The organism is Parasphingopyxis sp. (assembly GCF_052168275.1).
Classification (GTDB): Bacteria; Pseudomonadota; Alphaproteobacteria; order Sphingomonadales; family Sphingomonadaceae; genus Parasphingopyxis.
This window is the reverse complement of record NZ_JBQLZM010000135.1, coordinates 1-54,899: the sequence shown is the minus strand read 5'-3', so window position 1 is coordinate 54,899 and position 54,899 is coordinate 1. Positions and strand designations below refer to the sequence as shown.

Below are 54,899 nucleotides of genomic sequence, written 5' to 3'. Positions count from 1 at the left end.
GCGCTTCAATCGCTGGAAGAATTGGGGATCGACGAAACGCGCCGCGCCGAAACGCTGGAGGTCGCCGATTATGTCGCGCTGGCCCGCGCGATCGACGCGGTCAGGGGGTAATGACCTCTTCGGCTTCCGGCACCGGTGTCGCTGCCTGTTGCGCGGCCATCCGGGCCGGCGGACCATTTTCGATCGCGGCGGCCAGCGCCGTCGCTTCGGCGCATTCGGTCTCGCACAGCGCCTCGATGCGCACCAGGTTGCGCCGCGCCCGTTCGACCGCCCCGCGCCGCACCAGCACCCGGCCCTGGCCTTCCAGCGCCGCAAGATCGTTGGGATCGATGGTCAGCGCTTCGCGATAGAAGCGGATTGCCTTGCCGGGCAGGCCGTTGGCTTCGGAGATTTCGGCCAGCGCGACGAATCCGTCGCGGTTGCGCGGATCGACCGCGAGCGCGCTTTCGACCAGATCGGCGGCCCGTTGCGCGTCGCCTTCCGCCAGCGCCGCGCGGCCGGCTTCGACCAGCGCCACCGAGCGCGGATCGATATCGTCGTCGCCCCGTTGGCCGTGCACGCCGCTCGAAACGGTGGCGAGCGTCAGGGAGATGGCGATGGCGAGCGGCGAAAAGCGCATGATGAGCTCCGTTACAGTTTCCGTGCGGTCTTCTAGCATGACCGTTGCAGCCTTGCGAAGAAAAACCCGTCCGTTCCGTGGCGCGCCGGGGTCAGGATGAAACCGTCGCCCGCCGCCACGGCCTGTTCGTTAGCAGGGTTCACCTTGCTGAAATCCGAACGGGTTTTCAGGAAATGTGCGATCTGCCCTTCCCCTTCTCGCGCCAGAAGCGAACAGACGATGTAAACCAGAAAACCGCCGGGCTTTACAAGGGGCACCGCGGTGTCGAGCAGATGCGCCTGGAGCGCCGCGTAACGGTCGATCGCCTGCGGATCGAGCCGCCAGCGCGCCTCGGGATTGCGCCGCCAGGTGCCGGTGCCGCTGCACGGCGCGTCGACCAGCACGATATCGACGGCATCCGCCAGATCGGCCAGCGCCGCGCTTTCCTGGCCCGGATCGAGCAGCCGCGTCTCGATTCCCGTCATCCCGGCCCGTTCGGCGCGCGGCGCAAGCCGGGAGAGGCGCTTGCGGTCGACATCGCAGGCGATCAGCCGTCCCTCTCCGTGCATCCGGTCATGCAGCGCGAGCGTCTTGCCGCCTGCGCCGGCGCACAGATCGACCACCGTCATCCCCGGTTCGGCGCCGCATCGGTCGACGATATACTGGCTGCCCTCGTCCTGGATTTCGACCAGGCCGTCGCGCCAGAGCGCGTGCTGCTCGATCGGAAATCCCTGCGGCAAGCGCACCGCCGAGGGGCTCAGCCTGCCGGGCTCCGCGCCGTCGAGCGGGTCGAGCACGGTCTCCCGCGACGTCCGCGCGAGATTGACCCGGATATCGAGCGGCGCGCGGCCGGTCAGGCTCTCGATATCGGTGTCGTCGACGGCATCGGCAAAGCGGGCGCGCAGCCAGTGCGGCATGGCGCTCGGCAGCGCGCCGACCTCGTTGCCGGCGAGCGGCGCCGGCCCATGCTCCGATCCGTCGAACAGGTCGCGCAGCGCGGGTTCGTCCTGCGCCAGCCCGACGATCGCCGCCCGGCCGCTGACGGGCGCCTCGCCATGGCGCCGGATCGCGCGATAGACGAGATCGCGGACCGCGCGCCGGTCCTTCGACCCGGCATAGCGGCGCCCCCCGAAATAGCGCTTGATCAGCGTATCGGCGGCCGCGCCATTGCCGTGCGCCGCGGCGATGATTTCGTCGAGCAGCTCGATCGCCGCCTGCAGGCGCGCCGCCGGTTTCATTCCGGGCGACCGGCGCCGGCGCGCTTCACCGCGCTAGCGCGTCGGATAGTTGGGCGCTTCACGCGTGATCGCCACGTCGTGAACATGGCTTTCGCGCAGGCCGGCATTGGTGATCCGCAAGAAAGAGGCGCGTTTCTGCAGCGCTTCGATGGTCGCCGAACCCGTATAGCCCATGGCCGCCTTCACCCCGCCGATCAGCTGATGGATGACGTCCTTGGCCGGGCCCTTGAACGGCACCTGTCCCTCGATGCCCTCGGGCACGAGCTTGAGCTGCTCGGTCACGTCCTGCTGGAAATAGCGGTCGGCCGAACCGCGCGCCATCGCGCCGACCGATCCCATGCCGCGATAGCTTTTGTACGACCGGCCCTGATAGAGGAAGGTTTCGCCCGGCGCCTCGGTCGTGCCCGCGAGCAGCGAGCCGATCATCACCGCTGACGCGCCCGCGGCCAGCGCCTTGGCGACGTCGCCCGACGTCCGCAAGCCGCCGTCCGCGATCACCGGGACGTCGGACTTGGCCGCCTCTTCGGACGATTCCATGACCGCGGTCAGCTGCGGCACGCCGACCCCGGCGACCACGCGCGTCGTGCAGATCGAACCCGGGCCGATGCCGATCTTGATCCCGTCCGCGCCGGATCCGATCAGCGCGCGCGCGCCTTCCGCGGTCGCGACGTTGCCGGCGACCACCTGGACCGAATTGGAGAGCTTCTTCACCCGTTCGACGGCCTCGCCGACCGACCGGTTATGGCCGTGCGCCGTGTCGATCACGATCAGGTCGCACTCGGCGTCGATCAGCGCTTCGGTGCGCTCGAACCCCTTGTCGCCGACGGTCGTCGCCCCGGCGACGCGCAATCGGGCGGAATCGTCCTTCGTCGCGTGCGGATAGGTGACGGCCTTCTCGATATCCTTGACCGTGATCAGCCCGACACAGCGATAGTCGTCGTCGACGACGATCAGCTTCTCGATCCGCCGCTGGTGCAGCAGCCGGCGGGCTTCCTCCTGCGAGACCCCCTGCCCCACCGTCGCGAGATTGTCCCGGGTCATCAGCTCCGAGACGGGCTGGCCTGGATTTTCGGCGAAGCGCACGTCCCGGTGGGTCAGAATGCCGACCAGCTTGCCGGTCTTTTCCGTGATCGGAATGCCCGAAATCCGGTTGCGCTCCATCAGCTCGAGCGCATCGGCCAGCGTCTGGTTCGGGGCCATGGTGATCGGATTGACGACCATGCCGGATTCGAAGCGCTTGACCGCGCGGACGGCGCCGGCCTGCTCCTCGATCGAAAGATTGCGGTGGAGCACGCCGATCCCGCCGAGCTGGGCCATGACGATCGCCATGTCGGCTTCGGTCACGGTGTCCATGGCGGCGGAGAGAATCGGGATGTTGAGGCCGATTTCGCGGGTCACCCGCGTCGTGGTGTCGGCTGCGCTGGGCAGGATTTCGGATTCCGCCGGGCGTAAAAGGACGTCGTCAAATGTGAGTCCTTCGCTGATTTCCATGACCGCGTTCACCTTGCTCCAGAATCGCTGTCGCGCGTCTATAGGAGGGAAGCGCGCCGGTTGCTAGCGCCGAGGGGACGGATATCGGGCCGGATCGGCAAAAGCGCGGCCGAGCGCGATATGCAGCCAGGTGTCCTCCAGCGCGCCGCCGAGTTCGATATCGGCGATCTCGTCGTCCGGCCCGTGATACGGTCCGCGCAGGAACGCGTTGAGCAGCTCGGGATCGGTGAACGAGCCGCCCGCCATTACCGCCGGCACGCCCTGCTCCAGAAATGCCCAGCCGTCGTTGCGCTGGACGAAGCCGTTGATGTCGGTGCTGGTGTCGATCGTGCGGCCGTTTTCCGCCGCGACCGCGTCGATCAGCGTATCGAGCGGCGTCATGCCGCGCCCGATGATGCCGACCGCCGCGCCGGCAGTCGCGATCGCGATCGTGTCGAGGTTGAAGACCGCGACGATCGCGTCGAGCGACACCGGCGGCTCGGCGACAAAGGCCCGCGCGCCGAGCAGTCCGTCCTCCTCGGCGGTCGTGGTCAGGAACAGGATATCGCGCATCGGCCTTTCGCCCTGCGCCAGCGCGCGCGCCGTCTCGATCAGCGCAGCCGTGCCGCTCGCATTGTCCACCGCGCCGTTGCAGATCCGGTCCTCGTCGCTGTCCGGCCGGCAGATGCCGAAATGATCGTGATGGGCCGAGAACAGCACGGTTTCGCCCGTTTCGCCGGTGCCCGGCAATCGCGCGACCACATTGATTCCGTCATAGCGGTCGATGACCGTCTCGACCTCGAGGCCGATCGCCATATCCAGCGCGACCGGCCTGAATCCGGGGGCGGCCGCCATTGCGCCAAGCGTTTCCCGCGACTGTCCGATGCCGCTCAATATCGCATCGGCGGTCGGCGCCGACAGGATCGCCTCGACCGGCGCGCGGCGGTCGGACGCCAGATAGGTCTGGCGGAACCGCATGCCGGCCGCCGCGGCTTCCCAGGGGATGTCGGGCTCGACGATGCCGATGATCGCCGCGGCGCCGCGCTCCCGGAAAAAGGCGAGGCGCGTGCGGTAGGACGGCACCGCCTCCGCGCCTTCGGGCGCGCCGCCGAGCAGCAGGACGGCTTGGCCGTCGAACCGCGCCGCGCCCATCGCACCGCCATCCTCGTCGCCGATATCGACCGCATAGCCGACAAAAGTCAGCGGCAGATCCTCGAGCGTCACGCGCTCGCTGTTGCCCATCGCGAGTATCTCGCCGCCATCCGTCCGTGCGCCGCCGGTCCGCAGCGTCACCGAGCCGTCCGTGCGGCTGACCAGCGCGACGGGCTGGTAATAATTGCCGCGATAGCCGGGCAGCAGGCCCGCATCGGCAAGTTGGGCGGCGATATAGCTGACCGCCAGCGCTTCGCCGGCCGTGCCGGGCTGGCGCCCCTCGAAATCGTCGCTCGCCAGGATTTCGATATGCCGCCGCAAATCCGCTTCCGTCGGAAGGGTTTGCGCGGGTGCGGGCGTGAGGAGGAACAGGGCCGCGCACGCGGCGAGCAGTCTTCGTATCATGGCCCGTCCATGACAGCCGGCCCGGCGTCGGGCAAGTCGCCGGGGCCTGGGGTTCGACGAACCGCTTCCTCCCTCTATCAATGACGGGGCCGACACCCGATTAAGCCTTGGCAGCCCCCGCGATTGCGCCCAATATGCGGCGCAGAGGTCGGATTTTCGGAAGGAGCGGTGTGATGGAAGGTTTTTTCGGAGTGGTGATGTTTCTCGCGCTGCTCGCGATCATTTTCGTGGTCATGGGGATCAAGATCGTCCGCCAGGGCTATAACTACACAATCGAATATTTCGGCCGTTTCACCACCGTCGCCCAGCCCGGCTTCAACTTCTTCATGCCCTTCTTCTATCGGGTCGGCCGCAAGGTGAACATGATGGAGCAGGTGCTCGACATTCCGGGCCAGGAGATCATCACCAAGGACAATGCGATGATCTCGACCGACGGGGTCGTCTTCTTCCAGGTGCTCGACGCCGCCAAGGCCGCCTATGAAGTGTCGGATCTCTACAATGCGATTCTCAATCTCGTGACGACGAACCTCAGGACGGTCATGGGATCGATGGATCTCGACGAAACCCTGTCCAAGCGGGACGAGATCAACGCCCGGCTGCTCGCGGTCGTCGACGACGCGACGACGCCCTGGGGCGTCAAGATCACCCGCGTCGAGGTCAAGGACATCCGCCCGCCGATCGATATCGTCGACGCGATGGCCCGGCAGATGAAGGCCGAGCGCGAGAAGCGCGCCACGATCCTGGAGGCCGAAGGCGCGCGCGCGTCGGAAATCCTGCGGTCCGAGGGCGAAAAACAGGCCAACATCCTCGAGGCCGAGGGCCGGCGCGAAGCCGCGTTCCGCGATGCCGAGGCCCGCGAACGCGAGGCCGAGGCCGAAGCCAAGGCGACCCAGATGGTGTCCGACGCGATCGCCGGCGGCAACGCCCAGGCGATCAACTATTTCATCGCGCAGGATTATGTGAAAACCGTCGAGGCCTTCGCGAAATCGCCCAATGCGAAGACGATCCTGTTCCCGATCGAGGCGACCCAGCTCATCGGCACGCTGGGCGGAATCGGGGAACTTGCCAAGGAAGCCTTTGGCGGCGACGACGGCGGCACCGTCATACCCGGCCGGCCGCCGCGCGCCGGCGGATCGGGATAGGAGGCCGGAACGATGAATATCGGCGGCATCGAGATCAGCGGCGAAATGCTGTGGGTGATCCTGGGGATAATCCTGTTGATATCCGAGATGATCGCGCCCGGCGCGTATCTGATGTTTCTCGGCGGCGCGGCGATCTTCACCGGATTATTGAGCTTTGCCCTGCCGCTGGCGTTTCCGCTGCAATTGCTGATCTTCGCGCTGGCTTCGGTCGCGTCGGTCTATATCGCGAAGCGCTGGTTCGACGTCTATCCGATCCTTTCGAGCGCGCCGCTGCTGAACGCGCGGATCGCCCAGATGATCGGACAGACGGTCGAGGTCGTCGAACCGATCGAGAGCGGCCTCGGCAGGGTCAAGGTCGGCGACAGCGTGTGGTCGGCGTCGGGCCCCGATGCGGGAGTCGGCACGCGGATGCGGATCGTAGGGGCGGAGGGCAACCGGCTCGCCGTCGAGCCGCTCGCCGCGCTGCCCGCCGACGACGGGTCGGAGCCTAGCTCCGGTTGAACAGGCCTCAGGCCGGCGTCGGCGCCGCCTCGCGCACCCCTTGGTCGACATGCTCTTCGAACTGGGCGAAATTGTCGATGAACAGCCCGACCAGCTTGGCGGCCATCTCGTCATAGGCCTCGGGATCGTCCCAGGTACCGCGCGGATCGAGGATCGCGTCGTCGACGCCCGGCACGGACACCGGAACGTCGAAGCCGAAATTGGGATCGACGCGGAATTCGGCGTCGTTGAGGCTGCCGTCGAGCGCGGCATTCAGCAGCGCGCGCGTCGCCTTGATCGGCATCCGGTTGCCGACGCCGTACTTGCCGCCGGTCCAGCCGGTATTGACGAGCCAGCATTTGACGCCGCCCATGGCGATCCGCTCCTTGAGAAGATTGCCGTAGACGCTGGGATGGCGCGGCATGAACGGCGCGCCGAAACAGGTCGAGAAGGTGGCTTCGGGTTCGGTCACGCCGATTTCGGTGCCGGCGACCTTGGCCGTGTAGCCCGAGAGAAAGTGGTACATGGCCTGGTCCGGCGTCAGCCGCGCGATCGGCGGCAGCACGCCGAACGCGTCTGCGGTCAGCATGATCACGTTTTTGGGCACCGGGCCGAGATTTTCCTCCGAACTGTTCGGAATGAAGTCGATCGGATAGGCGCCGCGGCTGTTCTCGGCGAGGCTCGAATCGTCGAAATCCAGCTCCCGCGTCGCCGGATCCATGACGACATTCTCGAGCACCGTGCCGAACCGCCGTGTCGTCGCGTAGATTTCGGGCTCGGCCTCTTCGGACAGCCGGATCATCTTGGCATAGCAGCCGCCTTCGAAATTGAAGACCGCGGTGTCGGACCAGCCATGCTCGTCGTCGCCGATCAGCGTGCGGCCCGCATCGGCCGACAGCGTGGTCTTGCCGGTGCCCGACAGGCCGAAGAAGATCGCGGTATCGCCCTCGGGGCCGATATTCGCCGAACAGTGCATCGGCATGATGCCGTCGGCGGGGAGCTTGTAGTTCAGGATGCCGAACACCGACTTCTTCATCTCGCCGGCATATTTGGTGCCGCCGATCAGGATCAGCTTTTCCGAGAGATTGACCGCGACGACGGTTTCGGACCGCGTGCCGTGGCGTTCGGGATCGGCGCGGAAGCTGGGGAGGTCGATGATCGTATATTCGGGTTCGAAACCCGCCAGCTCGCCCTCTTCCGGCCGGCACAACAGGGTGCGGATGAACAGGTTGTGCCAGGCGAGCTCGTTGATGACCCGGACCCGGACGCGATGGTCGGGCTGCGAGCCGCCGTAAAGATCCTGGACGAACAGCGTGTCCTTCTTCGCGACTTCGGCCAGGAAATCCTCCTTGAGCGCGGCGAAATGCTCGGGCGACATCGGGACGTTGACCTTGCCCCACCAGACCGTGTCCTCGGTCTCGCCGTCGCGCACGATGAACTTGTCCTTGGCCGAGCGGCCGGTGTGCTTGCCGGTTTCGACGACCAGCGGACCATGTTTGGCGAGCCTGCCTTCGCCGCGTTCGACCGACGTCTCGATCAGCGGCGCGGTGGTCAGGTTCCAGCGCAGATCGGCGGTACCGGTATCGATTCCCTGTTTGGCCAAATCGAAAGCGGGGGTACGAGCGGACAATTCAAATCTCCTAAGAAAATCCGGGAAGAACGCGGCTGCCTTGAAAAGCGCCATCGTCACTTGCCTTCAGGCCTAAGCAGTTAGCGGCGGAAAAATCAACGCGCGAGACTCGATTATTCGGTGACAAGCGCCCATTGCCGCGCCGTGCCGAGACCGCTAGTCAGGCGCGGAACTCCTAGGATATGGTAACCGGATGACCGCCACGATCGCGCTTGTCGACGACGACAAGAATATTTTGACCTCGGTTTCGATTGCGCTGCAGTCCGAAGGCTTCGCGACGCGGATCTATTCCGACGGCGAGACGGCGCTCAAGGCGCTGATCGAAAATCCGCCCGACCTGGCCGTGCTCGATATCAAGATGCCGCAGATGGACGGCATGGAACTGCTCCGCCGGTTGCGCGAAAAGAGCGCGATCCCGGTGATCTTCCTGACCTCGAAGGACGACGAGCTGGACGAGGCGCTGGGCCTGGCGATGGGCGCCGACGACTATATCTCCAAACCCTTTTCGCAGCGGCTGCTGATCGCCCGGATCCGCGCGATATTGCGGCGCAGCGAACTCTCGTCGCAAAGCGGCGGGGACGAGAGCGCGACCGAGGAACTGCCCGAGCGGATCGTCCGCGGCCGGCTGGAAATGGATCCCGCCCGTCACCGGGTGACCTGGGCCGGCCAGAATGTGACGCTGACTGTCACCGAATTCATGATCCTCGAATCGCTCGCCCAGCGGCCGGGCATCGTCAAATCGCGCGACCAGCTGATGGACGCCGCCTATACCGACGACGTCTATGTCGACGATCGCACGATCGACAGCCATATCAAGCGGCTCCGCCGCAAGTTCCGGCAGGTCGACGACGAGTTCGACGCGATCGAAACGCTGTACGGAGTCGGCTATCGTTTCGCCGAGGAATAGGTGGGAACCGGCGACGACCTTGACCTGAGATGGTCGGCGCGATGGTCGCTGACGAGCCGCATCCTGGCCGTCAACATCTTCGCGGTCGCGCTCCTCGCGGGCAGCTTCTTCTGGCTCGACAATTACCGCGTCAAGCTGCTCGACGAGCGCACGCGCCAGACCGAGACCCAGGCCGAACTGATCGCCAATGTGATCGATCGCGCCGAGCCCGGCGAGCGGGCCGAGCTGCTGGCGGCGCTCGGGCGGCGGAGCGGCCACCGGATCCGGATCTACAATGCCGACGGCGCGGCGATCCTCGATAGCTGGGAAGTCGCCGAGCCGACCTATGTGAACCGGGATCCGGCGACCGAACCGTGGCGCCGCAGCGTCGCGCGGTGGATGGATCAGGGAATCGAGACCGTGGTCAACGCCGACCCCCTGCCCCGTTTCGAGGAACCCGAGCTAGACCGGCTCTCGGCCTGGGAATTCGCGGCCGACGTGCCCGAAACCGGCGCGGTGACGACGCAGCTCGCGCTGGCGCCGGACCGCACGCCGATGGTGTCGGTGGCGATTCCGCTCTCCCGCGAGCCCGGCCAGATCGCCCTGGTGACCGCCAATGCGCGCGATATCCGCGGCGATGTGCGCAACGAAAGGCTGCGGCTCGGCATCATCATATTCGTCGCCGCCCTCGTTTCGATCCTGCTGTCGCTGTTTCTCGCGCGGACCATCGTCCGGCCGCTGAGGCGGCTGTCGCTGGCCGCGAGGCGGGTGCGCCTGGGGCGCGCGCGCGAGGTCGTCCTGCCGCGCCTGCCGTCGCGGCGCGACGAGATCGGGCTGCTCGCGCGCACGCTGTCCGACATGAGCCAGGCGTTGCGGCAGCGGATCGACGCGACCGAGGCCTTCGCCGCTGATGTCGCGCACGAGCTCAAAAATCCGCTCGCCTCGCTCAGTTCCGCGGTCGACACGCTGCGCAAGGTCGAGGATCCCGAGCTCCAGGCCCGGCTGCTCGACGTCGTGCAGGACGATGTCCGGCGGCTCGACCGCCTGATCACCGAGATATCGACCGCGTCGCGGATCGACGCCGAGCTCTCCCGCGCGAATTTCGAGCGGGTCGATATCGGCGACCTTATCGGCTCGATCGTCCAGTTCCGGGACGAACGCGGGCTCAACGGTCAGGTCCGCATCGCCTTCGGCCGTCCCCGGACCGGGAGCGCGGTCGTGATGGGCGATGCGTCGCAACTGGCCCGGGCACTGGAGAACCTGCTCGACAATGCCGTGTCCTTCTCGCCGGCGAACGGCACGGTCCGGATCGCGGCGACCGGCGACGGCGAGCGCGTCTATATCTCCGTCGAGGACGAGGGGCCGGGCATCCCGGAAGAACAGCGCGAGCAGATATTCCGCCGTTTCCACAGCATGCGGCCGTCCGAAGAGGATTTCGGCACGCATTCGGGCTTGGGCCTCGCCATCGCCAAGGCTATTGTCGACGGGCATGATGGAAGTATCGAGGCTGGAAACCGCGACGATTCGGCAAGCGGCGCGCGTTTCACCGTCACTTTGCCGATGGCCGACGCATGACTGACCCACACCCGTCCAATCGGCGCATATTGCTCGTCACGGGCATGTCCGGCGCCGGCAAGTCCACGGCCTTGCGTACCTTCGAGGACATGGGCTGGGAAACGGTCGACAATCTGCCGTTGAGCCTGTTCGACAAATTGTTCGAGACCGGCGTGCCGCTCGACCCCGCCAAGGCCGAGCGTTCGATCGCGATCGGCATCGACAGCCGGACCCGCGGCTTCAACGCCAATGCCATCGTCCAGCGGATCAAGGCGCTGAACAAATCCCATGCGCTCGAGATCGAGACCGTGTTTCTCGATTGCGGCGGCCGCGAACTCGAGCGGCGCTTTTCCGAAACCCGGCGGCGCCACCCCATGGCGCTCGATCGCCCGGCCGCCCACGGCATCGGCCGCGAACGCGAAATCATGATGCCGCTCCGGCGCTGGGCGGCGCATGTCATCGACACCACCGACAGCGCTGCCAACGATCTCCAGAAGGAGCTGCGCGCCCGCTTCAGCTCGAAAAGCGCGGAGGAACTCGTCGTGACGGTCGCATCGTTCGGTTTCGCCCGCGGCATATTGCGCAACGCGGATCTGGTGTTCGACATGCGGTTCCTGCGCAACCCGCATTGGGACAAGGAGCTGCGGCCGCTGACCGGTCTCGATGCGCCGGTCGGCGCCTATATCGCCGAGGATGTCGCCTATGAGGAAGCCGTGGGCCGGATCGAGGATCTCGCGCTGCTCCTGCTGCCGCGATACCAGGCGGAGGGAAAAGCCTATGTCACCCTCGCCTTCGGCTGCACGGGCGGGCGGCACAGATCGGTACATGTGGCCGAACGGGTCGCCGAACGGTTGCGTAAGGCGGGATTTTCCCCCACGGTCGCGCACCGCGATCTGGCCTTCCCGTCGCTCGATTCCGTCGAGCGGGTGGCCGCGGGCGAAAACGGCAATGCAGGTGAGTGAATGATCGGGCTGGTTCTGGTGACGCATGGCAATCTTGCGTGCGAGTTCGTGGTGGCGATGGAGCATGTCGTGGGCGCGCAGGAGCTGATCGAGGCGATCTGCATCGGTCCCGACGACGACATGGAGGAACGCCGCGCCGAGATCGCCGAAGCGGTGAAGAAGGTCGACAACGGCAAGGGCGTGATCGTGCTGACCGACCTGTTCGGCGGCACCCCCTCCAACCTCTCCATTTCGCTGATGCGACCCGAACAGGTGGAAGTGATCGCCGGCATGAACCTGCCGATGCTGATCCGGCTCGCCAGCGCGCGCCAGTCGATGAGCGTCACCGATGCGGTCGCCGCGGCCCGTGATGCCGGCAAGAAATATATCTCCGTCGCGTCCGAGATATTGGGACAAGCGGCTTGAGCGCGGTCGAGCGCACGGTGACCATTGCCAATCAGCGCGGGCTCCATGCCCGGGCGAGCAGCAAGTTCGTGACCCTGGTCAGCGAACTCGACACCGAGGTCGAGGTGTCGCGGGACGGACAGAGCGTTGCCGGATCCTCGATCCTCGATCTGATGATGCTCGGCGCCGCGAAGGGCGACACGATTACGATCCGCGCCGAAGGCGATGGCGCCGAGGAAGCGGTCGAAAAACTGGCGGCGCTGGTCGAGTCCAAATTCGGGGAGGACTGAGTCCTGCCCCGCGACATTACGGCCTTTTCCAATCCGCTGATCAAGCGCGCCCGCTCGCTGCGCGACAAGAAGAACCGGCGCGCCGAGGGCCTGTTCCTCGCCGAGGGGCTGCGCATCCTGACCGAAGCGGTGGAGAGCGGGCGGCTGCCCGAGCAGATTTTCTTCGCCGGGGAGTCCGCCGATCATCCGCGCGCACAGGCGCTCGTCGCCGCGACCGAGCGGGCCGGCGGCGAGGCGGTCCGGACGACGCGCGCGATCCTCTCCAAGCTGTCGGGCAAGGACAATCCCCAGGCGGTCGTCGGCATCTATCGCGAATGGGATACCGGGCTGGCCGCTATCGACCGTTCGACCTCCGATATCTGGCTGGTCGCGCAGGCGCTGCGCGATCCGGGCAATCTCGGCACGATGCTGCGGACCGGCGACGCGGTCGGCGCGGGCGGGCTGATCCTCGTCGACGATTGCGCCGACCCCTTTTCGGTCGAGGCCGTGCGCGCGTCGATGGGCGCGCTGTTCACCCAGGCGGTCGCGACCGCGCGCTGGGCGGAATTCGTCGCCTGGCTGCGCGACGGGGACGGGATGCTGGTCGGCACCAGCCTCGATGCCGACCTCGACTATCAGGCGCCCGATTACGTGCCGCCGACCTTCATCCTGACCGGCAATGAATCGGCCGGACTGCCGGCCGACTATGCGGCCGCCTGCGACCTGCTCGTCAAAATGCCGATGCGCGGCAAGGCCGACAGCCTGAACGCGGCGGTGGCGACGGCGGTCATGGCCTATGAAGTGCTGAACCAGTTCCGGCGATGAGCACGGTCCGCCGCCGCCTCGTCCTCTATCTGAGCGGGTTCGATCCGCGCGGGGTGCGCTATTATCACCAGCTCTACCGGGCCGAGGCGGCCAAACAGGCGGCGGTATCCGGCTACGACATCGAAGTCGGCAAGCGCGCGCGGATCGCCGACCATCTGGTCCGCTGGGACGTCCGCCATTCGGACGCCGCGGGAACCACCGAAACCGAATATCTCTATTGCGAATGGGACGATATCGTCCGCCAGTTCTGGGTCAAGCAGCCGGCGAGGCTGGCCTGGGTGACGCTGACCGCGAGCTGGCGGGCGCTGCGCTCGGGCGTATTCGCCAGAACCTTCCGGTGGAGCTGGCCCGCCGGCGTCACCGCGACGATGCCCGCCATCGCGATCCTGCTGCTGATCCTCGTCGGCATCGGGCTGAGCGCGGCCGGCTATTTCGCGATCGGCCTGCCCGGCCTGATCGGCGGCCTCGCCGTCGGTTTCGGGCTGCTCTGGCTCGCCTATCGGCTCGAACAGAAGTTCAACCTGACCTGGGTCGGGCGCATCCTGAGCTTTCACGAGCGCGAGGAACAGAGCCGCACCCGCTCGCTCGACCGGCGCCGCGACGATTTCGGCGATCTTCTCCGCGCGCGCCTGAAGGAAGGCGGCGTCGACGAGATCCTCGTTGTCGGCCACAGCTATGGCGCGGCGCTGGCGATCGCCGTCGTCGCGCGCGCGCTCGACGACACGCCCGAAGACGCGCCGGCCCTGTCGCTGCTGACGCTGGGGCAGACCATCATGTGGCTCGCCTGGCTTCCCGACGCGCAGGCGATGCGCGACGAGATCGCGGCGGTCGCCGAAAGCGGTGCCGTCGACTGGCTCGACATTTCCGCGCCGCCCGACGGCGCCTGTTTCGCGCTGGTCGACCCCTATACCGCGATCGGCGATCGCAATGCGGACCGGAAGAATCCCAAGCTGCTCAACGCCAAATTCCACGAGATCATGCCCGAGGCCGAGTTCGACAAGCAATCGCGCAACTGGATGCGGCTCCATTTCCAGTACATCATGGCCGCCGCCCGCCCCGCCGATTACGACTATTTCGCGATCACCGCCGGGCCGCAGACGCTCGCCGGCCGCTTCGCCCATCGCCCCTCGGTGCGGGACTTCACACGGCTGCGGCGCGGGCGCATGAAAGCGGTGCGATGACCGGCCTCGTACCCCCCAAACCCGCCGGCAACCCGAAAAAGCTCGGGCCGCTCGCGCGCTTCGTGAAGAGCTTCCATTCCTCGACCGCGCCGCTCTACGCGAACAGCTATTCGATGAAACTCGGCGAGGTGCGGCTGCCGCGCCGAACCATGTATTTCGTCAACCAGCCCGATCTCGTCCAGCAGATCCTGCTCGGCGACGTCGACCGCTATCCCAAGTCGGACCTGATGGCGACGATGCTCGAACTGCTGCTCGGCGAGAGCATCTTCGTGTCGAACGGCGATCTCTGGAAACAGCAGCGCCGGATGATGGACCCGGCCTTCGAGGCCACGCGGATCAAGGCGATCTTCCCGCTGATGCGCGCGGCTGTCGACGCGATGGCCGAGCGGTTCGCAGCCGGTGCGGCGGGGCCGGATACGCAGATCGATCTCGAGATGACGCATGTGACGGCCGACGTCATCTTCCGCACCATCTATTCCCGGCCCTTCACCCGCGAAGAGGCCGAAACCATCTTCGAGAATTTCGAGCGCTTCCAGCATCTCGCCTGGCAGCACGGCGTATGGACGCTGGCCGGCGTGCCGCAATTGCTGTCGCTCGGCAGGGTGCGGGCCCGGCGTTCGGCGGCGACGATCCGCGAACTGCTCCACCGGCCGGTCCGCGAGCGGCTCGCCGCGATCGCGCAGGGCGCGGAGGTGCCCGACCGCGACATGCTGGCCAGCTTCATCCGCGCCGAGGATCCGGAAACCGGCAAGCGGTTCGACGAGCGCGAACTGGTCGACCAGATCGGCATCATGTTCCTCGCCGGGCACGAAACATCTGCCTCGGCGCTCGCCTGGGCGCTCTACCTGATCGCGCAATGCCCGGATGTGCAGGCGCGGTTGCAGGCGGAGGCCGATGCGGCGTTCGCCGACGGCCCGCTGGAATTCGAGAAGATGCGCCGCCTGCCGTTCACCCGCGACGTGTTCCGCGAGACCTTGCGCCTCTATCCGCCGGTCGCCTTCATCCCGCGCGACGCGACCGAGGAGGAGGAGATGCGCGGCAAGCGCATCGTGCCCGGCGCGATCCTGTTCGTCTCCCCGCTGCTCGAGCACCGGCATACCGAGCATTGGGACGATCCGGACGTCTTCGATCCCGACCGGTTCGGCCGGGCGGAAACCCGGGCGTCCGAGCAGAAGGCCTATCTGCCCTTCTCGAAAGGCCCGCGCGTCTGCCTCGGCGCGGCCTTCGCGCTGCAGGAGGCGGTGATCGTACTGGCGACGATCATGCGCGACTGGACGGTATCGCCGGTCGCGGGCCATGTGCCCAAACCGATTGCGCGGCTGACCTTGCGTTCGGAAAATGGTATCAGGCTCGATCTGGAACGACGGAGAAAGGAAGGCTGATGCGCTTTTTCGGACTGGCGCTGCTGCTGACCCTCGCGGCCTGCGCGACCACCTATGCGGGCGGCGAACCCGTGTACGAAGACACGGTGTATTGATGGCGCGGCGCATCCTGGCCGGGCTGTCCGCCGCCGCCTTGCTGACGCTCGCCGCCTGCGAGGAACAGCCCGACGCCGGCGAATCGCCGGGCGGCGACACGGAAGAGCCCGCCGCCGCGGCCGAACCGGAGCCGATATTCCGCGGCGTCGGCCAGGAACCGGGCTGGTTCCTGCGCATCTATGACGACGTGATCGTCTACGAAGCCGATTATGGCGAACGCCGGGTGACGGCGCGCACGCCCGAGGTCGAGCCGTTCGACGGCGGCCGGCGGTACGAGAATGATTCGATCACCGTCGAGATACTCGACCGGCCCTGCGCGGACGCGATGAGCGGCGCCCCCTACCCCGCTATCGTCACGATCACCGAACGCGGCAGCCCGCCGGTCGAGGGCTGCGGCGGGGACGTTTGAGGGCAGTAAAGACCGGATGTGGCAATTTGCGCCTCCGTCATTGCGAGGAGGCCGGAACCTGTTTCAGGCCGACGCGGCTATCCAGAGCCGCACACGTGCCGCCCGCGGCTCTGGATTGCTTCGCTGCGCTCGCAATGACGGCCCAGTAACCCGCATCATCGTATCCGCTATTCCGCGGCGTCCGGCGTATCCTCGTCATTGTCGGAAGATGGCAGCGCGGCCACATTGGGTTCTCGCGCAATCGCCTCGACCGGCTGCAGTTCGCCAATCTCGTTCTTGCCCGTCTCGATATTGAGTTCGGCGAAACGGCGGCCGGTGGAGAGCACGTTGCGCTCGAAACTGCCGACGAACCTGTTGTAATTGTTGACCGCCGTGGTGAGGCCGCTGCCGACCGTCCGCATATGGCCGGCGGCCACCGCGAGCCGGTCGTACATTTCCTTGCCGAGCTGGCCGATCTGCTTGGCTTCCTGCGCGAGCCCCTCCTGCCGCCAGACCGCCGCGACGGTCCGCGCGATGGCGATCAGGTTGGTCGGCGTGGCGAGCAGCACCTTCTTGTCGAACGCATGGTCCCAGAGCGAGGGCTCGTGCTCGAGCGCCGCGGTCAGGAAATGCTCGCCCGGCACGAACATGATCACATAGTCGGGCGCCTCGTCGAACTGGCTCCAATAGGCCTTGCGCGACAGCCCCTCGATATGGGTCTTCATCGACACGCAATGCCGCGCCAGCGCGATTTCGCGGGCCTCCTCCTCGTCGGCGTTGAACGCGTCCTGATAGTCGTTGAGCGAGACCTTGGCGTCGATCACCAGCGCCCGCCCGCCCGGGACGCGAATGATGGCATCGGGGCGCATCCGCCCGTCGGCGCTGTCGACGCTGACCTCGGTGGAGAAATCCGTATGTTCGGCGAGCCCGGCCGTTTCGAGTACGTTGCGCAGCTGCTGCTCGCCCCAGCGCCCGCGCGCTTTGGGGGCGTTGCGCAGCGAATTGACGAGCTTCTCCGTTTCGCTGCGGACGTTTTCCTGGCCCGCGCGCATCTGGTCCATCAAACCCTTCAGGTCGCCATAGGCTTCGGTCCGTTCCCTCTCGATCTTGCCGACCTGTTCCTCATAGGCTTTCAGCCGCTCGCCGACCGGGCTCAGCAACTGTTTAAGCCGCTCCTCATTCTTTTCGCCGGCCTGGTTGAAGCGCGCATCGGCGCGTTCGAGAAACTGTTTCTGCGCTTCTCCGAGCATCTTTGCGCCGACTTCGCTGAACTGCGCGGTCAGCGCCTCCTTGGCCTCGCGCAGCTCTGTGAGCCTGGTTTCGAACGCGCGGTCGCGTTCCTCGGCCGAGGCCTTGAGTCCCGCCAGTTCGCGCTGCGCGGCGTCGCGCTCGTCCCGCACGCCGTCGAGCGCGGTGCGCAGGTCTTTCGCGACCGCTTCGCCCTCGCCGCGCAGCCGTGCATTTTCCTCGCGCAGCGGCGCCGCCGCGCGGGCGCTCGCCAGCCAGCCCAGCGCCGCTCCGATAACGACCGCGGCCATGACGATCAGCGAGACGATCAACGGATCCATTCAACACTCCGGTGAGAACGAAGGGAGAACCTATGCTGCATCCATCGTCGCGGCAACCGAATAATCCACTGCGGGGAGATGTGCGGCCGATTGCCGGACGGCGTTCGAAAACCGTCAACGGCGAGCGCTTGCAATGTTGGACAATGTCTGGCTGTTTGAACCCTTGATCGCGTCGATGCGATACAGGGTAGAATAGCTGCCCTACTTCGACCGGTCTGTGTGTGAATTATGTAAACTTAGGAAGGAATCGTGGCGCGGCGCGCCCGAAGGCCGACCGCGGGGACGACTACGCCGCTTTGAGTCGCCGCGCTTTTTCAAGCTTTTTCAATACCATCTGGCGCTTCATCCGCGACAGATGGTCGATGAAGACGATGCCTTCGAGATGGTCCATCTCATGCTGCAGGCAGGTCGCAAGCAGGCCCTCAAGCCGTTCCTCGTGCTGCTCGCCATTTTCGTCGAGCCAGCGCACCACGCACCAGTCTGGGCGATCCACATCGGCGAATTGATCGGGAATCGAAAGGCAACCTTCCTCATAGGTCCGCATATCGTCCGAAGTTTCGAGGATTTCGGGATTGATGAAGACGCGCGGGTCGTTGATCACGCCATGGTCGTGATCGCATTCCTCGCCATGCTCGTGATCGTGCGGCGCGGGCTCCTGCAGGTCGATCACGAGGATGCGCTTGGGCACGCCGACCTGGATCGCCGCAAGCCCGATGCCCGGCGCGTCGTACATGGTTTCGAACATGTCCGCGATCAGCTGGCGCGTTTCGTCGGTCACCTCATCGACAGGCGTGGAAACGGTTTTCAGACGCGGGTCCGGAACTTCGACGATCGGTAAAATGGCCATGGGGAGGATTTATGCGGTTGGGCGGATCGTTTCAAGGACACAGGCTTGCGTCATTGCGAGCGAAGCGAAGCAATCCGGAGCCTGGAAACGCTTGCCCAACCGCTCTGGATTGCCGCGTCGCCCCGAAACCAGTTCCGGCCTCCTCGCAATGACGATCAGGCGACCGGCCGCCTGGCCCTCAACGCCTGCGCGAGCGTCCCCTCGTCGAGATAGTCGAGTTCGCCGCCGACGGGCAGGCCATGGGCGAGCTGGGTGATCCGTACCGGATGCTCCTCGAGCCGTTCGGCGAGATAATGCGCCGTGGTCTGGCCCTCGAGAGTCGCATTCATCGCGAGGACGACCTCGTCGATCTCGCCGCCGGAGACGCGGGCGATCAGCGTGTCGATATGCAGGTCCTCGGGCCGCACCCCGTCCAGCGCCGAGAGCCGCCCGCCCAGCACGTGGAACCGCCCCGGAAACAGCCGCGAGCGATCGAGCGCCCAGAGATCGGCGACCTCCTCGACCACGCAGAGCGAGCGCGTGTCGCGCTTCGCATCGGTACAGATGCCGCACGGGTTGATCGTATCGACATTGCCGCAGATATCGCAGGTCGCGAGCTTGTCCGCGACCGTCTCCAGCGCGCGCAGCAGCGGCGTCAACGCCGCCTCGCGCTTCTTGAGCAGGTGCAGCACCGCGCGGCGCGCCGAACGCGGGCCGAGACCCGGCAAGCGGGCGAGCGCATTGGTCAGCTGATCGATCTCCGCGGATGCCATGGGAAGTCGCATAGCGGGAAGGATGCCGAATAGGCCAGCCGAATAATTTCCGCTTGCCCTGAGCCTGTCGAAGGGTTGGACTTTTCCAAATGGCTGGAGAAAGAAGAGCAGCCCTTCGACAGGCTCGGGGCAAACGGTGTAGGGGCCGGACATGCGGATCATTTTCATGGGAACGCCCGATTTCGCGGTGCCGGCGCTGCGCGCGCTGGCCGATGCCGGGCACGATATCGTCGCCGTCTACAGCCAGCCGCCCCGCCCCGCGGGCCGCGGCAAGCAGCCGCGCGCCTCGGCCGTGCAGGCGGCGGCCGAAGAGATGGGGCTGGAGGTCCGCACCCCGGCAAGCCTCAAGTCCGACGCCGAAAAGGCGGCATTTGCCGAGTTGAACGCGGATATCGCCGTCGTGGCCGCCTATGGCCTGATCCTCAACCCCGCGATCCTCGATGCGCCGCGCCATGGCTGCATCAACATCCACGCCTCGCTGCTCCCCCGCTGGCGGGGTGCCGCGCCGATCCAGCGCGCGATCCTCGCCGGGGATGCGGAAACCGGCGTGACGATCATGCAGATGGAGCGCGGTCTCGACACCGGCCCGATGCTCGCCAGGGCGTCGACGCCGACCGGCGGCAAGACGGCGGGAGAGCTGACGGACGAACTGGCCCGGATGGGCGCGGCGCTGGTCTGCGAGGTCCTGGCCGACTGGAGCGCGATCGAAGCGGATGTGCAGGACGATGCGCTCGCCACCTATGCCGACAAGATCGACAAGGCCGAAGCGCGGCTCGATTTCGCGCGGGACGCGGAAACGGTCGAGCGGGCGGTGCGGGCGTTCAACCCGATGCCCGGCGCCTTTTTCGAATTCGACGGCGAGCGCTTCAAGGTCCTCGCCGCCGAGATCGGGGCCGAGTCCGGAGAGCCGGGATCGGTGCTCGACGACGCGCTGACGATCGCCTGCGGTACCGGCGCGATCCGGCCGACGCGCGTCCAGCGCGCGGGCAAGGCGGCGATGGACACCGCCGATCTGCTGCGCGGCTTTCCGGTCCCGGCCGGCGCGGCGCTCGGATGACGCGCTTTCGCCTCACCGTCGAATATGACGGCCGGCCCTATATGGGCTGGCAGCGGCAGCCGCACGGGCCGAGCGTCCAGCAGGCGATCGAGGAAGCCTGCACGGGAATCACCGGCGAAGAGGTGCTCGTCTACGGCGCGGGGCGGACCGATTCGGGCGTCCATGCGATCGCCATGGCGGCGCATGTCGATATCGAAAAGGAGATCGACGCCTTCCGGCTCGGCGAGGGCCTGAACGCGAAACTGCGCGGCGCGCCGATCGCGATCCTCGATTGCGAGCCGGTGGCCGACGACTGGCATGCGCGGTTCGACTGTATCGGCCGCCGCTATCTCTACCGGATCGTCAACCGCCGCGCGCCCCTCGCGCTCGAGCAAGGCCGGGCCTGGCGCATCCCGCAGCCGCTGGACGAGGCGGCGATGCACGAGGCGGCCCAGCTGCTCGTCGGCAAGCATGATTTCACGACCTTCCGCTCGGCGCACTGCCAGTCCGAAAGCCCGGTCAAGACGCTCGGCTCGCTGGCGGTGCAGCGCGAAGGCGACGCCGTGACGGTCCGTGCCGCCGCCCGCTCCTTCCTCCATCACCAGGTCCGCTCGATGGTCGGCTGCCTGGCGCTGGTCGGCATGGGCCGCTGGTCCGCGGACGATCTGCAAGACGCTCTGGAGGCGGCGGACCGCAACCGGCTCGGCCTCAACGCGCCGCCCGACGGCCTCTATTTTCTCGGCGCCGACTATGCGGGCTAGGCGCCCAATCCGAATACCCGCCGCAGCGAGCGGTCGAGCATCATCAGCTGCCAGATCAGCCGGCCATGCTCCTCGCGCCCGCTCTTATGGGCCTCGACGATCCGCTTGACCGCCTGCCGGTCGAACCATTCGGTTTGCGCCAATGCCGTGCTGCCGACGAGCTTGTCCGCCTCCCCTGCCAAAGCGCCGCGGAACCAGGCGCTGATCGGCGTGACGAAGCCCATCTTGCGGCGATAGAGGATGTCCTCGGGTAGGTAGCGCCGCATCGCCTGTTTCATCAGCCATTTGCCGGTGCCGCCCCGCACCCGCTGCCGGAGCGGCAGGGTCGCGGCGAATTCGACGAGCCGGTGGTCGAGCAGCGGTTCGCGCGCTTCCAGGCTCACCGCCATGCTCGTCCGGTCGACCTTGGTCAGGATATCGCCGGGCAGCCAGATCTTGAGGTCCGCATATTGGGCGGCGGCGAGGCCGTCCTCGGCGGGCGCGGTCTCGATGGCGCGCACATAGCGGTCTTCGGCGCGATGGCCGGCCAGCGCCGTCCGCATCCGGTCGCTGTACAGCGCGGCGCGCAGCGCGGGTCCGGTCACGCCGACGGACTCGGCATAGGCTTCGGCGCCCGACTGGCCGAGACCCTGTAGCGTCGATTTCGCGCGCAGGAATTGCGGCGCCCGGTCCAGTTTCGGATAGAGCTTGCCGAGCCCGCCGAACAGCGGCCGGCGGACCGCACCAGGCAGCAGCCTTCGCGCCTTCTCCTCTCCGGCATGGAAGACATGGCGGCGATAGCCGGCGAAAATCTCGTCGGCGCCGTCGCCCGACAGCGATACCGTGACCTTCTCCCGCGCCAGTTCGCAGACGCGATAGGTCGGCACGGCGCTGGCGTCCGCGAACGGCTCGTCGAAGGCGCCGACCAGCGTGTCGATCAGCGCGAAATCGTCGGCCGCGACGATCCGCTTGCGGTGATTGGTCGCGAACCGTTCGGCGATCCGGTCGGCATAGGCGGTTTCGTCGTGATCGGCCTCGTCGAACCCGATCGAACAGGTTTCCACTGCATCCCGGCTCGCTTCGGCCATCAGCGCGACGACCGAAGAGCTGTCGACGCCGCCCGAGAGGAACGCGCCGAGCGGCACGTCCGCGACCATCCGGCTGCGCACGGCCTCGCCCATATGCGCGACCAGCTCCTCCTCCGCAGCGGCAGTCTTGCGCCGTTTCGGCGCGAAGGCGACGTCCCAGCAGCGGCGCGGATCGGCGAGCGGCAGGCCGCGGCGCGTCATCAGGTAATGGCCGGCCGGAAGCTTGTGCACGCCCGCCACGAAACAGGCGTCGTCGGGTACATAGCCGAAGGCCAGATAGTCCTCGACCGCCTGCTCGCTGGGCCGGCGCCGCAACAGCGGATGGGCGAGCAACCCTTTCAGTTCCGATGCGAAGATCAGGCTGCCGTCCGACACTTCGGCATAGAAGAGCGGCTTCACGCCGAGCCGGTCGCGGCCCAGAAACAGCGTCTTCGCGTCGTCGTCGTAGAGCGCGAAGGCGAACATGCCGTGGAAGCGCTCGATGCACAGCGGGCCCCATTGCCGCCATCCGTGCAGGATGACCTCGGTATCGCTGTCGGTGCGGAATTCATGGCCCAGCGCGCGCAGATCGGCGCGGATCTCCCGATAGTTGTAGATTTCGCCGTTGAAGATGGTGACGAGCGTGCCGTCGGGCGTCGCCATCGGTTGGTCGCCGCCCTCGAGATCGATGACCGACAGACGCCGATGGCCGAGACCGACGCCCTGCGCGGTCCACACGCCCGACCCGTCCGGCCCGCGATGGGCCATGGCGTCGGCCATGGCGCGCACCCGGTCCGGATCGACCGGTTTCGCCGTTTCGAGATGGAATATGCCCGCAATCCCGCACATGGCGGTTCAGTCGGCCAAGCCGGTCACGCGGTCAACCAGTTGTTCGACACCGCCGCTATCGGCGATGAAGTCCTCGATCGCGGCCCGCGCCTCGCGGCCTTCGGCGGAGATCACGATCCCGACCGCGCGCCGGTCGCCGCCGAACAGCCGCGCCTGCAACGCCGCCAGCTTGGCGCGGCCGCCGCCGCCGGTCAGCCGGCCGCCCACCACCACATATTGGAATATCTCGCGGGACACCGGACCGGGCCCCATGATGCGGTAGGCGCGGCCCGCGGGCGGCGATGCGCTGTCCTCCGACCAGGACCATTCGGTTTCGGCCGGAAGTCCGCCCTGCCCGAAACCGACGGGCTCGCGCCCTTCGACGGGATTGGCGTAATAGCCGATGGCGAGGTCGACGACCCGGCCCGCGGCATCGCCATAGCGCGCCTCGAGCAGCCGGTCGGCGCCGGCATAAGTCGCCTGCCACGGATAGGCCATCGGCGCGTCGCTGCGTTCCCAGCCCGGGATCGCGGGCGCCGAAAAGGGCGCCGGGAGCGGGTTGCGCGCCGCCGCCGCGTTGGCGGCCATCCACAAGGTCGGCGCGACGGCCAGGCCGACGATGGCGAGCGCGACCGCGTACAGGCGGCTCGCGCCGCCGGTCTCGGGCCTGCGCGGCTGGATGTCGGCGGGATCGAAGGCGGGGTCGTCGATGTCGCGATCGAAGAATTTCCAGCCAAGCGCCAGCACGGCGGCGATGACGAAGGCGAAGAAGAACCAGCCATAGACGACATGGTCGAAGCTTTCGGCGAACTCGACGCCGTTGGCATCCGCGATGTAGATCGTTGCAAAGGCCCGGATGCCGTTGGCGACGATCGGCACGGCGATGCAGAGCGCGATGAACGCGGCGCGGCGCCACCAGCTCCGGAAGCACAGATTGGCGGCGAGCACGCCCAGCGCGATCATCGCGATCAGGAATTTGACGCCCGAACAGGCTTCAGCAACCTCGAAATAGCCCGAGGGCGTGGTGATGAAGACGCCTTCCATATGTGCGGGCAGCCCGAACAGGCCGAGCAGCACCATGCTGAGTTCGGCCGTGATCGACTGGAGAAAGGGTACGAATTCCTCGCCGAACGGGACGAGAAACAGCGCATAGGCGAGCGGGAACAGCAATCCGCGCGCGGCCGCGAGCCCGAGGATCGCGACGACGCTGCCCTGCAGCAGGACGACGACGCCGAGATGCCGGGCCAGCGCGACGCCGGAGGCTTCGCCGAGCATCCAGCAGACGGCGCCGGCCGCGACGATGACGAGACCGTAGGGCGATGCCGAGGGAGTGAGTTCGGCGAGTTCCGCTTTGCGGTTCCAGACCAGCCATCCGATGATCGGGACGATGAGCAGGCAATGATTGAAGGTCGAGCTGTTCCACCAGACCGCAACCATGCCGGCGACGTCGTTGCGGAACAGCAGGAGGATGCCGGCCGCGACGGCGGCGAGCAGAACGAGGCTCGATCGCCAGTCGCCGACCGCGCGGGCCGCCGAACGGTTGCCGAGGACGCCGCTCGCCGTCATCCGGAAGTCTCGACCAGCTTCAGCTTCCGATAGGTCGTCCGTTCGCGGCCGGTCAGCGCCGCGAGCGGCGCCAGAGTCTCGTCCCAGACATAGCGTTTGAGCATGCGCTTGCGCGCCGCCTGGCCCATCACCTCGCCCATCGGGCTGTTGCTCAGCAGCTCGAGGACCAGCTGCGCCTCCTCGCCGGGCGTGTCCGCCACGAGCAGATCGCGGCCGGGCGTGGCGTCGATGCCTTCGAAGGCGGGCCGGGAGGCGATCACGGGCCGGGCCATCGCCATCGCTTCGAGCACCTTGTTCTGGATCCCGCGCGCGATCCGCAGCGGCGCGACAACGACATCGGCGGCCGCCAGCCAGCTGCGGATGTCCGCGACCCCGCCGGTGACGATCACGCCGTCGCGGCTGCCGAGCCGTTCCACCTCGCCGGTCGGGTTGCGCCCGACGATCGCGAATGTGACATGCGGGTTCTGCAGGCGGATGATCGGCAGAGCGTCGTCGGCGAAACTCGCGGCCGCTTCCACATTGGGCCGGTAATCCATTTGTCCTGTGAAGACGACCAGCGGACCGTCCGGCCGTTCGATGGCGGGAATTTCGGCGCCGGGATCGAAAAAGGCGCAATCGATCCCGTTTTCGAGGGCGCGGACCCGCTCGGCGCCGAGACCGGCCTCGCGCCGGAACAGCGCGGCCTCCGCCTCGCTGACGAACAGGCTCGCATCCGCCCGCCTTGCCGTCTCCGTCTCGAACGCGGCGAGCTTGCGCGCTTCCCGGGCATGGACGTAGCGCATCGGCACCTGGCTCGACTGCGCGTAGGAGGCGAATTTCGCCGAATCGACGTCCGCGAAATCCATGACGAAGCGGATGCCCGGCGGGAGATCGGGCACGAATTGCGCCATCTGCCCGGAGAACACGAACACCGTGTCGATCGATTCGGTTGCCAGCGTCCGCGACACGAAATCGCGGATTTCGGAGCTGTCGAACAGCGTCAGCGAAATCGGCTTTCCGGACAGCATCGCCCGGATGCCGCCGACCGCTTTGGACACCGTGCGTTTTTCGACATGCAGCGATCCCAGCATCGGGCGGAGCGCTTCGGCGTGCGCCATATCCGCATCGTCATCCGCGAACGTCGCGAGATGCACGGTGGCGAGGTCGCAGAGCTTTTTCAGGATGTTGAAAGACCGGATCTTGTCCCCGCGGTCGGGTGGATAGGGGATGCGATGGGCGAGAAAGAGGATATCGCCCATCAACCGAGCCCCTTCGCGATCCACGGCCCGACGCGGTTGGCGATCGGCAGGGGCAGCCGCTGCCACAGGGCGACCTGCAGCCGGTATTTCGGGTCGTTCGGATTCATTTCGCGCGGCGTCGCACCGCCCGCGGTCCGGACCGCATAGCGCAGCGGTTCGGGCGTGAAGCCCCAATTTTTCTTGAAGTTGTACGGTCCCGTCCTGATCTTGGAGCGGCCGAAATCGAATCGCGCGCAGCCGCGTTCGCGGGCGTGGTTCATCAGGCTGAAATAGAGCAGCTCGTTCGCCCGCAGGCCGCGCGCGGCGAAGGTGCCGCCGCCCCAGTAGGGCATCGCCGTGCCGTCGAAATAGAAGGTCAGGACCGACGCGACGGGCGTCCCGTCATGGCGAACCGTCGCGATATCGGCCGCGTCGCCGAACCCGTCGAGCATCGCGTCGAACAGCGCGCGCGGAAAGACCGGCGTTCCGAGATTGCGGACGCTCTCGGCATAGACGGCATAATGCGCCGCGCGATCGCGCTCGTCCGTTCCGAATTCGACGGTGAGATCGTTCGTCAGCGCCTTGCGGATTTCGGCCCGCTGCTTGCGGGGTATCGCCTGGAGCTGCGCGTCGTCGCTCCCGGCCAGCGGCCCGACGAACCCGGCATAGACGCCCTCGCGGACAACCCATGCCTTGGGCAGCGCGCCGCCGCGCAGCTCGACCTCGGGGATGCTGAGCCGTTCGGCCAGTTGCCACGCGGCGTCGGCCAGCGCATTCGCGTTGATCGGATTGGCGACGAGCGCCCCGCCCCCGACCGCGAAGCCGCTCGACACGAGCGCTCGGCCGAACAGCGGCGAATGGATTTCGGTGAGCGGCAATATCCCGCGCAACGTGGTGGCGCGTTCGCCGACCAGCATGTGACCCGGCTGGCCGCATCCCCGTTCGACGGCCTTCAGCCATTGCGGCAGATGGAACGGCGTCCCGCCTTCGGTTTCGCGGACGAAAGTCTCGATCCGCGCGCATTCCCCGGGATCGTGCAGATCGGCGGCGCGTATGCGCAGTTTGTGGAGCGACATGGGTGCGTTCACTGGATGCTCGCCTTCTGCATTTCGGCGACATGATCGACACGCCCCCATCGGAAATCGCCGAGCAGCCGCTCGAGCTTGCCCTCCATCGCCGACAGCCGGCTGTAATGCCGGACCTTCGATCGGAGCGGCGCGTTGTCGACGCGCGGCTGGTCGGGATCGATCTCCCAGGGATGGAAATAGAATATCGCCGGCCGGCCGTCCCGGCCGTTCACCTGGCCGATGGCCCAATGGGAAAAGCGATAAGGCAGGAGGCGGAAGAAACCGCCGCCGCCGGCCGCGATCGTGCGGCCGCCAAGGCGCGCGGTCGTCACCGGCAGTTCGATAAGCGCGCTATCGTCGCACGGCGCAAAGGCGAAGCGCGGCGCGTCCGGCCAGCCATAATGGTCGTGGACGACCGGAGCGACGCTCGAGGAATAGGTATAGCCCTCTTCCGCGAGAATCTCATGCGCCCAGGGCGTCCGCACATCGATCGAGAAACTGGGCGCGCGGTAACCGGAGAGCCGTTCACCGGCCGCGTCTTCGAGCGCTGCGCGCGCCTTGCGGATGTCGGCGCGAAATTCGTCGGGCTGCATGGTGAAGACGCGCCGATGGTCCCAGCCATGGCTCGCGACTTCATGTCCAGCTTCCGCGATCCGCCGGATCAGCGCCGGATAGCGCTCGGCGACCCATCCTAGGGTGAAGAAGGTGCCCTTGACGCCCGCGCGGTCGAACAGTTCGAGTACGGCATCGCTGTTGCGCTCGACGCGATGCGCGAGCGCGTCCCACTCGTCACGCGCGATGACGGTTTCGAAGGCGCCGACCTGGAACCAGTCTTCGATATCGACCGAAAGCGCATTGAGCATGGCGCGCCATTTCCTCCTCGCGCTGTGTTAGGCCGCGTCGCCGCGAACGACGCCGAAACTCGGCTGCGTGTCCTCTTCCTCGACCCATTGGACGAGCAAGGTCAAGACGCGGCGCAGCGCGGCTTCCTGTTCGTCGATCCGGGCTTCGAGCGCGGCGATACGCGCGTCGGCATCGTTTCGCTCGTCGGCCATGGCCGCCGCGTCATTGGCGTTTTCCGGAGGCCGGACGGGAGTCTCCAGCCGGACCGTCTCCTTGGACGGCTCGTCCGCGCGATGCTCGGTCGCCGCCAGCGACGCATAGACGTCCTCGTCGGTCGCCGGTTCGAAGACGGGTGCCGGTTCCGGATCGGGATCATGATCGATGCCCTGCCCGTCCGCTTCGTCGTCCCGCGCGTCGGCATGCCGTTGCGGTTGGTCCCCGGCCAGATCCGCGAGAACCGCCTCGACGGCATCGCCATCGATCGTTTCGAGATCCTCGACGGCGCCGAACAGCAGCACGCGCGCCATCAGCGTGTTGAGGCGGCGCGGCACGCCGTCGGTGGCCTTGTAGATAGAGGCATGGGCGCCGGCGGTGAATTGCGGCTTGCCGGTCCATCCGGCGATCGACAGCCGGTGCACGATATAGGGTTCGATCTCGTTCGCCTGCATCGGATCGAGATGATGCGTCGCGATGACGCGCTGGCGCAGCTGTTCGAGATTGGGCGCCGTGCGGACCCGGTCGCGAAACTCGGGCTGGCCGAGCAGGAATATCTGGAGGAGCGCGCGGCCGGCCGACTGGAAATTGGACAGCATGCGCAGCTCTTCGAGCGCGGAAACGGAAAGATTCTGGGCTTCGTCGACGATCAGCAGCGTCCGCTTCCCTTCCCGCGCCTGGCCGTGAAGGAAACGCTCGATGCGATCGAGCAGCGCGGCCTTTTCCAGGCCATGGGCCTCGATGCCGAGCTGCTGCGCGACGAGGCGGAGCATGTCGTCGCCCTCGACCTGGGTGGAAACGATCTGCACGGCGGTCAGCCGCGACGTATCGATCGTCGCCATCAGATGGCCGACCAGCGTCGTCTTGCCCGCGCCGATGTCGCCGGTGATGACGATGAAGCCCTCGCCCTGCGCCAGGCCATAGCCGAGATAGGCCATCGCCTTTCTGTGCGTTTCGCTTTCGAACCAGAAGCGCGGATCGGGCGTGAGCTGGAACGGGTTTCCGGTCAGGCCGTAATGTTCGCTGTACATATGTCTTTCCTTCGAACGCGTTTACGCGCTTTCCCTAAAATCCGTAACGGACGCCGAACAGCAGCGTGGCGAGCCAGTCGGCTTCCTCGCCTTCGACGTCGTTGGCGAACAATCCCGCCGAAGCCTGGGCGCTGAGCCCGCGATAGAGGCCGACGCTGTAGGTCGCCGAGCCGCCGCTGCTGAACACATCGGCTTCGCCCGGAATGCCGCTTTCGAACCAGGTGGCGTAGAGGCTGCCGTCGAGGCTCGAATTGGGCGACAGCTGGCGGCCGAGATTGGCCTGCAGCGAGAAGGCTTCGTCCGTCACGCGGTCGAGCGAGAAATTGGCGCTCGTCGTCGGCGCTAAATAGCGGCGGTTCTGGTAGCCGGCGCCGAGGCCGTAGCTCCACGGGCCGCGTCCGCCCGTCCATACCAGGCTGCCGCCGCGGCTGCGGAAATTGGCCGCGTTGAGCGACTGAAAGCCGGTGTCGAAACAGCCGCCCGCATCGCCGCCCTCACCGAAGGCGCAGCCGTTGAACTGGCTGAATCCGTTGCGGCCGACCGTGAAGCTGGTCGGCAGGCCGGCCAGCGTGTTCGTCGTCCCGCGGCCGAAGCTGCTGATCTCGTTGTAGACCGCCGCCTGGACCGTGCTCGACGTGCTGGCCTGATAGCTCAGATAGCCGTTGTAGATCGTCGTATCGTAGCGATGACCGACCCGCGCGGAGAGTTCGAGACGCGGATTGGGCCGCCACAGGATGCCGGCGTCGTAGATGACTTCGTCGACATTGTAGGCGAGCAGGCGCGGCGAATTGGGATCGGTCTGGAACCGGCCGTTATTGTCGAGCACCGGATTGCCGGCCGCATCGACGACGACGTCGCGCTGGCTGATCTCGATATCCTCGTAACCGACGCCGCCGACGAGCGCGAGCGTTGGCGTCACCGGCACGGTGACGTCGACGCGCCCGTAATAGGCCTCGTAGCGCTGGTCGAGCTGGCTTGCATCCTCGCGTTCGTAACCGCCCGAAACGATCCACCCGAAGGGCAGCATCTCGCCCGGCGACATGCCGACGCTCGCGGTGGCCTGGTGATAGGTCGTGTGGTCGACATAATCGACCGGCGCCTGGGTCGGGTCGGAATTGGCCGCGAGATTGTCTTCGACATGGGTGTAGCCGATCCGGTAACCGGCGCCGATTTCGAGCGGGCCGGCATGGGTCGAAAGCGTCGGCCCGCCATAGACCGAGTAGATCTGCGTGCTGTTGTCATTGTCGCCGGTCAGTGAGCCGAGCCCGTCGCCGCCGATCTCGGCGCGCGCGCGGGCGGCCAGCGCGCCAGCTTCGAAGCTGAGGCCGCGCGTGACATTGGCGCGCGCGCGGACGAGGCCGCTATGGACGTCGTCGTCGGCGATATCGTCGCCCCAGCCGATGCGGCGCTCGTAGCGGTAGCTGGCGCCCACTTCGATGCGCCGGGTCGATACCGAGGCATCCACGCCCGCGGCGACCGACGTGTAGGTGACGACGTCATCGCCGAACGCGTCGTTGTTGCTGAGATCGAAGTCGAGGACCTGCTGGACCTCGATATAGGGCGCGATTTCGGTGCGCGCCTGCGCCTGCACGGACAGGCCGAGCATCGCGATCGCGCCGATCCCGATCGCGCTGTTCCAGAGATGGCGTGCTGAGACGCTGGCCATGATCATTCCCCGTATCCGTAATAGCTGCTGAACCGCTTGCCGTTGGGCGTGAAGGTGACGCCGTTGAGGAGCAGCTGAATGTGATCGCAGCCGTCGAGCAGCCCGAGCGCTTCGCGCAGCTCCGCTTCGCTCGTGGAGTCCGCCTTGACGACGAGAACAGTCTGTCCGGCATGCATGGCGAGCACCGATGCGGGCGAGGCCGAGAGCGCTGGCGGCGAATCGAAAATCGCGATCCGCGTCGGACTTGCGGAGAGAAGCGCGCCGATGACCTCGCTCGTCCGCTGCGACGCCAGCAATTCGGTGGCGTCATCCGTCCGCCGGCCCGCGCGCAGCAGCGAAAGATTGGGAATGTCGGTCCGCACCAGGCAGGATTCGATGGCGATGGCGGGATCCGCCACGGCATCCATCAGGCCCGGCCCGTCCTCGATACCCATCGTGACGGCGATCTCCGGATTGTTGAGATCGCTGTCGACGAGGACGATGTCGAGATCGGTTTCGCGCGCCATGGAAAGGGCGAGATTGATCGAGCAGAAAGTCTTGCCCTCGTCGGGCTGCGCCGAACAGACGAGGATCATCCGGCCATTTTCTATCGGCCGGCCGCCCTCGCCCGCGGCCCGCAGCAGCAGCTGGCGCTTGACGATGCGGAATTCCTCGGCGAGCGGCCCGGGGCGCTGATCGGGCAGCACGAAGCCGGCTTCGGCGAGCGCGACGCGGTCGACCGCGACCGTTTCGCGATCGAAGGCCGGCGGCGGCGCGACCGGGGCCGCGAATGGCGCGGCATCGAGGGCCGGTGCCGTGTTTTCGGCCGGAAATTCGGTCGCCGCGCCGCGCAACGCGGCCGCGAAGTCGAATTTCTCCGACGCGCGCTCGAGCAGCGAGCCGGAAGAGCGGATGGAGCTGTGCTTGTTCATCGTTCCCGTCCCCTCAGGCCGCCAGGCCGCGCTGGATGAATTCGACCGCCATCAGAACGACGAACACGCCGAACAGGGCGGCGGTGCCTGCCGCAAAGCGCCGGAAATTCTGCCGGCGGATCTCGGCATCGACTGGCTTCACGATTTCGCTGATCGCGCCGAGCACCGGCAGGCCGGTGCCGCTGCCGAGCCGCCGGGCGGTCGGATAGGTGGTCTTGAGCTGCCCTTGCGCGAACGCGGCTGCGATACCCAGGGCGATCGCGGCGAACAGGACGAGGATCAGCAGCAGCGGCCGGTTCGGCGCGGCGGGCGCGCTCGGCATGCTGGGCGGATCGACGACGCGGAAGGTGTTGCTGTCAGTTTCGGTGACGACATCGCCGCGCAGACGCACGCGTTCGCGGTCGGCGACGAGCTGGTTGTACTGGGTCTGGAGCGCGAGATAATCGCGATCGAGCTGCTGGAGTTCGGCCATCTGGCCCGGATTGCTCGAGCGCTGGCGCTCGATCTGTTCGATGCCGGCGCGCAGCTGATCGCGCCGTGCCGTCAGGGCGGCGACCTGGGCCTGGCGATCGGCCATTATCGAGCGCAGCGACGTGTAGAGCGGATTCGAGACGCCTCCGACGGTTCGCGACCCGCCTCCACGCTCTCCGCGCGCCTGTGTACGGGCGCGCGCAATCTGAGATTCCAACGCGACAACGTCGGGATGCTGGTCGGTCCAGCCCCGCGACCGCGCATCGGCGAGCTGGGCCTGAAGCGCATTGAGTCGCGCGGTCGCCGGTCCCACTGCCACCGCGCCGCCGTCTGCGGCGCTGGTCGTGGGCGACGTCGCGCCCAGTTGCGCCTGGACCGTGGACAGCGAGCTTTGCGCGGCGGCAAGGTCGCCCTCTATCGTGCGCATTTCGGACCGCGCCTGCTCCATGCGCTGGGTGATCGTCCCGGTGCCGGGCAGCAGGCCGCTATATTCGCTTTCGAAGTTCGCGCGGCGTTCTTCCATCTGCTGGAGTCGCTGTTCGCGCTCGGCAATCTGGCGATCGAGAAATTCGACCGACTGCGTCGCTTCGGCGCGCGTTCCGGCAAGATTCTCCTCGACGAAGACGTCGATGAGCTTCTGGTTGATCTGCTGGGCGAGCCCCGGCCCGTCCCAGCTGGCGCTGATCTCGAACATGTTGCCCGGCTGACCGAAACTGTTGGGATCCTGCTGTGCCGCCACCGTCACGTTCGCACGCAGCTGCGACGCGAGCGACCGCACCTGCGCGTCGGTCGTTGCCTGTTGCGCGAGATCGGTCTGGCGGACGACCTGCTCGAGATTGGCGGTCGACGCCAGCGTCTGGCGGATGCGATCGATATTCGCGCGCTGCTCGCGGCCGGTGACGCCGATCTCGTTGGTCAGCACAGAATCCTGCTGTACGTAGATCCGCGCCTGCGAGGTGTAGCTGTTCGGGATCATCGCGATCACCAGCCAGCCCAGTACGGCGACGCCCCAGGCGACCGCCAGTGCGAGCCAGCGGCGCTGCCAGATCGCGTGCAGTGCGATCCTGATTTCTTCGTAGATGCCGTTCATGTCGTGGTCGTCGCCTTTCGCGAATGGATGGCCGGGGCGCGTTCGATCAGAACATGCTTTCGGGGATGATGATCACGTCGCCGGGCTGGAGATCGACGTTCGCCGTCGTATCGCCGCGCCGCAGCAAGCTCGAAATGCGCAGGTCATATTCGCGCTGCTCGCCGGTCGTCCGGTCGTGCCGGACGAGGCGGGCGCGGTTGCCCGCGGCGAATTCGGACAGGCCGCCGACCGCGATCATCGCGTCGAGCAGCGTCATATTGGCCCGGTACGGGATGGAGGCGGGCTCTTCGGTGGCGCCGATCACCCGGACCCGCTGGGCGTAGGTGCCCGAAAATTCGTTGACGATCACCGACACGCGCGGCTCGGTGATGTACTGGGCGAGCATGACCGAGATATCGTCCGCGAGCATCGCCGGCGTCTTGCCGACGGCGACCATGTCCTGGATCAGCGGCGTCGTGATCCGGCCGTCGGGCCGCACCTGTACCTCGGCGCCAAGCTCCGGATTGCGCCAGACGAAAATGGTCAGCTGGTCGAGCGGGCCGATGACATATTCCTCGCCCGGCCCCTGGTTGGTGCTGACGAAGGAAGCCGGCGGCAGTTCCTGCCCCGAACCGCCGGCGCAACCGGCCAGGGCGAAGGCGGAAACGCCCATGCAAAAGGCAATCTTCGTTGATTTGACGCGCATCATCAGGCCCTTCTTTTTCCGGGCCGATGACGTCATCCTCCGCAAAACGCGCGGGGATTCTGGCCCTTTCTCGGATGCGTCATGCACCGGAAAGGGTTAAATTCATGTTGAGTTATATGGTTATTTTTCCGCCCTTAACCACGATCTCCGCCGCAGTCGGATGGCTCAGGAAGTTTACGGGACTGGCGCTTAAACCATAAGCGCCCGATGCGAACACCGCGACATAGTCGCCGATCTCGGCCCGCGGGACGGCGATATCGGCGGCCAGCCTGTCGAGCGGCGTGCACAGCGGGCCGACGACCGTGGCGTCCTCCACCGCGTCTTCGCCCATATGCGAGGCGATCGCCACCGGATAGTTCCGCTTCATCACCATGCCGAAATTGCCGGATGCGGCGAGATGGTGGTGCATCCCGCCATCGGTCACCAGGAACAGCGCGCCCTTGCTCGCCTTGCGGTCGAGGATGCGCGCGACATAGACGCCCGCCTCGCCGATCAGCCAGCGCCCGAGCTCGATCATGAACCGGGTGTCGGCGAGAACGGGATCGCGACCGCCCAAGGCCCCGGACAGGCGCGCGCCGACGGCCTCGACGTCGAGCGGGGTGTCGTTGGCCGTGTAGGGAATCCCGAATCCGCCGCCCAGATTGACGCTTTTCGGGGCCTCTCCGATCGCTTGCGCAAGCTCGGCCGCGAGCGCGATGCTCGCCTCCTGGCTTTCGGCGATGGCATCCGCATCGAGAGACTGCGATCCGGAATAGATATGAAAACCGCGCCAATCCGCGCCTTTGGAGAGGATGTACCGGACCAGCGCCGGCACCCGCTCCTGATCGATGCCGAACGGCTTGGCGCCGCCGCCCATGCTCATGCCCGATCCCTTGAGCTCGAAATCCGGGTTCACGCGCACCGCGAGCCGCGGCGTGACGCCCAGGCGTTCGCCGATCGCCAGCGCCCGCTCCGCCTCGGTTTCGGATTCCAGGTTGAGCGTCGCGCCGAGCGAAATCGCGAGTTCGAGCTCGGGATCGCGCTTGCCGGGGCCCGCGAAGCTGACATGCGCCATATCGGCGCCACAGTCGCGCACCCGCTCCAGTTCGCCGCCCGATGCCATGTCGAGCCCGTCGGTGATCGCCATTAGATGTTGTATTACAGAAGGATGCGGATTGGCTTTTACGGCGTAATGCAGGTGAATTTCGGGCGGCATCACCGCGCGGAACCGCTCGACCTGCGCCGTCGCCAGATCGAGGTCGTACGCGAAAAACGGCGTCCGGCCGGCCCGTTCGGCTAGTTCCGACAGCGCTATCCCCCCGATCTCGAGTTCGCCCTGCTGGCCGGCAAAGGCCGGCGGTATCGGTCCGATCGGTTTCATGTGCCCCATTTCCGTTCAATTTCAGTGCGATCGAGCTTGCCATTCGGATTGCGTGGCAATTCATCCTGCCAGACGATCTCGCGCGGCTGCATGAAATTGGGCAGTTCGGCCTTGAGAAAGCGCTTCAGGCCGTCTTCGGCGTCGCCGCCCCCGCCCCGCACGACCAGCATGATCGCCTGTCCGAGCCGCTCGTCGGCAACCCCGAAAGCACAGGCTTCTGCGGTAAATCCGCTCTCGATGGCTGCATCTTCGATCTCGCTCGGCGAAATCCGGTTGCCCGCGCTCTTGATCATGGCGTCGTCGCGGCCGACGAACCGCAGAAAGCCATCGTCGGCGCGGACGACGGTGTCCCCCGACCAGACCGCCATGCCGCCATAGTCGGAAAAGTCCGGGGCCGGCCTGAAACGCAGCGCGGTCCGCTCGGGATCCCGCCAATAGCCGAGCGCTACGAGCGGCCCCGCATGGACGAGCTCGCCCGGCTCCCCGGGCGCCGCCTCGCCGCCATCGGGCGCAACCACCATGATCTCGGCGAACGGGATCGCCGTGCCGATGCTTTCCGGCATCCGGTCGATCAGCGCCGGATCGAGCGTCGTCGAGCGGAACGCCTCGGTCAGCCCGTACATCGAATGCAGCGCGGCGTTCGGGAACGTCTCGCGCAGCGCCTGGACCAGCGGCACCGGCATCTTGCCGCCGCTATTCGTCAGAACCCGCAGTTTTCCGGCGATTTCGTCAGGCCATTCGATCTCGGTCAGCTGTACCCAGAGCGGCGGCACGCCGGCGAGGATCGTGGCGTCATGACGCCGCACCGCCTTTGTGACGTCACGCGGCATCAGATAGTCGAACGGCACGACCGAAGCCCCCGCATACCAGCTCGAAAACAGCTGGTTCTGGCCGTAGTCGAAGCTGAAGGGCAGGACGCACAGCGTCCGGTCCCGGGGCGCGATCCCGAGATAATGTGCGACGCTCTGTGCGCCCAGCCACATATTGGCATGGCTCAACATCACGCCTTTGGGGCGCCCCGTGGAGCCGGACGTATACAGAATGGCGGCCAGGTCGCCCGGATCGGCGTCGGAGGGCGGCAATCCCCGCCCGTCGAATACCGCATCGCCTTCCAGCGCCTGCATACAGTCCCCGGGCAGGTCGCCGTCCTCCAACGTGCCGAGCCGCGATTGTCCGGCGATCAGCAGCCGCGCGCCGCTGTCTGCAAGGATATGGCCGACCTGGGCGCGTTTCAGCAGCGGGTTGACCGGGACGTGCACGAGACCGGCGCGCGCCGCCGCGAGCGGCATCATGCAGGCCAGGCGCGTCTTGTTGAGCCAGCTGGCGACCCTGTCGCCCGGGGAGAGCCCCTGCTCCAGCAGCCATGCCGCCAATGCGCCGACCGCGGCGCCCAGCCCGGCGAAGTCCAGTTCGCCCTGCTTGTCGACCAGCGCAACTGCGTCCGGCGTTCCGCGTGACGCCAGATGATCGAGCGGTCTGGGGTCGGGATTTAAGGTTTTCGTCATGGCTTCCGGTTAACTAATGAGGCCACGGGCGGCGGGCCAGCGATCACCGGGATAGCGTCATGACAGTTAACGTAAAGCTATTCGATAGCCTGGCCGACGTCATGATCGATGCCGGCGATGCGCTCGACCGGACCCAGCAACCCAGCCTGTACGACCGGATCGCATGGTTCGAGATGACGTCGCAACATTGCGGCAGCGACGACAGGCCGCCGCTGGTCGCTCGCGCCCTTCGCGGCGACGCCGCTGCCTGGCTCTTCCTGTGCCGGACGGGCCCGCGGCGCGCCGAAGCGCTGGCGAGCTGGTACACGCTGGCATTCGACGTGGTCCGCAGGGGCGAAGATGACGGGCTCCTCGTCGCGATCGCCGAAGCGCTCAGGGAGCTGGCGCTGATCGAGCTCGCGCCGCTGGCGAATCCGGAGCCCATCGAACGGGCGTTCGGGGCGGCGGGGTGGAAGACCGTCAGGACGGTCACGACCGAAAACTGGGAGTTGCGGCCGCCAAGGAGTTTCGACAGTTACTGGGAAACGCGGCCGGGCAAGTTGCGCTCGACCGTCAAGCGCAAGGCCAAAAAGGCCGATCTCGACATCGCCATCCATCGCGCGTTCGACGATCTGGCGTGGAAGGACTACCGGAAGGTCTACTCGCAGAGCTGGAAACCCGAGGAAGGGTCCTGGGGCTTCATGCGGGCATTCGCGGAAAGGGAGGGGGCGGCCGGCACGCTCCGGCTCGGCATCGCCTATCGCGAGGGGGAACCCGTCGCGGCACAGCTCTGGCATGTCGAGAATGGCCGGGCGACCATCCACAAGCTTGCCTATGCGGAAAGCGCCAAATCCTATTCTCCGGGGTCGATCCTGAGCGAGGCGATGTTCCGGCACGTGATCGAGGAGGATCAGCCGGATATCATCGATTACGGGACCGGCAGCGAACCCTACAAGGCGGACTGGATGGACGCGGCGCGACCGCTATACGCGCTCAAGCTCTACAATCCGCGGCAGCCGCGGGCCTGGATCCCGCTGCTCCGCCACAAATTCTCAGGCCTTGTCCGGCGCGCTTCGAGCGATTAGGCGGGCGCATCGGGTTTGCAGGGGAAGTTTCATGGCATCTGAAGCCGCCGATACGGTCGAGGAGACGCTGCGCGCGGTGCTGGTCGACGTCCTGGGTCTGGGCGAAGCGCAGGTCGCGGATTTCGATGCCGATACCGAATTGTTCGGCGCCATACCCGAACTGGATTCGATGGCGGTTGCCGGCCTGTTGACCGAGATCGAGGACCGGCTCGATATCTGGATCGAGGATGACGAGTTCGAGACCGAGATGCTCGAAACGTTCGGCAATCTCCTCGCCTTTGCCCGGCAAAAGACGCGTCGGTGACGCCCCCCGTCCCGCGATTTTCGTTCTATGAATCGCGGGGTGCGGCGCATCCCATGATGAGCTTCGGCCCGGCGGAGGCCAGCCAGCTGCTGATCGTGCCGCCCCTGTTCGAGGAACTGAACCGGACGCGCAAACTGCTTTCCGACCTGATGCGGGCGCTCGCCGACAGCGGCGTCGCGACGCATCTGCCGGACCTGCCCGGCACCGGAGAAAGTGAGACCGGGCTGGCCGCGATACAATGGACGGATTGGCGTCACGCCGTCGATGACGCCGCGACGGCCTGCGCCGCGACCGCGATATTCGCGGTCCGCGGCGGCTGTCTGCTCGACGACGTCGTGCCGGGCCTGCCGCATATGCGCTTCTCCCCGGTCCAGGGCAAAAGGCTGATCCGCGATCTTATCCGGTCGCGTAGCCTGAACGATCCCGATTTCGACAGCGCCGCCCAACAGGCGGTCTTTACGGAAGGCCCCACTCTGCTCGGCGGCTATCCGGTCAGCGCCGCGCTCGCCTCTGCAGTCCGCGACGCCGATATCGCCGATCTTTCCGACACCAGCACGATCCGGCTCGAGACCGAACATGGCGCGGCGGATCGCCGGATCGCCGGACCGCCGTTATGGCGCCGGGCCGAGCCTAGCGGCTCGGCCGAACTGACCGGCGCGCTGACCGCGGGGATCGCCGAATGGACGGGCTGATGCGATCGCAATTCGCCTTTGAATGCGCCGATGAACTGCTTGCGGGTTCGCTGGATCCGGCGGACAGGGCGATCGGCGTGCTCATCGTCACCGGAGGCGGCCAGACGCGGTTCGGCGCGCATCGCGGCTTCGCGGAACTGGGTGCGGCGCTGGCGAACGCCGGATATCCGGCGATGCGCTACGACCGGCGCGGCGTCGGCGACGGTTCGGGCGAGGATCCGGGGTTCGAGGCCAGCGCGCCCGACCTGCAGGCCGCCGTCGACGCGTTCCGCGAAAGGGCGCCGAACATCGCGCATATCGTCGGATTCGGACTGTGCGATGGCGCCACGACGCTGTGCCTCCACCATCGCCAATGCGGCGTCGACGCCATGATCCTCGCCAATCCCTGGGTCGTCGAAGCGGCGGCGAACGAGCCGCCACCGGCGGCCATCAAGAGCCACTATCGCGACCAGCTGCTCAGTTTCGGGGGCTGGAAACGGCTGCTGACCGGCGGAATCGACTATCGGAAGGCCATCGCCGGCCTGCTCAAGATCGCGAAACCGCGGCGCAGCGAGGGGAGTCTCGCCCAGCGCGTGGCGGAGGCGCTTGCGGCGTCGGCGGCGCCGGGCCACATCGTGCTGGCCAAGGATGACGCCACGGCCATCGGTTTCGACGACGAATGGCGCAAAGGCGCGCTCGCGCCGCTTGCCGGCGAGGCCCGGTTCAGCCGCGACGTCATCGACACCGATGCCCACAGCTTCGCCCGCGACGGCGATTTCGATCAGCTCAGGGACAGTTGTCTGGCGGCGCTCCGACGTTTCGAAGAGACCTTCTAGGCGGTTTCCAGCTCGGACTCGAATTCGGCCTCGGCGAGGAATTTTTCCGCATCGAGCGCGGCCATGCAGCCAGTGCCGGCAGCCGTGACGGCCTGCCGGTATACCTTGTCCATTACATCGCCGCAGGCGAACACGCCCGGAACGCTCGTCCGCGTGCTGCCGGGCTCGACCTTGATGTAATTGTCCTCGTCGAGCTCGAGATGACCCCGGAACAGTTCCGTCGCCGGGTCGTGGCCGATGGCGATGAAACCGCCTTCCGCCGGAATCTGCGATATCTCGCCGGTCTTCGTGTCCTTGAGATCGATCGCGACCAGCCCTTCCGGATCGCCGCCGCCCACAAACTTGTCCACAGTCTTGTCCCACAGCACGGTGATGTGCGGATGGGCGAACAGCCGGTCCTGCAGCACCTTTTCGGCCCGCAATTCGTCGCGGCGATGGATCAGGGTGACGTCGTCGCTGTGATTGGTGAGATAGAGCGCTTCCTCGACCGCGGTATTGCCGCCGCCGACCACCGCGATTTTCTTGCCGCGGAAGAAGAAGCCGTCGCAGGTCGCACAGGCCGAAAGCCCCTTCCCGCGCAGCGCGGTCTCGCTGTCGAGGCCCAGCCAGCGCGCCTGGGCGCCCGTCGCGATGACCAGCACGTCGCCGACATATTCGTCGCCGCCGTCGCCCTTCATCCGGAACGGCCGTTTCGAGAGATCGACCTCGACGATGCTGTCCCACATCATCCGCGCGCCGCAATTCTCGGCCTGTTTCTGCATCTGTTCCATGAGCCATGGGCCCTGGATGATGTCGGCGAATCCCGGATAATTCTCGACCTCGGTCGTCGTCGTCAGCTGGCCGCCGGGCTCGATGCCCTGCACGACGATCGGTTCCATGCCGGCGCGGGCGGCGTAGATCGCGGCAGAAAGCCCCGCGGGGCCCGATCCGAGGATGAGCATTTTGGTGCGATGCGTTTCGGCCATGACGTATCCTGTTCAAACTGAGGGCCCGAAATAGGTGCCCTGCCTTCCCCGGCGCAAGCGCGCAACAGGCTGGCATTGCTTGAACGGGGAAAAGAGAAACTTGGTAGCGGAGGAGGGATTTGAACCCCCGACACATGGATTATGATTCCACTGCTCTAACCAACTGAGCTACTCCGCCCCGACGCACGAAGGCGAGCGCCGCAAACCGGCGTTGGGGGCCTATAGGCAGCGCGTCTTTTGCGGTCAACCGGTTTGGCATAGCGGGGAACCCGGATGGACCGCCAAGTGTTGAATCGGTAGGTTTGCCGACTGCAGGAGACGCGACAATGGACCTCGAAACCCCGCTCGACATGATCTGCCGGATCATCGTCCGCGCGCGCGAATGGGACGCGCAGGTGCCCTCCAACGAACCCGACGAGGTGGACGAGGACGGCCCGATTTCCACGGACGACGCGTATGACGTGATGATCGACGAGAAGAATGATTCGGTCGAGGCGGAGATCGAGGCCGCGCTCGACGATCTCGCCGAAGACCAGATTGCCGAAGTGCTGGCGCTGGCCTGGGTCGGCAACGGCACGTTCGAGGCGACGGAATGGGACGAAGCGCTGGCCGCGGCAGCCGATCCGGACAGCGACCCGGCGGCGGATCAGCTGATGGAGATGCCGATGCTCGCCGCCTATCTCGACGCCGGGCTGGAGGCGTTCGGTCTCAGCTGCGAAGGCATCGGCCAGATCGACTGATCCGGAAACCCGTCAGCCGGTAAATCTGTGCGTCGAAAGCGGCTCCCACGGGCCGCCGCGATAATACCAGCTTGCAAGGCCGGCGATCTTCAGCGGCTGGGGCACGAACTCCCGGGACAGTTCCTCGAGGAGCGCTCTCGCCTCCACGGGTTCCACCTTGTTCTGGATCGTGACATGCGGGCGCCAGCGCTGCCGATCCTGCGGCGTCAGAAGGCCGGAAAACGCGTCCGACAGCCGGTCGCGGATGTCCTGCAGTGCGGGACTCTCGACCCGGAGCGCCACGCCGCGCCCCAGCGACATCAGCCCGGTCAAGCGCGCCGGGGGCGACCGCGTGCCGCGTGTTTCGGCGTTGAGCCGATGCTTGAGCTCCGCGGCGACGCTCGGCGGCAGGTGGTGGAAAAGCGTCAGATGGGCGTCGACGACATTGCGTTCCGGCGGGAAATGCCGGCGGCGCAATCCGTTCAGACAGGAGAAATCCTCCGCGCCGAACACGGCGGAGACGATTATCGGGGCGGCTTCGGCCGTCATGGGCGGCGCCGTCCGCCGTTCGCGAGTCGATCGGCAGGGCGATCGATATCGGCGATCGCCGCGCGCCCCGATTCGACACCGACAACCTCGTTCGCGCGGAAGGGCGGCTGTCCGCGCGTGAGGCGGTCGGCGACCGTTCCGACGTCGCGGATCAGCACCGGATGGCCCGGCCTTCCGCGATGCGCGGCGCGGACCGCGATCGGACAGCGGGAGCGCGCCTTGGCCAGACGGGCGGCGGGACGGGATTCCCGGAGCGGCATATCGGCCAGGAAAACAAGCGCTTGGCGCTCGGATGCGCGGAGCGACCGCAGTCCACGCAACAGGCTGGCCCGCCGGCCCCGCCGGTGGTCCGGCGCGAAGACGGCCGATACCCGGTCGTTGCGAACCGCATGCACGACGCGCGCAGTGCGGAATCTGTCGGCGCCGATGACGACAAGCACGCGCCCGACCGGCGCCCGCAGCGCCGCATCGATCGCCCATCGCAGCAGCGGCCTGCCGCGATACGGCGACAACAGCTTGTTGGCGGTTCCGAAGCGGCGGGACCGCCCGGCCGCGAGAATGATGGCCGCGCGCACGAAAAGGCTTCAGATCTCGACCTGGCTGCCGAGTTCGACCACCCGGTTCGGCGGCAGGCGGAAGAATTGCATCGCCGTCTCCGCGTTGCGCAGCATCCAGGCGAACAGCTTCTCGCGCCACGGGGCCATGCCCGGGTTTTCCGAGCTCAGCAGCGTCTGCCGGGCGAGGAAGAAACTGGTCTCGATCATGCGGAACGGCGGTCCGCAGGTCGTGACCTTCTCGAGCGCCTTGGGCACATTAGTGTCCTGCATGAAGCCGTAGCGCAGGATGATCCGGTAGAAGCCGGCACCCAGATCCTCCGATTTGACGCGATCCTGTTCGGCGACGTGCGGCCGGTCGAGAATCGAGACGGTCAGAAGCACGATCCGCTCGTGCAGGACCTTGTTATGCTTGAGGTTGTGGAGCAGCGCATGGGGCACGCCTTCGGGCGAGGTCGTCATGAAGACGGCGGTGCCGGGAACGCGGGTGGCTTCGCCTGCCGCGGATTTGACGAAGACCTGAACCGGCATGGCGGTTTCGCGCATCTGGGCGATGAGCAGCGAGCGCCCCTTGGCCCAGCTCGTCAGCAGGATGAATGCGAAGCCGCTGATCGCCAGCGGCACCCATCCGCCATCGGTCAGCTTGGTGAGATTGGCTGCGAAGAACAGCAGGTCGACGACGAAGAACAGCCCGACGAGCAACCCGGCCCAGAGCTTGTTCCATTTCCAGAAGCTGAAGAGCAGGACGCTGAGCAGACAGGTGTCCATCAGCATCGCCCCGGTCACGGCGATGCCATAGGCGGCGGTCAGGTTCGATACGTTGCCGAACGTCAGCACGAGCAGCACGACCATGATCATCAGCGCCCAGTTGACGACCGGGATGTAGATCTGGCCGATCGTCTTGGCATTGGTGTGGTTGATCCTGAGGCGCGGCATGAAGCCGAGCTGGATGGCCTGCTGCGTCACCGAGAAGGCGCCCGAAATCACCGCCTGGCAGGCGATGATCGCCGCTAGCGTGGCGATGATCAGCAATGGCAGCTGGAACCAGCCCGGCGCCAGCATGAAGAATGGGTTGGCCATGATCGCCTCGCCCTCGCGCAGGGCCAGCGCGCCCTGCCCCATATAGTTGAGCATCAGCGCCGGAAGGACGAAGACGAGCCAGGAGACGCCGATCGGCTTGCGGCCGAAATGGCCCATGTCCGCATAGAGCGCTTCGGCGCCGGTCACGGCGAGCACGACGGCGCCGAGCGCCAGAAACGCCTTGAGCGGTTCCATCATGAAGAATTGCACCGCGTAGTGCGGGCTGAAGGCCCAGAGGATTTCGGGGTTTTGCGCAATGCTGAGAATGCCGAGAACCGAAATCGTCAGGAAGTAGAGCAGCATGATCGGCCCGAAAAACGCGCCGACCCGCGCGGTTCCCGACCGCTGGATAAGGAACAGGAAGATAAGGATGAAGACAGCGATCGGTATGATCCAGCCGCTCAGCGACGGATTGACCACGGCAAGCCCTTCGACGGCGCCGAGCACCGATACCGCCGGGGTGATCATCGAGTCGCCGAAGAACAGCGCGGTGGCGAGCACGCCGAGCATGACGATCCCGGCGCTCCATTTCTTGCCGGAGTTGCGGCCGCCCATCAGCGCCAGCAGCGCGAGGCTTCCCCCCTCCCCGCGATTGTCCGCGCGCATGATGATCGCCACATATTTGATCGTGACGACGAGCATCATGGCCCAGAAGATCAGGCTCAATACGCCGTACAGATGCAGCGCATCGAGCGCGAGCGGGTGATGGCCGGTAAACGCCTCGCGAAACGCATAAAGCGGACTCGTTCCGATATCGCCGAACACGATGCCGATCGCACCGAGCGCGAGCTTGATGACCGCCTGGTCGCGCGTCGGCGGACCGGAGACAGGGTGAGCAGTTTTCGAATCGCCCATTTTTTACGGACACGGCCCCTTGTGAATGCCGGGTAAGCCTCGCTGGCCGGGCAGTCTGGCCCGGGTGCGGCAAAGCGCGCGCACTATCACGAGATTCGCCCGTTCGCAATGGGAGGACAAGCTTAACGCGGGTCGCTATAGGCCGGCGATCAGCAATCTCAGGAGGCGTCGATGCGCGTCGGAATCCCCAAGGAAATCAAGAATCACGAATATCGGGTCGGACTCACCCCGGACTCGGTTTTCGATGTCGTCCAGGCCGGTCACGAGGTGACCGTCGAAACCAAGGCCGGTTGCGGCATCGACTTCGACGATGACGATTATCGCGCGGTCGGCGCGACGATCGTCGACACTGCGGCGGAGGTGTTCGCCGGTTCGGACATGATCGTGAAGGTCAAGGAACCGCAGGCGCAGGAAGTCGCGATGCTCGAATCGCGCCACATCCTCTTCACCTATCTCCATCTCGCCGCCGACAAGCCCCAGACCGAGGGGCTGATGGCCTCGGGGGCGACCTGCATCGCCTATGAGACGGTGACCTCGCCCAACCGCTCCTTGCCGCTGCTCAAGCCGATGAGCGAAGTGGCGGGCCGGATGTCGATCCAGGCCGGGGCGCATTATCTCGAAAAAGAGCAAGGCGGCCGCGGCATCCTACTCGGCGGCGTGCCGGGCGTGGCGCCGGCCAAGGTCGTGATCATCGGCGGCGGCGTCGCCGGGCTCAACGCGGCGCAGATGGCGGTCGGCCTGCGCGCCGACGTGACGATCTACGATATCAGCAACGACCGGCTCGCCGAACTCGACACCCATTTCGGCAACACGATCAAGACGGCCTACGCCTCCAAGGCGGCGATCGAGGCCGCGGTCAGATCGGCGCATCTGGTCGTCGGCGCGGTGCTGGTCCCCGGCGGTGCGGCGCCGAAACTGATCACCCGCGACATGCTGAAGACGATGAAGCGCGGTTCGGTCGTGGTCGATATCGCGATCGACCAAGGCGGCTGTTTCGAAACCTCGCGGCCGACGACGCACGAACATCCGGTCTATGTGGAAGAGGGCGTCATCCATTATTGCGTCGCCAACATGCCCGGCGCGGTCGCGCGGACCTCGACCTTCGCGCTGAACAACGCGACGCTGCCCTATGTGATCCAGCTTGCGAACAAGGGGCCGGACAAGGCGATGGCGGACAATCCGCATCTCGCGGCCGGTCTCAACGTTTCGGACGGCAAGATCCGCTACGAAGCGGTCGCCGAGGCGCTCGACCTGCCGTTCAACTAGGCGCCTGATTCGTCCTCGGGCGCGGGTGCGGCTGGCATTTCGGCCGGCCGTCCCTGCGCCCGGGCGATGCTTGCCAACCGGCTTTCCAGATCCGCGCGATAGGGCGCGTCCTCGGGCGTGCGTTCGAGCAGCGCCCGCCAGGTCGCCTCCGCATCGTCGAGCCGGCCCGCCTGGGCCAGCGCGAGGCCGAGGAAGAAGGGCGGGCCGGGATGCTCGGGCGCGAGCTGCGCGGCCCGCTCGAAGGCGAGCTGCGCGGCCGGGTTCATCTGCCCTTCCCCATGGAGCAGCAGCGCGTTGCCGAGTGCCACCCAGAGATCGGGATTGCCGGGATCGTTATCGATCCCGTTCTGGATCGCGTGGGCGGCGTTCATGTGATTGCCGACCCGGTTCAGCGCTTCGGCGAACTCGATCCAGCGTTCGGACGAGGCGTTGCGATTGTCGAGAAACGCCTCGTTGATGTCGGTGCTGCCTTCGGGCGGCCGTTCCAGACGGTTTTCGGTCGGCCGCCCGTCGAGGACGGGACTTCCCTGCCACGCATAGCCGGCCAGGCCGATCAGCAGCGCCGCTCCCAGCCATTCGAGCCGCCGCCCCCGAAACTCGGCGAGCCGCCAGAGCCAGAACAGGATGAGCGCGATCAGGCCGACCGCCGCGAACCAGCCCATCAGCTGTCCTTGCCGGGCAGGCGGAACCGACCGCGCGCAAGCCAGATTCCCGCGCCGAGCAGCGCGATCGGCAGCAGCCAGAGCGGCCATGTCACGCTGTCGATCGGGGGGTCGTAGGTGATCCAGCGGCCATAGCGGTCGACCAGCCAGTTCCGGATCTCCTCGGGTTCCTCGCCCGCGGCGATGCGGCGGCGGACGAGCGCGCGCATGTCCTGCGCCATGTCGGCGTCGCTGTCGGCGATCGACTGGCCCTGACATACCAGACAGCGCAGCGATTCCATCAACTCCTTGGCTTCGGCTTCCTGGGTCTCGTCCGGAAGCTGGCGATTGGCCCATTCGGCTTCCGGCATTCGCGATTGCGCATGGACGGGACCGCTCAGCCCGACGGCCAGCAGCAGTATCGCGAGCCAGCGGCTCATCGCGCATTCTCCAGCGCGGCGAGTATCTCGGGTACATGCTCGGGGCGGATATCGCCGATATGCTGGTGCACGATCACGCCATCGCCGTCGACGACGAAGGTTTCCGGCACGCCGGATGATCCCAGGGCAAGCTGCGCCTCGCTCTGCGTATCGGCGCCGATCCGCTCATAGGGATCGCCCCATCGCTGGAGAAACGCATAGACATCCTCGGGACGGTCCCGCACCGCAACGGCATCGATGGCAACGCCCGCGTCGCGTAGCTGCATCAGCTGGGGCGCTTCGGCGATGCAAGGCACGCACCAGCTCGCGAAGAAATTCAGCAGCCGCGGTTCGCCGGTGGCGAGGTCTGCGCTGCTGAGCCCCGGACGGCCGGGCAGCGACGGCTCGAGCGCGAATTCCGGCATCGGTTGGCCGATCAGCTGCGATTCGATCGCCCGCTGCTGGGGCGAGCTGTTCCCGAAATAGAGGGCGTAGCCGAAAAAGCCGAAAAAGATCGCGGCGATGACGAGCGGCACCCAGAGGATGAAGCGCTTCATGGCAGCCGTCTGCTTTTCGATGGCGGGATCGGTACTCATGCCCAGGCCTCGCGTTCCATGGTCCGTCGCTCGCGCCGGACGCGGCCGATGAGCGAGAGCAGGCCGCCGAGCGCGATCAGGAGCGCCCCGAGCCAGATCAGGGTCACGAACGGTTTCCACCAGAGGCGCAACTGGGAGCGCCCCGCTCCGTCGCTGCTGCCGATGACGGTGTACAACTGCCCGTTCCACGCCGTCCGGATAGCGGCCTCGTTGGTCTCGGTCTGGGGCGAGGAGAACATGCGGGACTGCGGCGCCAGGACGAACGCTTCGCCATCGCCGCGCTGGACGGTCAGGCCGCCCTCGACCGCCGTCCAGTTCGGCCCGGCGACCGGCCGCGTCCCGTCAAAGGTCACCGAATAGGGTCCGACCTCATGGGTCTCTCCCGGCGTCGCGGCCACCAGAACCTCTTCGCTGAACGCGCTTTCGAAGGCCATGCCGGCCATGGAGACGGCGATACCGAGATGAGCCACGACCATGCCGTAGATGAATAGCGGCGTCCGGCGCAGATTGCGCTTCCAGAGCGGCGCAATGCTCGCCGCCGCCACGCCGGCCGCGAGGATCAGGCCGAGCATCGGCAGGATTCCGATGGGCGAGGTCAGCAGGACGAGCGCCATCAACGCCAGCGCGGCGATCAGCACCGGCAGCGAAATACGGCCCATCACGTTGCGCCAGCGGTCGCGCCGCCAGCGCAGCAGCGGCCCGACCGCCATCGCGGCGACCAAGAGCAAAGCCAGTGGACCGGCCGTCGCGTTGAAATAGGGCGGGCCGACGGAAAGCTGCTCGCCGGTCACCGCTTCCACGCCGAGCGGATAGAGCGTCCCGATCAGGACGATGCCGAGGATCGCCGTGAGCAGGAGGTTGTTCGCGACCAACGCGCCCTCCCGGCTCATGAACTCGAACTGCGCGCCTTCCCGTACCGTGCCGACGCGCATGGCATAGAGCGCGAGAGCGCCGCCTATATAGAGGATCAGCAGGCCGAGGATGAACGTCCCGCGCTGCGGGTCGACGGCAAAGGCGTGGACGCTGGTCAGCACGCCGGACCGGACGAGGAAGGTGCCGAGCATCGACATCGAGAAGGCCACGACCGCGAGCATGATCGTCCAGGCGCGCAGCGCGTCGCGCGTCGCCAGCACGGTGACCGAGTGCAGCAATGCGGTCGCGGCGAGCCACGGCATCAGCGAGGCGTTCTCCACCGGATCCCAGAACCACCAGCCGCCCCAGCCCAGTTCGTAATAGGCCCAGTAGCTGCCCGCCGCGATCCCGATCGTGAGGAATATCCAGGAAGCCAGCACCCATGGCCGCATCGCGCGCGCGAAAGTCGGCCCGACATCGCGCGTCAGCAGCGCACCCACGGCAAAGGAAAAGGCGATCGAAAGACCGACATAGCCGACGTACAGTGTCGGCGGATGGAAGGCGAGACCGGGATCCTGCAGCAAGGGGTTGAGGCCCCTGCCCTCGGGCGCGGCCGGGCTGAGGCGCGCAAAGGGATTCGAGGCGAAGATCAGGAAGGCGTAGAAGCCGAGGCCGATGGCGGCCTGCGCCGCCAGCGTCGCGGTCAGCGTTCTTTCCTTGAGCCGGCTTTCGAACATCGCGACCAGCGATCCCGACAGGGCGAGAATCGCGACCCAGAGCAGCATCGATCCCTCGTGATTGCCCCAGGTTCCCGAAAATTTGTACAGCCACGGCTTGGCCGAATGGCTGTTCGCCGCGACCAGCTCGACCGACAGGTCCGTGCGCATGAACAGCCAGACCAGCATCGCGAAGGAGAACATGGTCAGCAGCCCCTGGACGATGGCGACCGGCCGGATCGCGCTGACCGCCCCACTGCTATCGGATCGCAGCGCCATCACGCCGAACACGAGCTGGAGGCCGCACAGGGCGGCGGCGAGCCACAGGGCGGCGAGACCGGCCTCGGCGATCACCGGCGCGGGTCTCCGACCAGTTCCACGTCCGCCAGTTCGGGCGGCATGTAATTCTCGTCATGCTTCGCCAGGATATGGTCGGCCACGAATACGCCGTTGGCGTCGAGCGCGCCTTCGGCCACGACGCCCGAATTCTCGGCGAACAGGTCCGGTGTAATCCCGGCATAGACGACGGGCACCTGCGCTTCGGCATCCTGCACGAGGAAGCGGATCGACACCCCGTCCGGCAGTTCCTCGATCGACCCCTGCGCGACCATCCCGCCGAGCCGGAACGCCTGGCCCACGGGTACCGGTTCGGCGGCGATCTCGGCCGGGGTTCGAAACAGCGCGGCATTGTCGCGCAGGCCGAACAGCGCGAGGAATCCAGCGCCGATCACCGCCACGATGGCGATGATCGCGAGCGTCAGCCGCTGATGTTTCGCTTTCATCGCCCGTCACCCTCGCGCAGCGCTGCCGCACGGTTTTCCGTCGCCCGCATGCGCGCGAAGCTCCACACCGCCAATAAAGCGGTTCCCGCGATCGTGCACGCATAGGCGGCGATGATGAACGGCCACGGCTCCATCCCGTTATCCTTGTGCCAGACGGCGCAACCGCGCCTCGATCCGGATATCGGCGATGATCGCGCGCATCCGGAACAACGTGATCGCGCCAAAGAGCATCGAGAAGCCCAGAACCGCAATCCCCAGCGGCCATAGCATGGCGCTATCGATCGCCGAGCCGCTCAACGTGAGGCTCTGCGGTTGATGCAGCGAGTTCCACCAGGTGACCGAATAGTGGATGATGGGCAGGTTGATCGCGCCGATCACGCCGAATATCGCCGCGACCCGGCCGATGCTGGCCCGTTCGTCGCTGGCGGCGGCGAGCGCCATGAACCCGAAATAGAGGAACAGCAGCACCAGCATCGAGGTCAGCCGCCCGTCCCAGATCCACCAGGTTCCCCAGGCGGGTCGGCCCCAGATCGATCCGGTCAGCAGGCAGAGCGCGGTGAAAAGCGCGCCGGGCGCGGCGATCGCGCGCGCCGCTATCCCGGCCAGCGGATGCCGCCAGACGAGCTGCATGATGCTGGCGAGGAGGATGCCGGTCCAGCCTGCCATACCCAGCCAGGCGGTCGGCACATGGACGTACATGATGCGGACGAGCTCGCCCTGCAGATAATCGGGCGGCGAAAAGAAGAGGCCCATCGCGAAGGCGATGCCGGTCGTCAGCAGGCCGCCCCAGAACAACCAGGGGGTCAGCGGCCGGGCGATCGACAGAAATCGGGTCGGATTTGCGAAAACGTGCATGGGCAGCGTCTCTTAGCGTAGCATCCGCCCGGGGAAAAGCATAAGAGGACGGCAAATCCGTTTCGTCCGACGACATTCCTTCGCCCGGAGGCACACGCCGCCCTTGACCGATCTCTCGCCGCCCGAACAACGGCCCGTCGCCGGCATCGTGTTGCGCGTATCGGCGGCCACCATTTTCGCGTTCATGGCGGCGATGGTGAAGATCGGATCCGACCACGGCCTGCACCCGATCGAAATGATCTTCTGGCGATTCGCCTTCGCGCTGCCGCCGCTGTTGCTGTGGATCGCGCTCCGGCCGGGCGGTTTGCAGGTCGTCAAGACGAAACGGCCGCTCGCCCATCTCTGGCGGGCGCTGATCGGCTTCGTCGCGATGGGCTTCGGCTATTGGGCGATCACCCTGCTGCCGCTCGCCGAAGCGACCGCGATCAGCTTCGCCGCACCGATTTTCGCGACTCTCCTGTCGGCGATCTTCCTGCTCGAGACCGTGGGCTGGCATCGCTGGAGCGCGGTCGCGATGGGGTTCGTCGGCGTGCTCGTCATCATGCAGCCGCAGAATCTCGCCCTGCCGCTCGACGGCCTCGTCGTCGCCCTGGTATCGGCGTTCGGCGTCGCCTGCGTGATCATCACGATCCGCCAGATCAGCAGGACGGAGCGCGCGATCACCACCGTGTTCTGGTTCACGCTGATATCGGCGGTTGGCACCGGGTTCGTCGTCCCCTTCTTCGCCGCCGGTCACGACTGGACGGGCTGGGCGATCATGATCGCGATCGCCATATTGGGCGGCGCGGCGCAGCTGCTGCTGACGGCATCGTTGCGGGTTGCGCCCGTCGTCGTCGTCGCGCCGTTCGATTACACGCAGCTGCTCTGGGCCGTCGCGCTGGGCTGGCTGATCTGGTCCGACGTTCCGTCGGCCGCGACCTGGACCGGCGCCGCGATCATCATCGCCAGCGGCCTGTACACGCTGTATCGCGAACGGAGGCGGTCGCGGCCGCAGCGGCCGGTTATCGTTTAGCCGCGGCCGATCAGGCGGCGGGCGATCCGGTCGGCGACATCGGCCGCGGGATCGCCGGTCTCTTCGCTTTCCTGCCAGACCTGCTCGAGCCGCTCCGGAATCTTCGCGATTCGCGCCTCGACTTCGCGCTGATCGCCCTGCCCCAGATATTCGAGGCCGACATTGATGATGCCGCCGGCGTTGATCACATAATCCGGCGCGAAGAGGATGCCGCGGTCGTGAATGCGCTGGCCGTCGGCGGGCGTCGCCAGCTGGTTGTTCGCGCCGCCGGCCACCGCCGAGCAGCGCAGCGCGGCGATGCTGCGTTCGTCGAGGATGGCGCCGAGTGCGCAGGGGCTGAGGATATCGGCTTCGACGGCGAGAATCGCGTCCGGCGCGACGGCTTCGCCGCCATATTCCCCGGCAAGCGCCTGCGCGCGCTCCGCATCGACGTCGGCGAGAGTCAGCCGGGCACCTTCGGCGGCAAGCAGTTTCGCGAGCCCGCCGCCGACGCTTCCGATTCCCTGGATCGCGACATGGACACCCTTCACGCTGTCGGTTCCGAGTGCGCGTTTCGCCGCCGCCTTCACGCCGAGGAAAACGCCGAGCGCGGTATAGGGGCCGGGATCGCCGCCGGCCGCGCCGCTCTCCACCGGCAGTCCCGAAACATGATCGGTCTGGCTGCCGATCACGACCATGTCGTCATCGGTCATGCCGACATCTTCGGCTGTGACATAGCGGCCGCCGAGGCTGTCGATGGCCCGGCCGAACGCGCGCAGCATCCTGGGTGTCTTCGTCCGCTGTTCATCGGCCAGGATAACGGCCTTGCCGCCGCCCATCGGCAATCCGGCCATCGCATTCTTGAAGCTCATGCCGCGCGACAGGCGAAGCGCGTCGGTGATCGCTCGCGTCGAATCGGCATAGTGCCAGAAGCGGACGCCGCCGGCGGCCGGCCCCAGATGGGTCGAGTGTACCGCGATGATCGCACTGAGGCCGCTCTCGACATCCCGGAAGAGATGCACGGCTTCATGGTCGTCAAAGTCGGGAAGATCCCAGGTCGCGGACATTGCAAATTCCTGAACAGCCGGCGATCGGACGATCCGTACCCGGCAAAAATGGGGCGACCGACGGGACTTGAACCCGCAACCTCCGGCATCACAAGCCGGCATTCTAACCAATTGAACTACGGTCGCCATGACTGGCGTTACAGCCAGCCGCGCACATAGGGCTCGCAGCCGCCGATCGTCAATGGTTTGTAATTAAATTACGAGCAGATTCTTGCCCGATTTATCGCGGCGCAATGGCCGAAACTGGTGGGCGCGGCTGGGATTGAACCAGCGACCCCTGCCGTGTGAAGGCAGTGCTCTCCCGCTGAGCTACGCGCCCGCTCCAGTCTGTGTCGCTGCCCCGAGAGGCAGTCCAAAAGAAAAATGGCGGGCACCGTCATAGCACCCGCCTATTTTTCCGCGGCCCGGTAAGGCTCGGCCGCTCGCCCTACCCGGCCTGACGGCCGGGAAACGGCCTAGTTGACCGCGTCTTTCAGGCCCTTGCCGGCCTTGAATTTCGGCTGCGTCGAAGCCGGAATCTGCATCGGCTCGCCGGTGCGCGGATTGCGGCCCGTCGATGCCTTGCGTTCCGTCGTCGAGAAGGTTCCGAAACCGACCAGGCGGACTTCGCCGCCATTGCTCAGCGCGCTGGTGATCGTGTCAAACACGGCTTCACAGGCCTTGCCGGCGTCTGCCTTGCTCAGACCGGACGCATCCGCGACAGAGGAAATCAGTTCTTGTTTGTTCATGCTCTCCGCACCCCTTGTGTTTGTATTTCGTAGAAATTTGGACTCACGGCGTTGCCGACGGCGCTATCTAAGTCCAATTCACCCATGGCTGTAAAGCCCTAAGACGAACAAAAACGCCAAAATTCCGAGCTTTCCGGATTATGAGGGTTAATTTGTTGCGTTTCAGTGACGGACAGTGGGCTCTCCGTCGCCCGATACGCCGGTGGTGATCTGGGGACTCGGGTCGGTTGCGATCTCGTCGGCATCGCTCCACTCGATCGGCGCCACCGCCCCGGTCAATGCGAGCGCCAGCACCTCATCGACATGACCGACGGGAACGATCTCGAGACCCTCCCGGATATTGGCCGGTATCTCGGCCAGGTCCTTTTCGTTCTCCTCGGGAATCAGGACCGTCTTGATGCCGCCGCGCAGCGCCGCAAGCAGCTTCTCCTTCAGGCCGCCGATCGGCAACACCCGGCCCCGGAGAGTAACCTCTCCGGTCATCGCGATCTCGCGATTGACGGGGATGCCCGTCAAGGTGGAGATCATCGCGGTGACCATCCCGATGCCGGCGGACGGCCCGTCTTTCGGCACCGCGCCTTCGGGCAGATGGACATGGATGTCCTTCTTGCCGAATACGCTCGGCTTGATGCCGTAGCTCGGCGCCCGCGCCTTGACGAAGCTCATCGCCGCCTGGATCGATTCCTGCATCACCTCGCCGAGCTTGCCGGTCGTCTTGATCTGTCCCTTGCCGGGCACGGTGACCGCTTCGATCGTCAGCAGCTCGCCGCCGACTTCGGTCCAGGCCAGCCCGGTCACCGCTCCGACCTGGTCCTCTTCCTCGCTGACCCCGAACCGGTATTTCGTCACGCCCAGATAATCGGACAGATTGTCCGGGGTGATCGTCACCGATTCGGCCTTGCCTTCGAGGATTTCGCGCAGCGCCTTGCGGGCGAGCTTCGCGATCTCCCGTTCGAGCGTCCGGACCCCCGCTTCGCGGGTATAGTGCCGGATCATCGAGCGCAGGCCGCCGTCCTCGAGCGCGAATTCGCCCTCCTTGAGACCGTGCGCCTCGATCTGCTTGGGCAGGAGGTGACGCTTGGCGATCTCGACCTTCTCGTCCTCGGTGTAGCCGGCGAGCCGGATGATCTCCATCCGGTCGAGCAGCGGCTGCGGCAGGTTCAGCGAGTTTGCGGTCGTCACGAACATCACGTCGGACAGGTCGAGGTCGATCTCGAGATAGTGATCCTGGAACTTGTCGTTCTGCTCGGGATCGAGCACCTCGAGCAGCGCCGAGGCCGGGTCGCCGCGGAAATCCTGTCCGAGCTTGTCGATCTCGTCGAGCAGGAACAGCGGGTTGGACGTACCGGCCTTTTTGAGGTTGGTGGCGATCTTGCCGGGCAGCGAACCGATATAGGTGCGCCGGTGTCCCCGGATCTCCGCCTCGTCGCGCACGCCGCCCAGTGACTGGCGCACGAAATCGCGGCCAGTGGCGCGGGCGATCGATTTGCCGAGCGACGTCTTGCCGACGCCGGGCGGGCCGACGAGGCACAGGATCGGGCCCTTGAGCTTGTTGGTCCGCGCCTGCACGGCCAGATATTCGACGATCCGGTCCTTGACCTTCTCCAGCGCATAATGGTCCTCGTCGAGAACCTTCTGCGCCTCGCCGATATCCTTTTTCAGCTTCGCCTTCTTGCCCCAGGGCAAGCCGAGCAGGGTATCCAGATAGTTGCGGACGACCGTGGCCTCGGCCGACATCGGCGCCATCGCCTTCAATTTCTTCAGCTCGGCCTGCGCCTTGGTCCGCGCTTCCTTGGAAAGTTTGGTTTCCTTGATCTTCTTGGCGAGTTCGGCGAGCTCGTCGCCCTCTTCCCCGTCATCGCTGCCGAGTTCGCGCTGGATCGC

The 54,899-nt window shown here is 66.4% G+C and carries 55 protein-coding genes and 3 tRNA genes (1 of these 58 running past the window's edge); 21 read left to right on the top strand and 37 right to left on the bottom strand.

Annotation, left to right across the window (positions count from 1 at the left end):
• On the top strand, positions 1–111 hold the 3' portion of the coding sequence (rsmA, locus tag ACTS1X_RS12270) for a 16S rRNA (adenine(1518)-N(6)/adenine(1519)-N(6))-dimethyltransferase RsmA (protein ID WP_442614684.1). Its footprint begins 720 nt before the window's first position; the window shows 111 of its 831 coding nt (coding positions 721–831); its start codon lies off the left edge, out of view; the stop codon is at positions 109–111.
• Here rsmA and ACTS1X_RS12265 read toward each other — a convergent pair.
• The 4 genes from ACTS1X_RS12265 to ACTS1X_RS12250 form a co-directional block, all read right to left on the bottom strand.
• Positions 101–619, bottom strand: a complete 519-nt coding sequence (locus ACTS1X_RS12265; protein WP_442614683.1) for a tetratricopeptide repeat protein — start codon at positions 617–619, stop codon at positions 101–103. The genes rsmA and ACTS1X_RS12265 overlap by 11 nt on opposite strands.
• Before the next feature lie 32 nt (positions 620–651).
• Positions 652–1,836: an RsmB/NOP family class I SAM-dependent RNA methyltransferase gene (locus tag ACTS1X_RS12260; RefSeq protein WP_442614682.1), complete on the bottom strand. Its 1,185-nt coding sequence runs from the start codon at positions 1,834–1,836 to the stop codon at positions 652–654.
• A gap of 33 nt (positions 1,837–1,869) precedes the next feature.
• Positions 1,870–3,327 (bottom strand): IMP dehydrogenase, encoded by a 1,458-nt coding sequence (gene guaB, locus ACTS1X_RS12255; protein WP_442614681.1) that lies wholly within the window; start codon positions 3,325–3,327, stop codon positions 1,870–1,872.
• Positions 3,328–3,390: 63 nt separating this feature from the next.
• Positions 3,391–4,863: a M28 family peptidase gene (locus tag ACTS1X_RS12250; protein WP_442614680.1), complete on the bottom strand. Its 1,473-nt coding sequence runs from the start codon at positions 4,861–4,863 to the stop codon at positions 3,391–3,393.
• Positions 4,864–5,060: 197 nt separating this feature from the next.
• Between ACTS1X_RS12250 and ACTS1X_RS12245 the strand changes: the two genes are divergently transcribed.
• Both ACTS1X_RS12245 and ACTS1X_RS12240 read left to right on the top strand, forming a co-directional pair.
• Positions 5,061–6,005: an SPFH domain-containing protein gene (locus ACTS1X_RS12245; protein ID WP_442614696.1), complete on the top strand. Its 945-nt coding sequence runs from the start codon at positions 5,061–5,063 to the stop codon at positions 6,003–6,005.
• A gap of 12 nt (positions 6,006–6,017) precedes the next feature.
• Complete coding sequence (locus ACTS1X_RS12240; protein ID WP_442614679.1) at positions 6,018–6,506, top strand: NfeD family protein; 489 nt, start codon at positions 6,018–6,020, stop codon at positions 6,504–6,506.
• Positions 6,507–6,513: 7 nt separating this feature from the next.
• Here ACTS1X_RS12240 and ACTS1X_RS12235 read toward each other — a convergent pair whose 3' ends face one another.
• Positions 6,514–8,115 (bottom strand): phosphoenolpyruvate carboxykinase, encoded by a 1,602-nt coding sequence (locus ACTS1X_RS12235; protein WP_442614678.1) that lies wholly within the window; start codon positions 8,113–8,115, stop codon positions 6,514–6,516.
• A gap of 193 nt (positions 8,116–8,308) precedes the next feature.
• On the opposite strand from ACTS1X_RS12235, the gene ACTS1X_RS12230 reads away from it, so the two are divergent.
• The 9 genes from ACTS1X_RS12230 to ACTS1X_RS12190 all read left to right on the top strand — a co-directional run bounded on the left by ACTS1X_RS12230 (position 8,309) and on the right by ACTS1X_RS12190 (position 16,063).
• Positions 8,309–9,022 (top strand): response regulator transcription factor, encoded by a 714-nt coding sequence (locus ACTS1X_RS12230; protein WP_442614677.1) that lies wholly within the window; start codon positions 8,309–8,311, stop codon positions 9,020–9,022.
• A complete protein-coding gene (locus ACTS1X_RS12225; RefSeq protein WP_442614676.1) occupies positions 9,023–10,576 on the top strand; it encodes an ATP-binding protein in 1,554 nt (517 codons plus the stop codon). It abuts the gene before it with no gap.
• Positions 10,573–11,517, top strand: coding sequence for an RNase adapter RapZ (gene rapZ, locus ACTS1X_RS12220; protein ID WP_442614675.1), 945 nt, complete (start codon positions 10,573–10,575; stop codon positions 11,515–11,517). Before ACTS1X_RS12225 ends, rapZ begins: the two co-directional genes overlap by 4 nt.
• Entirely contained in the window at positions 11,518–11,922 is a 405-nt protein-coding gene (locus ACTS1X_RS12215; protein ID WP_442614674.1) for a PTS sugar transporter subunit IIA, read from the top strand.
• The gene (locus ACTS1X_RS12210) at positions 11,919–12,191 is read left to right on the top strand and encodes an HPr family phosphocarrier protein (RefSeq protein ID WP_442614673.1); all 273 of its coding nucleotides are present in this window, start codon (positions 11,919–11,921) and stop codon (positions 12,189–12,191) included. The genes ACTS1X_RS12215 and ACTS1X_RS12210 overlap by 4 nt, the downstream gene beginning before the upstream one ends.
• A 3-nt stretch (positions 12,192–12,194) precedes the next feature.
• Positions 12,195–12,995 (top strand): TrmH family RNA methyltransferase, encoded by an 801-nt coding sequence (locus tag ACTS1X_RS12205; RefSeq protein ID WP_442614695.1) that lies wholly within the window; start codon positions 12,195–12,197, stop codon positions 12,993–12,995.
• Positions 12,992–14,176 (top strand): hypothetical protein, encoded by a 1,185-nt coding sequence (locus ACTS1X_RS12200; RefSeq protein WP_442614672.1) that lies wholly within the window; start codon positions 12,992–12,994, stop codon positions 14,174–14,176. Before ACTS1X_RS12205 ends, ACTS1X_RS12200 begins: the two co-directional genes overlap by 4 nt.
• Positions 14,173–15,558 (top strand): cytochrome P450, encoded by a 1,386-nt coding sequence (locus ACTS1X_RS12195; RefSeq protein ID WP_442614671.1) that lies wholly within the window; start codon positions 14,173–14,175, stop codon positions 15,556–15,558. The genes ACTS1X_RS12200 and ACTS1X_RS12195 overlap by 4 nt, the downstream gene beginning before the upstream one ends.
• 94 nt (positions 15,559–15,652) lie before the next feature.
• Entirely contained in the window at positions 15,653–16,063 is a 411-nt protein-coding gene (locus ACTS1X_RS12190; protein ID WP_442614670.1) for a hypothetical protein, read from the top strand.
• 167 nt (positions 16,064–16,230) lie between these two features.
• On the opposite strand, the gene rmuC is transcribed toward ACTS1X_RS12190, so the two are convergent.
• The 3 genes from rmuC to recR form a co-directional block, all read right to left on the bottom strand.
• On the bottom strand, positions 16,231–17,610 hold the full coding sequence (gene rmuC / locus ACTS1X_RS12185) for a DNA recombination protein RmuC (protein ID WP_442614669.1): 1,380 nt from the start codon (positions 17,608–17,610) through the stop codon (positions 16,231–16,233).
• A 286-nt stretch (positions 17,611–17,896) separates the two neighbouring features.
• Entirely contained in the window at positions 17,897–18,457 is a 561-nt protein-coding gene (gene def / locus ACTS1X_RS12180; RefSeq protein WP_442614668.1) for a peptide deformylase, read from the bottom strand.
• A gap of 155 nt (positions 18,458–18,612) precedes the next feature.
• Positions 18,613–19,209 (bottom strand): recombination mediator RecR, encoded by a 597-nt coding sequence (gene recR, locus ACTS1X_RS12175; protein ID WP_442614667.1) that lies wholly within the window; start codon positions 19,207–19,209, stop codon positions 18,613–18,615.
• A 151-nt stretch (positions 19,210–19,360) separates the two neighbouring features.
• Between recR and fmt the strand changes: the two genes are divergently transcribed.
• Positions 19,361–20,266, top strand: a complete 906-nt coding sequence (gene fmt, locus ACTS1X_RS12170; RefSeq protein WP_442614666.1) for a methionyl-tRNA formyltransferase — start codon at positions 19,361–19,363, stop codon at positions 20,264–20,266.
• Entirely contained in the window at positions 20,263–21,006 is a 744-nt protein-coding gene (gene truA / locus ACTS1X_RS12165; RefSeq protein WP_442614665.1) for a tRNA pseudouridine(38-40) synthase TruA, read from the top strand. The genes fmt and truA overlap by 4 nt, the downstream gene beginning before the upstream one ends.
• Here truA and ACTS1X_RS12160 read toward each other — a convergent pair.
• The 12 genes from ACTS1X_RS12160 to ACTS1X_RS12105 form a co-directional block, all read right to left on the bottom strand.
• The gene (locus ACTS1X_RS12160; RefSeq protein WP_442614664.1) at positions 21,003–22,901 is read right to left on the bottom strand and encodes an XrtA/PEP-CTERM system amidotransferase; all 1,899 of its coding nucleotides are present in this window, start codon (positions 22,899–22,901) and stop codon (positions 21,003–21,005) included. The genes truA and ACTS1X_RS12160 overlap by 4 nt on opposite strands.
• Positions 22,902–22,907: 6 nt before the next feature.
• Positions 22,908–24,446 (bottom strand): exosortase A, encoded by a 1,539-nt coding sequence (gene xrtA, locus ACTS1X_RS12155; RefSeq protein WP_442614663.1) that lies wholly within the window; start codon positions 24,444–24,446, stop codon positions 22,908–22,910.
• The gene (locus tag ACTS1X_RS12150) at positions 24,443–25,687 is read right to left on the bottom strand and encodes a TIGR03087 family PEP-CTERM/XrtA system glycosyltransferase (RefSeq protein WP_442614662.1); all 1,245 of its coding nucleotides are present in this window, start codon (positions 25,685–25,687) and stop codon (positions 24,443–24,445) included. Before ACTS1X_RS12150 ends, xrtA begins: the two co-directional genes overlap by 4 nt.
• Positions 25,684–26,751, bottom strand: coding sequence for a FemAB family XrtA/PEP-CTERM system-associated protein (locus ACTS1X_RS12145; protein WP_442614661.1), 1,068 nt, complete (start codon positions 26,749–26,751; stop codon positions 25,684–25,686). The genes ACTS1X_RS12150 and ACTS1X_RS12145 overlap by 4 nt, the downstream gene beginning before the upstream one ends.
• On the bottom strand, positions 26,748–27,593 hold the full coding sequence (locus tag ACTS1X_RS12140; RefSeq protein WP_442614660.1) for an XrtA system polysaccharide deacetylase: 846 nt from the start codon (positions 27,591–27,593) through the stop codon (positions 26,748–26,750). The genes ACTS1X_RS12145 and ACTS1X_RS12140 overlap by 4 nt, the downstream gene beginning before the upstream one ends.
• A 27-nt stretch (positions 27,594–27,620) precedes the next feature.
• Positions 27,621–28,817 carry an XrtA/PEP-CTERM system-associated ATPase gene (locus ACTS1X_RS12135; RefSeq protein WP_442614659.1) on the bottom strand — a complete coding sequence of 399 codons (1,197 nt, stop codon included), beginning with the start codon at positions 28,815–28,817 and terminating at the stop codon, positions 27,621–27,623.
• Between the two features lie 34 nt (positions 28,818–28,851).
• A complete protein-coding gene (locus tag ACTS1X_RS12130; RefSeq protein ID WP_442614658.1) occupies positions 28,852–30,489 on the bottom strand; it encodes a hypothetical protein in 1,638 nt (545 codons plus the stop codon).
• On the bottom strand, positions 30,486–31,394 hold the full coding sequence (locus tag ACTS1X_RS12125; protein WP_442614657.1) for a hypothetical protein: 909 nt from the start codon (positions 31,392–31,394) through the stop codon (positions 30,486–30,488). Before ACTS1X_RS12125 ends, ACTS1X_RS12130 begins: the two co-directional genes overlap by 4 nt.
• A gap of 13 nt (positions 31,395–31,407) precedes the next feature.
• The gene (locus tag ACTS1X_RS12120; protein WP_442614656.1) at positions 31,408–32,955 is read right to left on the bottom strand and encodes an XrtA system polysaccharide chain length determinant; all 1,548 of its coding nucleotides are present in this window, start codon (positions 32,953–32,955) and stop codon (positions 31,408–31,410) included.
• Positions 32,956–33,001: 46 nt separating this feature from the next.
• Positions 33,002–33,607, bottom strand: a complete 606-nt coding sequence (locus ACTS1X_RS12115) for an XrtA/PEP-CTERM system exopolysaccharide export protein (RefSeq protein ID WP_442614655.1) — start codon at positions 33,605–33,607, stop codon at positions 33,002–33,004.
• Between the two features lie 145 nt (positions 33,608–33,752).
• Positions 33,753–35,000, bottom strand: coding sequence for a pyridoxal-dependent decarboxylase, exosortase A system-associated (locus ACTS1X_RS12110; RefSeq protein WP_442614654.1), 1,248 nt, complete (start codon positions 34,998–35,000; stop codon positions 33,753–33,755).
• A complete protein-coding gene (locus ACTS1X_RS12105) occupies positions 34,997–36,505 on the bottom strand; it encodes an acyl-CoA ligase (AMP-forming), exosortase A system-associated (protein WP_442614653.1) in 1,509 nt (502 codons plus the stop codon). Before ACTS1X_RS12105 ends, ACTS1X_RS12110 begins: the two co-directional genes overlap by 4 nt.
• Positions 36,506–36,564: 59 nt before the next feature.
• Here ACTS1X_RS12105 and ACTS1X_RS12100 point away from each other — a divergent pair, with 59 nt between their 5' ends.
• Genes ACTS1X_RS12100 through ACTS1X_RS12085 form a run of 4 tightly spaced genes read left to right on the top strand, consistent with a single transcriptional unit; the run spans position 36,565 to position 39,380 of the window.
• Positions 36,565–37,569: a GNAT family N-acetyltransferase gene (locus ACTS1X_RS12100; RefSeq protein ID WP_442614652.1), complete on the top strand. Its 1,005-nt coding sequence runs from the start codon at positions 36,565–36,567 to the stop codon at positions 37,567–37,569.
• Positions 37,570–37,600: 31 nt separating this feature from the next.
• Positions 37,601–37,873: an acyl carrier protein gene (locus tag ACTS1X_RS12095; protein WP_442614651.1), complete on the top strand. Its 273-nt coding sequence runs from the start codon at positions 37,601–37,603 to the stop codon at positions 37,871–37,873.
• Positions 37,874–37,926: 53 nt separating this feature from the next.
• Complete coding sequence (locus tag ACTS1X_RS12090; protein ID WP_442614650.1) at positions 37,927–38,565, top strand: hypothetical protein; 639 nt, start codon at positions 37,927–37,929, stop codon at positions 38,563–38,565.
• The gene (locus tag ACTS1X_RS12085; protein WP_442614649.1) at positions 38,553–39,380 is read left to right on the top strand and encodes a hydrolase 1, exosortase A system-associated; all 828 of its coding nucleotides are present in this window, start codon (positions 38,553–38,555) and stop codon (positions 39,378–39,380) included. Before ACTS1X_RS12090 ends, ACTS1X_RS12085 begins: the two co-directional genes overlap by 13 nt.
• Here ACTS1X_RS12085 and trxB read toward each other — a convergent pair.
• Positions 39,377–40,321 (bottom strand): thioredoxin-disulfide reductase, encoded by a 945-nt coding sequence (gene trxB, locus ACTS1X_RS12080; protein ID WP_442614694.1) that lies wholly within the window; start codon positions 40,319–40,321, stop codon positions 39,377–39,379. The two genes, ACTS1X_RS12085 and trxB, sit on opposite strands and share 4 nt — an antisense overlap.
• A 125-nt stretch (positions 40,322–40,446) precedes the next feature.
• Positions 40,447–40,523, bottom strand: a tRNA-Met gene (locus ACTS1X_RS12075).
• Between the two features lie 148 nt (positions 40,524–40,671).
• Here ACTS1X_RS12075 and ACTS1X_RS12070 point away from each other — a divergent pair.
• Complete coding sequence (locus tag ACTS1X_RS12070) at positions 40,672–41,085, top strand: DUF3775 domain-containing protein (protein WP_442614648.1); 414 nt, start codon at positions 40,672–40,674, stop codon at positions 41,083–41,085.
• 12 nt (positions 41,086–41,097) lie between these two features.
• On the opposite strand, the gene ACTS1X_RS12065 is transcribed toward ACTS1X_RS12070, so the two are convergent.
• From ACTS1X_RS12065 to ACTS1X_RS12055, 3 genes are read right to left on the bottom strand one after another with little or no spacing between them, the layout of a single operon-like run.
• Positions 41,098–41,613: a 2'-5' RNA ligase family protein gene (locus ACTS1X_RS12065; protein WP_442614647.1), complete on the bottom strand. Its 516-nt coding sequence runs from the start codon at positions 41,611–41,613 to the stop codon at positions 41,098–41,100.
• Positions 41,610–42,188, bottom strand: a complete 579-nt coding sequence (locus tag ACTS1X_RS12060) for a nucleotidyltransferase family protein (RefSeq protein WP_442614646.1) — start codon at positions 42,186–42,188, stop codon at positions 41,610–41,612. Before ACTS1X_RS12060 ends, ACTS1X_RS12065 begins: the two co-directional genes overlap by 4 nt.
• 9 nt (positions 42,189–42,197) lie before the next feature.
• Complete coding sequence (locus tag ACTS1X_RS12055; protein ID WP_442614645.1) at positions 42,198–44,102, bottom strand: potassium transporter Kup; 1,905 nt, start codon at positions 44,100–44,102, stop codon at positions 42,198–42,200.
• Positions 44,103–44,273: 171 nt separating this feature from the next.
• Here ACTS1X_RS12055 and ald point away from each other — a divergent pair, with 171 nt between their 5' ends.
• A complete protein-coding gene (gene ald, locus ACTS1X_RS12050) occupies positions 44,274–45,368 on the top strand; it encodes an alanine dehydrogenase (RefSeq protein ID WP_442614644.1) in 1,095 nt (364 codons plus the stop codon).
• Here the strand turns inward: ald and ACTS1X_RS12045 are convergent.
• The 7 genes from ACTS1X_RS12045 to ccmC are packed head-to-tail and all read right to left on the bottom strand — an operon-like array spanning position 45,365 to position 50,229.
• On the bottom strand, positions 45,365–46,030 hold the full coding sequence (locus tag ACTS1X_RS12045) for a tetratricopeptide repeat protein (RefSeq protein WP_442614643.1): 666 nt from the start codon (positions 46,028–46,030) through the stop codon (positions 45,365–45,367). The genes ald and ACTS1X_RS12045 overlap by 4 nt on opposite strands.
• Positions 46,030–46,449 carry a cytochrome c-type biogenesis protein gene (locus ACTS1X_RS12040; protein WP_442614642.1) on the bottom strand — a complete coding sequence of 140 codons (420 nt, stop codon included), beginning with the start codon at positions 46,447–46,449 and terminating at the stop codon, positions 46,030–46,032. The genes ACTS1X_RS12045 and ACTS1X_RS12040 overlap by 1 nt, the downstream gene beginning before the upstream one ends.
• On the bottom strand, positions 46,446–47,024 hold the full coding sequence (locus tag ACTS1X_RS12035) for a DsbE family thiol:disulfide interchange protein (RefSeq protein ID WP_442614641.1): 579 nt from the start codon (positions 47,022–47,024) through the stop codon (positions 46,446–46,448). Before ACTS1X_RS12035 ends, ACTS1X_RS12040 begins: the two co-directional genes overlap by 4 nt.
• Entirely contained in the window at positions 47,021–48,946 is a 1,926-nt protein-coding gene (locus tag ACTS1X_RS12030; RefSeq protein ID WP_442614640.1) for a heme lyase CcmF/NrfE family subunit, read from the bottom strand. Before ACTS1X_RS12030 ends, ACTS1X_RS12035 begins: the two co-directional genes overlap by 4 nt.
• Positions 48,943–49,374, bottom strand: a complete 432-nt coding sequence (ccmE, locus tag ACTS1X_RS12025; RefSeq protein ID WP_442614639.1) for a cytochrome c maturation protein CcmE — start codon at positions 49,372–49,374, stop codon at positions 48,943–48,945. The genes ACTS1X_RS12030 and ccmE overlap by 4 nt, the downstream gene beginning before the upstream one ends.
• Positions 49,371–49,508: a hypothetical protein gene (locus tag ACTS1X_RS12020; RefSeq protein ID WP_442614638.1), complete on the bottom strand. Its 138-nt coding sequence runs from the start codon at positions 49,506–49,508 to the stop codon at positions 49,371–49,373. Before ACTS1X_RS12020 ends, ccmE begins: the two co-directional genes overlap by 4 nt.
• 4 nt (positions 49,509–49,512) lie before the next feature.
• Positions 49,513–50,229, bottom strand: coding sequence for a heme ABC transporter permease CcmC (gene ccmC / locus ACTS1X_RS12015; RefSeq protein WP_442614637.1), 717 nt, complete (start codon positions 50,227–50,229; stop codon positions 49,513–49,515).
• 103 nt (positions 50,230–50,332) lie between these two features.
• On the opposite strand from ccmC, the gene ACTS1X_RS12010 reads away from it, so the two are divergent.
• On the top strand, positions 50,333–51,241 hold the full coding sequence (locus ACTS1X_RS12010; protein ID WP_442614636.1) for a DMT family transporter: 909 nt from the start codon (positions 50,333–50,335) through the stop codon (positions 51,239–51,241).
• Here ACTS1X_RS12010 and ACTS1X_RS12005 read toward each other — a convergent pair.
• The 5 genes from ACTS1X_RS12005 to lon form a co-directional block, all read right to left on the bottom strand.
• The gene (locus tag ACTS1X_RS12005; RefSeq protein WP_442614635.1) at positions 51,238–52,287 is read right to left on the bottom strand and encodes a Glu/Leu/Phe/Val family dehydrogenase; all 1,050 of its coding nucleotides are present in this window, start codon (positions 52,285–52,287) and stop codon (positions 51,238–51,240) included. The two genes, ACTS1X_RS12010 and ACTS1X_RS12005, sit on opposite strands and share 4 nt — an antisense overlap.
• A 49-nt stretch (positions 52,288–52,336) precedes the next feature.
• A tRNA-His gene (locus ACTS1X_RS12000) sits at positions 52,337–52,413 on the bottom strand.
• 118 nt (positions 52,414–52,531) lie between these two features.
• A tRNA-Val gene (locus ACTS1X_RS11995) sits at positions 52,532–52,606 on the bottom strand.
• Between the two features lie 136 nt (positions 52,607–52,742).
• On the bottom strand, positions 52,743–53,015 hold the full coding sequence (locus ACTS1X_RS11990) for an HU family DNA-binding protein (RefSeq protein WP_442614634.1): 273 nt from the start codon (positions 53,013–53,015) through the stop codon (positions 52,743–52,745).
• A gap of 162 nt (positions 53,016–53,177) precedes the next feature.
• On the bottom strand, positions 53,178–54,899 hold a 1,722-nt coding region (gene lon, locus ACTS1X_RS11985), incomplete at its 5' end, for an endopeptidase La (protein ID WP_442614633.1).

Excerpts from the sequence above, each read along its gene's own strand:
- ACTS1X_RS12090 (WP_442614650.1), top strand. The coding sequence starts at position 37,927 with ATGATGAGCTTCGGCCCGGCGGAGGCCAGCCAGCTGCTGATCGTGCCG.
- ACTS1X_RS12240 (WP_442614679.1), top strand. The coding sequence starts at position 6,018 with ATGAATATCGGCGGCATCGAGATCAGCGGCGAAATGCTGTGGGTGATC.
- ACTS1X_RS11990 (WP_442614634.1), bottom strand. The coding sequence starts at position 53,015 with ATGAACAAACAAGAACTGATTTCCTCTGTCGCGGATGCGTCCGGTCTG.
- ACTS1X_RS12265 (WP_442614683.1), bottom strand. The coding sequence starts at position 619 with ATGCGCTTTTCGCCGCTCGCCATCGCCATCTCCCTGACGCTCGCCACC.
- ACTS1X_RS12005 (WP_442614635.1), bottom strand. The coding sequence starts at position 52,287 with ATGTCCGCGACCTGGGATCTTCCCGACTTTGACGACCATGAAGCCGTG.
- trxB (WP_442614694.1), bottom strand. The coding sequence starts at position 40,321 with ATGCTCATCCTCGGATCGGGCCCCGCGGGGCTTTCTGCCGCGATCTAC.
- ACTS1X_RS12020 (WP_442614638.1), bottom strand. The coding sequence starts at position 49,508 with ATGGAGCCGTGGCCGTTCATCATCGCCGCCTATGCGTGCACGATCGCG.
- ACTS1X_RS12115 (WP_442614655.1), bottom strand. The coding sequence starts at position 33,607 with ATGGGCGTTTCCGCCTTCGCCCTGGCCGGTTGCGCCGGCGGTTCGGGG.
- ACTS1X_RS12135 (WP_442614659.1), bottom strand. The coding sequence starts at position 28,817 with ATGTACAGCGAACATTACGGCCTGACCGGAAACCCGTTCCAGCTCACG.
- ACTS1X_RS12125 (WP_442614657.1), bottom strand. The coding sequence starts at position 31,394 with ATGAACAAGCACAGCTCCATCCGCTCTTCCGGCTCGCTGCTCGAGCGC.
- truA (WP_442614665.1), top strand. The coding sequence starts at position 20,263 with ATGACGCGCTTTCGCCTCACCGTCGAATATGACGGCCGGCCCTATATG.
- ACTS1X_RS12190 (WP_442614670.1), top strand. The coding sequence starts at position 15,653 with ATGGCGCGGCGCATCCTGGCCGGGCTGTCCGCCGCCGCCTTGCTGACG.
- rapZ (WP_442614675.1), top strand. The coding sequence starts at position 10,573 with ATGACTGACCCACACCCGTCCAATCGGCGCATATTGCTCGTCACGGGC.
- ccmC (WP_442614637.1), bottom strand. The coding sequence starts at position 50,229 with ATGCACGTTTTCGCAAATCCGACCCGATTTCTGTCGATCGCCCGGCCG.
- ACTS1X_RS12215 (WP_442614674.1), top strand. The coding sequence starts at position 11,518 with ATGATCGGGCTGGTTCTGGTGACGCATGGCAATCTTGCGTGCGAGTTC.
- ald (WP_442614644.1), top strand. The coding sequence starts at position 44,274 with ATGCGCGTCGGAATCCCCAAGGAAATCAAGAATCACGAATATCGGGTC.
- recR (WP_442614667.1), bottom strand. The coding sequence starts at position 19,209 with ATGGCATCCGCGGAGATCGATCAGCTGACCAATGCGCTCGCCCGCTTG.
- xrtA (WP_442614663.1), bottom strand. The coding sequence starts at position 24,446 with ATGACGGCGAGCGGCGTCCTCGGCAACCGTTCGGCGGCCCGCGCGGTC.
- ACTS1X_RS12250 (WP_442614680.1), bottom strand. The coding sequence starts at position 4,863 with ATGATACGAAGACTGCTCGCCGCGTGCGCGGCCCTGTTCCTCCTCACG.
- ACTS1X_RS12040 (WP_442614642.1), bottom strand. The coding sequence starts at position 46,449 with ATGAGCCGCTGGCTCGCGATACTGCTGCTGGCCGTCGGGCTGAGCGGT.
- ACTS1X_RS12085 (WP_442614649.1), top strand. The coding sequence starts at position 38,553 with ATGGACGGGCTGATGCGATCGCAATTCGCCTTTGAATGCGCCGATGAA.
- ACTS1X_RS12110 (WP_442614654.1), bottom strand. The coding sequence starts at position 35,000 with ATGAAACCGATCGGACCGATACCGCCGGCCTTTGCCGGCCAGCAGGGC.
- ACTS1X_RS12100 (WP_442614652.1), top strand. The coding sequence starts at position 36,565 with ATGACAGTTAACGTAAAGCTATTCGATAGCCTGGCCGACGTCATGATC.
- ACTS1X_RS12245 (WP_442614696.1), top strand. The coding sequence starts at position 5,061 with ATGTTTCTCGCGCTGCTCGCGATCATTTTCGTGGTCATGGGGATCAAG.
- ACTS1X_RS12260 (WP_442614682.1), bottom strand. The coding sequence starts at position 1,836 with ATGAAACCGGCGGCGCGCCTGCAGGCGGCGATCGAGCTGCTCGACGAA.
- ACTS1X_RS12120 (WP_442614656.1), bottom strand. The coding sequence starts at position 32,955 with ATGAACGGCATCTACGAAGAAATCAGGATCGCACTGCACGCGATCTGG.
- ACTS1X_RS12130 (WP_442614658.1), bottom strand. The coding sequence starts at position 30,489 with ATGATCATGGCCAGCGTCTCAGCACGCCATCTCTGGAACAGCGCGATC.
- ACTS1X_RS12140 (WP_442614660.1), bottom strand. The coding sequence starts at position 27,593 with ATGCTCAATGCGCTTTCGGTCGATATCGAAGACTGGTTCCAGGTCGGC.
- ACTS1X_RS12200 (WP_442614672.1), top strand. The coding sequence starts at position 12,992 with ATGAGCACGGTCCGCCGCCGCCTCGTCCTCTATCTGAGCGGGTTCGAT.
- rmuC (WP_442614669.1), bottom strand. The coding sequence starts at position 17,610 with ATGGATCCGTTGATCGTCTCGCTGATCGTCATGGCCGCGGTCGTTATC.
- ACTS1X_RS12230 (WP_442614677.1), top strand. The coding sequence starts at position 8,309 with ATGACCGCCACGATCGCGCTTGTCGACGACGACAAGAATATTTTGACC.
- ccmE (WP_442614639.1), bottom strand. The coding sequence starts at position 49,374 with ATGAAAGCGAAACATCAGCGGCTGACGCTCGCGATCATCGCCATCGTG.
- ACTS1X_RS12045 (WP_442614643.1), bottom strand. The coding sequence starts at position 46,030 with ATGGGCTGGTTCGCGGCGGTCGGCCTGATCGCGCTCATCCTGTTCTGG.
- ACTS1X_RS12195 (WP_442614671.1), top strand. The coding sequence starts at position 14,173 with ATGACCGGCCTCGTACCCCCCAAACCCGCCGGCAACCCGAAAAAGCTC.
- ACTS1X_RS12055 (WP_442614645.1), bottom strand. The coding sequence starts at position 44,102 with ATGGGCGATTCGAAAACTGCTCACCCTGTCTCCGGTCCGCCGACGCGC.
- fmt (WP_442614666.1), top strand. The coding sequence starts at position 19,361 with ATGCGGATCATTTTCATGGGAACGCCCGATTTCGCGGTGCCGGCGCTG.
- ACTS1X_RS12160 (WP_442614664.1), bottom strand. The coding sequence starts at position 22,901 with ATGTGCGGGATTGCGGGCATATTCCATCTCGAAACGGCGAAACCGGTC.
- ACTS1X_RS12035 (WP_442614641.1), bottom strand. The coding sequence starts at position 47,024 with ATGAGTACCGATCCCGCCATCGAAAAGCAGACGGCTGCCATGAAGCGC.
- ACTS1X_RS12070 (WP_442614648.1), top strand. The coding sequence starts at position 40,672 with ATGGACCTCGAAACCCCGCTCGACATGATCTGCCGGATCATCGTCCGC.
- def (WP_442614668.1), bottom strand. The coding sequence starts at position 18,457 with ATGGCCATTTTACCGATCGTCGAAGTTCCGGACCCGCGTCTGAAAACC.
- ACTS1X_RS12105 (WP_442614653.1), bottom strand. The coding sequence starts at position 36,505 with ATGACGAAAACCTTAAATCCCGACCCCAGACCGCTCGATCATCTGGCG.
- ACTS1X_RS12065 (WP_442614647.1), bottom strand. The coding sequence starts at position 41,613 with ATGACGGCCGAAGCCGCCCCGATAATCGTCTCCGCCGTGTTCGGCGCG.
- guaB (WP_442614681.1), bottom strand. The coding sequence starts at position 3,327 with ATGGAAATCAGCGAAGGACTCACATTTGACGACGTCCTTTTACGCCCG.
- ACTS1X_RS12095 (WP_442614651.1), top strand. The coding sequence starts at position 37,601 with ATGGCATCTGAAGCCGCCGATACGGTCGAGGAGACGCTGCGCGCGGTG.